Genomic DNA, 57,527 nt, shown 5'->3' on the forward strand with positions numbered 1-57,527 from the left:
ATCGAGGGCACCCGGTCGCGGACCGGAAAGATGTTGCCGCCCAAGCTGGGTCTGCTCGCCTACGTCGCCGACGCGTACCTCGACGGACGCAGTGACGACATCCTCTTGCAACCCGTGTCGATCAGCTTCGACCAGCTGCACGAGACCGCCGAGTACGCGGCCTACGCGCGCGGTGGCGAGAAGACGCCCGAGGGACTGTCCTGGATGTACAAGTTCATCAAGGCCCAAGGCGAACGCAATTACGGCAAGATCTACGTCCGCTTCCCGGAAGCGGTGTCGATGCGCGAGCACCTTGGCGAGCCGCACGGCCCGATGACAGGCGACGACGCCGCCAAACGCCTTGCGCTTCAGAAGATGGCGTTCGAAGTAGCCTGGCGCATCTTGCGGGCCACCCCGGTCAACGCGACCGCACTGGTGTCGGCGCTGCTGCTCACCGCGCGCGGCGTCGCGCTGACCCTCGACCAGCTTCACCACACGCTGCAGGACTCGCTGGACTACCTGACGCGCAAGCAGACCCCGATGACCAACAGCGCGTTGCGGCTACGTACTCCCGACGGCGTGCGGGCGGCCGTCGATGCGATGTCGGGTGGACACCCGGTCACCCGGGTGGACGGCGGCCGAGAACCGGTGTGGCTCATCGCCCCTCAGGACGAGCACGAGGCGGCGTTTTATCGCAACACGCTCATCGACGCCTTCCTGGAGACGTCCATCGTCGACCTCGCCCTCGCGCATGCCGTCCGGTCCGACGGCGATCGGCTCGAGGTGTTCTGGACGCAGGCGATGCGGTTGCGCGACCTACTCAAGTTCGACTTCTACTTCGCCGACTCGGCTGCCTTCCGCGAACACATCGCGGAGGAGATGTCCTGGTTCGACGACTGGGAAAGCCACGTCGCCGCAGGCGGTGAACGGATCGACGCACTGCTGCGGGCCAAGCGGCCCCTGATCGCCGGAGCGATGCTGCGCCCGTTCTTCGAGGCGTACGAGATCGTCGCCGACGTGCTGCGCGACGCGCCCGCGGAGATCAACGAGAAGGACCTCACCGAACTCGCGCTGGGCGTCGGTCGTCAGTACGCCGCGCAGGACCGCATCCACAGCACCGAAGCCGTGTCGGCGCTGCTATTCGCCACCGCGCGCCAGGTGGCCGCCGACCAGCACCTGCTCGAGCCGGCGGCCGACCTCGCCGAACGCCGCGCGGCGTTCGTCGCCGAACTCCGCGGCGTGCTGGGCGACATGGGCAAGGTCGAACGCATCTCACGTCAGCAGTTCGCCGAGCGGGAACTGGCGAGACGGTCGCAGAGCACCGTGTGATGGCCCGGTCCGTGCAGCGCCCTACCCTGATGGGGTGACGACCGAGGCGACGCAGGTGCGGCCCGCCCGCACCAGCGCGGTGTGGCCGGTGCTGGTCGGCGTCGGACTACTCGCGGGCATTACGGCCGCCGCCCTGGCCGCGCTGTCGGTGGCCGACGCGCTGACCGCCACCGGGCTGCCGAACCCAGGGCCCGTCACCAACTACGGACTGCCGTTCGTGCGCGCGGCGGGGGAACTGGCCGGGGTGGTCGCGGTCGGGTCGTTCCTGCTCGCGGCCTTCTTGGTGCCGCCGCAGTCCAGCGGGGTGCTCGACGTGGCGGGGTACCGCGCACTGCGTACCGGCACCGTCGCCTCCGCGGTATGGACGGTGTGCGCCGTGCTCCTGGTGCCGCTGAGCGTCTCGGACGTCACCGGCCAGCCGCTGGCCAGCAGGCTCAGTCTCTCGTCGGTCTGGTCTGTGGCGAGCCTCGTCGAGACGGCGGGCACGTGGCGATGGACCGCCCTGTTCGCCGCCGTCGTCACCGTCGTCAGCATCCCGGTGCTGCGCTGGTCGTGGACGCCGCTGCTCTTCGCGGGAGCACTGGTGACCCTCATGCCAATCGCACTGAGCGGGCACTCGTCGGCCGGTGGTTCGCACGACGTGGCCACCAACAGCCTGCTGATCCACCTGATCGTGGGCGCCGTGTGGGCCGGAGGCCTGCTGGCCCTGCTGGCGCACGCGATGCGCGGAGGCGAGCACGCCGACGTGGCGTCGCGGCGGTTCTCCGCCATCGCGCTGTGGTGCTTCGTCGCGATGGGGTTGTCGGGCATCGTCAACGCGCTGGTTCGGGTGCGTCCCACCGACCTGCTCGACGGCGGCTACGGCTGGCTGATCGTCGGCAAGACGGTCGCGCTCAGTGTGCTTGGGGTCATCGGGTTCCTTCAGCGGCGGCGCGGAGTCGCTGCGCTGCAAGACGATCCGGGAGCCCGCGGCCCGCTCATCCGGCTGGCGCTCATCGAGGCCGTCGTGTTCGGGTTGACGTTCGGCATCGCCGTCGCGTTGGGCCGCACCCCGCCACCGCCTCCGCCCATCTACAACCCGTCCATCCCCGCGATCGAGATCGGCTACGACCTAGCCGGTCCGCCCACGCTCGCCCGGGTGCTGTTCGACTGGCGCTTCGACCTGATCTACGGGATGGCGGCCATCGTGTTCGCGGCGGTGTACGTGGCGGGGGTGATCCGGTTGCGCAGGCGCGGCGACGCGTGGCCGGCCGGGCGCATCGTCGCGTGGGTGTGCGGCTGCGCAGTGCTGTTGATCGCCACGTCGTCGGGAATTGGGCGCTACATGCCTGCGATGTTCAGCATGCACATGGCGGCCCACATGCTGCTGTCGATGCTTGCGCCGGTGCTGCTGGTGCTCGGCGCCCCGGTCACGTTGGCGTTGCGGGCGCTTCCCGCGGCCGGGCGCGACAACCCGCCGGGGCTGCGGGAGTGGCTGTTGGCCGCGCTGCACAGCCGGGTCTCGCGCTTCTTGACGAACCCCATCGTTGCGACGGTGTTGTTCGTCGCGGGGTTCTACGGCCTCTACTTCGGTGGCCTCTTCGACGCAGCGGCAGGCAACCACGCGGCGCACCTCGCGATGAACCTGCACTTCCTGCTGTCCGGATACCTCTTCTACTGGGTGGTCATCGGTGTCGACCCGACACCGCGCCCCGTCCCGCCGCTGGGCAAGCTGGCGATGGTGTTCGCATCGCTGCCCCTGCACGCCTTCTTCGGAGTGGTGCTGATGGGCACCAAGAAGGTGCTCGCGGGTGACTTCTACGAATCGCTGAAGCTGTATTGGCACACCGACCTGCTGGGCGATCAGCAACTCGGCGGCGGAATCGCTTGGTCGGCAGGCGAAGTGCCGCTCGTGCTGGTGTTGATCGCGTTGCTCCTGCAATGGCGGCGCACCGACCAACGCACGGCCACGCGGCTTGATCGGGCCGCCGACCGCGACGACGACGCCGACCTCGCGGCGTACAACAGGATGCTCGCCGAGCTGGCCCGCCGCGAGGCTGGTTCTCCCTAGCCCACGGGCTGTTCGGCCGTGACACCAACGTCGTCGAGTACCTGGTAGCCGGCGTTGTAGCCAGGAATGAACGTGATGCCCGGGCCGCCATGGCATCCCGCTCCGCCGAGATAGAGCCCTTCGATGGGTATCGGCAGGTCCAGGAATCCCTTGGGTCCCGGCCGATTGGGTCCCATGAGGTCGGGATGCAGCAGGCCGTGGCAGAAGTCGCCAGCAGGGGCGGCGAACATGGTTTGCATGTGATAGGCCGCGAACGTGATGTGCCGGATCTGAATGTCCTTGAAGTTCGGCGCATATCGGGTGATCTTCTCGATCATCCGATCGGCCATCTCGTTCTTGAGTTGGCCATGGCGTTCCCGGTCGGCCTCGACGGGGAACGCGTACGCGAACGCGCTCGCCGCGTGCTTGCCGGGCGGCGCCATGGCCGGGTCGTGCACCGACGGGATCTGCATGCCCAGCGAGGGATTGTCCGGGACGACGCCGCGTCGGCACTCCTCCCAGTGCAGCTGCTGTTCCTCGGGGGTACCGAAGATGCCGATGGACTGCTGCATTCCCGGTTCGTTGAGTAGGTCGTAGGGCGGCGCGAACTCGGGCAGGCCGTCGAGGGCGAAGTGGACCTGGACGAAGGATGCCCGATGGTCGCGATTGCTCAGCCGAGCAACGAGGTCGGCCGGAAGGTGTTCGGGCCCAACCATGTTGATCAGTGTGAGGTCGGGCGAGAGGTTCGAGACGACGACGGGTGCGCTGATGACGGAGCCGTCCCGCAGGCGTACCCCGGTGACCCGATCGTGCTCGACGAGGATCTGCTCCACCTTGGCGCGGTATCTGACTTCACCGCCGTGTGAGACGAACAGTCGCAGCAGGTGATCGGTGAGTGCGCCGATGCCACCTTCGAGTTTGGTCATCATCGAGGTGCTGTCGTCGGGCACCGCGAGTGCGAAGGCCAGGCAGGCCGCGCTACCGGGGGTGTAGGGGCCGCGGTAGGTGGAGTTGATGGCGAGGAAGGCGAGCATGCCGCGCATGACGGCGTGCTTCGCCTTGTCGGGCAGGTAGCGGTCGATGACGTCCATCGCGGATCCGAACAGCATGTCGTGAATCGCCGTGCGCTCGGCTTCGTTCTGTGCGCAGGCGTACATCTCGTCGAGCGTCTTGGGCGTTGTCCGCACGTCGAAGCGTCCGAGGGCCCGGGCGGGGCCTTGACTCCAGCCGATCAGTCCGGCCATCCCGGTGACCGCCTCGAAACCGTGTTTCTCGCCAAGGTGATTCATCAACTGGAGCGGATCACGGTAGAAGACCATCGGCTCTTCGCCCGCTCCGCCGAGGTTGACCGACATCACGTCGGGGTCGACAGTGGGTAGCGCGTCGAGGCCGAGGTCCTTGGTGATCCGGCTGGGCGTGGGGAACTGTACCGAGCCCGCGATCTCGTAGTGGAACCCGTCGATCAACTCCACGGTGGCGGCCATGCCACCGCAGTAGGTGTTGGCCTCCACGCAGAGTGTCCGCAGCCCTGCGCGTTGCAGGATCGCCGCTGCGGTGAGGCCGTTGTGGCCAGCTCCCACGACGATGGCGTCATAGTCGACCATTGCTCAGATCTCCTTCCGGGCAACCGGATTCACCGGACCCCATTGCGGACGTCCGCTCACCGGCGATGATGCTCGACGAAATTGTGTCAGTTGTGACATTAGGATAATGTCACAACTGACATACCTTGTCCATCGATTCGGGAGGCTGAGTTACGATCGTCCGCGATATGACCGCAACGCCGAACCTGCACGAGCTGCGCTGGCAGTCGACCCATGAGTCGTTGCGACGGGTTGCTCTGGAGATGTTCGCGCGCAAGGGGTTCGCGAACGTGACGGTCGCGGAACTCGCGCAGCAGGCGGGGGTCACCCAGCGCACGTTCTTCCGGCACTTTCCGACCAAGGAAGCCGTGCTGTTCAAGGACTACGACACCCATCTCGAGTGGTTGGCAGAGGCACTTGCGGAGCGCCCCGCGTCTGAACCGCTGTTCGATGCCGTGCTGGCCAGCGTGACGAGCTTCCCGCACGACCTGGAAGTCGTTCGGCAGGCCGCGATTCTGCGCGCGACACTCATCGACGGGGAACGGGCGGCGGGCCATCTGAGGGTGGTGCAAGCCTCCTTTGCCCAGGTGTTGACCGACTTCGTCAAGTCCCGGCACCCCGACACGCCGGACATCGACCTCCTCGCCGAGGTCGCGGGTGCCACGCTGGCCGCGGCGCTCGTGGTCGCAGTCGAGGCGTGGGGCAGGGACGGATGTGCCGGCGACATCGGGGCGATCGTGGTTGCGAGCGTGAACATGGTGCGCTCGGGGTTGGCACCCGTGGCATGAATGCCATTGTCAGCCAACGGTCTTGGTGAGGTTTCCTAGCCGACTGCGCCGGCGGCGACCGCCGCCGCCCAGCCGCCGTACTGGCTGATGTCGGTGCCCGTCGCGGCGGCCGCGCCGTCGCACCCGAACGACGTGCGCCACGTGCCGTCGTCGAACTCGACCTTGCCGAGTTGCATCGGGGCGGGCAGCCCGACGAGGAACCGGCCCAGCGCGGCGGGGGAGAGCAGCCACCGTTGTGCCTTCAACGCACTGCCCGCACCGTCGGGGAGCCGCGTGATCGCCGGCTTGGGCGGCACCGACGGCAGCAGCGCCATGCGGTAGTGCGCCGACGTCGTCAACTCGCCCGCCCAACGCGCCCCGAGGTCGGTCAGCTGGTGGACCAGCGGCCCGCCGCGCAGGTGCGCACCGAACACCACCAACTCGGTGCTGTCGGCGACCGACAGCGGCCAGCTCTCTTCTGGCGCTTCGACTCCGGACACCAAGGCCGCAACGTCTAGGGCCACCGCGTCGTCGAACGCACGGCCCAGCACGGTGACCCCGAACTGAGCGTCGCCCGCCGTACCCGCGGGCACGGACACGGCGCACATGTCGAACAGGTTGCAGAAGTTCGTGTAGGTGCCCATGCGGGAGTTCACGCCGACGGGATCGGCGGCCACCTCGTCGAGGCGCGGATGGAACGGAGCCGTCGGCACCATCAGGGCGTCGACGCCGTCGAGCGTCGACAACGCCTCGGCGCGCAGTCGGGTGACCTCGCGCCGGTCGGCGATCAGGCGGTGGGCGGGCACGTCGCGTGCGGACGTGACGATTCGGCCCACCGTGGGGTCGATCGCCGCGTCGGGGTGCGCATCGATGAATTCGCCTACTGCTGCGTATCTTTCGCTGACGAGCGCACCATCGTAGAGCAGTTTCGCCGCGGCCAGAAAGGGTGCGATGTCGACCGTGACGATGCGCGCGCCCGCCGCCGCCAACGTCGTGACGGCCGCGCCGAACGCCGCCCGCCAGACGTCGTCGAGTTCGGGGAGTTCCGCCGGGATCGCGACGACAGGCTCAAGCGGCGCGGCGAGGCGCGTGTCGGACGGCCACGGACGGTTCGGTGCTCCGACGGCCATCACCCCCATCGCGCGGTTCGCCAAGTTCAGGTCACGGGCGAAAATCGTTACGCAGTCATATGATTCGCAGGCTGGGATGACGCCGTCGGTGCTGACGACCCCGACCGTGGGCTTGATGCCGACGATGCCCTGTAGTCCGGCGGGCACCCGACCCGAACCGGCGGTGTCGGTGCCGATCGCGATGTCGGCCTGTCCGGTCGCGACCGCGACGGAAGACCCCGAACTCGAACCCCCGCTGATGAATTCGGGGCGGCGGCTGTCCGGCACGGCACCGTACGGCGACCGCGTGCCGACGAGTCCGGTGGCGAATTGGTCGAGGTTGGTCTTGCCGACGACGACCGCGCCTGCGGCACGGAGCGCTGCGACGGCCGGGGCGTCGTGCTCGGGTGCGTATTCGAACTCGGGGCACGCCGCGGTGGTCGGTAGGCCCGAGACGTCGACGTTGTCCTTCACCGCGAGGGTGACCCCGGCGAGAAGCTCGCCGGCGATCCGGCTCCGGGCCACGTCGGCGTCGATGTCGGCGTCGCTGCGGCGGCTGATCCAGACCGTCATGGGACAAAACTAGCGGGCGATAGGTATTCCCGCATGTTCACAGTCCGCGATTCATCCACAGCCCAGCGTCGATCCCGATCGACCGTCCGCCAATCCGTCGGCCCGCCCGAGGTGAATGGGCAGGTAGGCGGCACACCCGCGTCGTCGCCCATGAGAAGGGAAGCACCATGTTCGAGACCCCGTTCACCATCGTCGGCAACATCGTCAACGACCCCGTTCACCGCCGTGTCGGCGAACAAGAGGTCGTGAGGTTCCGAGTGGCCAGCAACTCGAGGCGCCGTACGGCCGAGGGCGAGTGGGAGCAGGGTGATTCGTTGTTCGCGTCGGTCAGTTGCTGGGGACGCCTGGTCAAGGGGGTGGCAGGCACGTTGGCGAAGGGCGACCCGGTGATCGTGGTCGGGGCCGTCTACACCAGCGAGTACGACGACAAGGAGGGAAACCGCCGTTCGTCGGTGGAGGTCCGGGCCTCCGCGGTCGGGCCAGATCTGGCACGCAGCTCCGTGAGCATCAGCCCGACGAAGCGGCACGCCGACGAGCAGGCGGCGGAGGGCCCGGCCGACGGGGAGCCCGCCATCGATGACGACGTCGCGGATCAGCCCGCCGAGGGACTGCCACTGACCGCGTAGCACCCGAAGGCCACGCCTAGGATGGTTCGCGGCGTTAACCAGTCCACGAAAGGCATCCAACGGCAATGGCCGAATTCATCTACACGATGCGGAAGGTCCGCAAGGCGCACGGCGACAAGGTCATCCTTGACGACGTCACGCTGAACTTCCTTCCGGGCGCGAAGATCGGCGTCGTCGGCCCCAACGGTGCCGGCAAGTCGAGCGTCTTGCGGATCATGGCCGGCCTGGACCAGGCCAACAACGGTGACGCGTTCATCGCGCCCGGGGCCACGGTCGGCATCCTGATGCAGGAGCCGACGCTCGACGAGGACAAGACCGTCCGCGAGAACGTCGAAGCCGGCGTGGCGATCAAGGGCAAGCTCAACCGGTACAACGAGGTCGCCGAGCTGATGGCGACCGACTACACCGACGAGCTCATGGAGGAGATGGGCCATCTGCAGGAGGAGCTCGACGCCGCCGACGCCTGGGACATCGACTCCCAGCTCGAGCAGGCCATGGACGCGCTGCGCTGCCCGCCGCCCGACGAGCCCGTCGACCACCTCTCCGGTGGTGAGCGCCGCCGCGTCGCGTTGTGCAGGCTGCTGCTGTCCAAACCCGACTTGCTGCTGCTCGACGAGCCCACCAACCACCTCGACGCCGAGAGCGTGCAGTGGCTCGAACAACACCTCGCCGAGTACAAGGGCGCCATCCTTGCGGTCACCCACGACCGGTACTTCCTGGACAACGTCGCCGAATGGATCCTCGAACTCGACCGCGGCCGCGCGTACCCGTATGAGGGCAACTACTCGACGTACCTCGAGAAGAAGGCCGAGCGTGTCACCCTCCAGGGCCGCAAAGACGTCAAGCTGCAGAAGCGGCTCCAGGAGGAACTCGCGTGGGTCCGGTCGGGCGCGAAGGCGCGCCAGGCCAAGAACAAGGCACGGCTGGGTCGTTACGAGGAGATGGCCGCCGAGGCCGAGAAGACGCGCAAGCTCGACTTCGAGGAGATCCAGATCCCGGTCGGCCCGCGGCTCGGCAGCATCGTGGTCGAGGCCGACCACCTCGACAAGGGTTTCGAGGGCCGCACCCTGATCAAAGACCTGTCGTTCACGCTGCCGCGCAACGGCATCGTCGGCGTCATCGGGCCCAACGGTGTCGGCAAGACCACGCTGTTCAAGACCATCGTCGGACTCGAGCAGCCCGACAGCGGCACGGTCAAGGTCGGCGAGACGGTCAAGCTGAGCTACGTCGACCAGAGCCGCGCGGGCATCGACCCCAAGAAGAACGTCTGGCAGGTCGTCTCCGACGGACTCGACTACATCGAGGTCGGACAGAACGAGATCCCGTCGCGGGCCTACGTGTCGGCATTCGGATTCAAGGGCCCCGACCAGCAGAAACCCGCGGGCGTGCTGTCCGGCGGCGAGCGCAACCGGCTCAACTTGGCGTTGACGCTCAAGGAGGGCGGCAACCTCATCCTGCTCGACGAGCCCACCAACGACCTCGACGTCGAGACGCTGAGCTCGCTGGAGCACGCGTTGGAGAACTTCCCCGGGTGCGCGGTGGTCATCTCGCACGACCGCTGGTTCCTCGACCGCACGTGCACGCACATCCTCGCGTGGGAGGGCGACGACGACAACGAGGCCAAGTGGTTCTGGTTCGAGGGCAACTTCGGTGCCTACGAGGAGAACAAGGTCGAGCGCCTGGGCGCCGATGCGGCGCGTCCGCACCGAGTGACCCACCGACGGCTCACGCGGGACTGATCCGGCGAGGCAGGAGCGAAGCGACCCGGGGGGCTACTACTCTCGCTCCTGCGTGCCAGCGTCGGCACGGGGGCGAAAGTCAGGAGCGATGGGACATGACGGTGATTCCCGGGAACGGCCAAGGCTTCGACCGAACGGCTGAGACGACGGTCCTCAACACGAGCCAGGACGTCACTACCGGAATGGCCAGGGCGTACCTCCTTACCTATCAGGGCCCCCACGGCGACGCGCCCGCAGCCGATTCGGCCGTGACCGCCCCTGTCGACCAATCCGTCATCGGGCGGCTGGTCTCGCCTGCGCTGCTCGCCGCGCACGGACGGCTGGGCAGGCAACGCTCGATGGGGGAGACGAAGGTCGCCGTGCTCGGGGCGGACGACCCCGTCGGCCCGGCGCTGCAGGTGGTCACCGACCAGAGCGCCATGCTCATGGACTCCGTGACGGTGCTGCTGCACCGGTTCGGCGTCGCGTATACGGCCATCATGAACCCGGTGTTCCGGGTCCGGCGCAATCCCGGCGGTGAACTGCTCGAGATGGCTCCTGCTGCGGACCCCAGAGCCCCCCGCGACGGTATCGAGGAGAGCTGGATCCACGTCGCGTTGTCACCGTCGGCGAACACCAGGGCGGTCGCGGAGGCGGCGGCCCTGCTGCCCAACGTGCTCGCCGACGCGCGGCAGGTGGCGATGGACTCCGCCGCGCTGAACGCGACGCTCGTCGGGCTCGCGAACGCCCTTGACGCCGACCACGCCGGACGGTTCCCCAGCTATGACCGCCGCGACGTCGCCGCGTTGTTGCGCTGGCTCGCCGACGGGCACTTCGTACTGCTGGGGTACCAACGGTGCGCCGTGAACGACGGTCAGGCCTCGGTCGATCCGGCCAGCCGGCTCGGCGTCCTTCGGCTACGGACCGACGTGCTGCCACAACTCACCGGCGCCGACGATCTGCTGGTGCTGGCGCAGGCGACCATGCCGAGCTTCCTGCGCTACGGCGCGTACCCGTTCATCGTGGTGGTGCGCGAAGCGGACCTCGGCGGGCCGAGGGGCCGGGCCATCGAGCACCGCTTCGTCGGCCTGTTCACCGTCGCCGCGACCAACGCCAACGTGCTGGAGATCCCGCTCATCTCCCGGCGCGTCAACGAGGCGCTCGCACTGTCGCAGGGCGACCCCAGCCACCCCGGCCAGCTGATGCTCGACATCATCCAGACGATTCCGCGTTCGGAACTCTTTGCCCTCAGTGCACGCGAACTGCTCGAGATGGCGAAGGCCGTGGTCGACCTGGGTTCCCGCCGTCGCACCCTGCTGTTCCTGCGGGCGGATCAACTCGCCCACTTCGTGTCGTGCCTGGTGTACCTGCCGCGCGATCGCTACACCACCGCCGTTCGGCTGGAGATGCAGGACATCCTGGTGCGCGAACTCGGCGGCATCAGCATCGAGTACACCGCGCGGGTGAGCGAATCACCCTGGGCCGTAGTGCATTTCACCGTTCGACTGCGCGACGGCTCTCGGCCGAGCGACCTCGATACGTCGCTCGACAACGAGACCAGGATTCAGGGCCTACTGACCGAAGCGGCCCGGACCTGGGGCGACCGGCTCATCGGGTCGGTCAAGGCGGGCCTGATCGACCGTGGCCTCGCCGAGCACTACGCAACCGCATTCCCCGAGGTGTACAAGCAGGCGTTCACCCCGCACGCGGCCATCGCCGACATCGCGATCGTCGAAGAGTTGCAGGGCGATTCGGTCAAGCTGGTGTTCTCCGACGGCAGCGGGGACGAGCACGCGAAACTCACCTGGTATCTGGCAGGACGGTCGGCGTCGCTTAGTGAGTTGCTCCCGATGCTGCAGTCGATGGGCGTGGAGGTGCTCGAGGAACGTCCCTTCACGGTGACGCGAGCCGACGACATGCCGGTGTGGATCTACCAGTTCAAAGTCGCACTGCACCAGTCGATTCCGGAGGCCAAAGACACAGCGGAACGCGACGCCAACGCCACCCGGTTCGCCGACGCCGTGACGGCGATCTGGCAGGGCCGTGTCGAAATCGACCGCTTCAACGAACTCGTGTTGCGCGCCGGCCTGACTTGGCAGCAGGTCGCCGTGCTGCGGAGTTACGCAAAGTACCTGCGGCAGGCCGGGTTTCCGTACAGCCAGTCCCACATCGAGTCGGTCGTCAACGGCAACGCGCAGACCGCACGCTCGCTCATCGAGCTCTTCGAGGCCGTCTTCGACCCAGCGGTAGCTGCGCCCAGCTCCGGCACCCGCCCCGACGCGCAAGCCGCGGCCGCCGCCGTCGCAGCAGACATCGACGCGCTCACCAGCCTCGACACCGACCGCGTGCTACGGGCGTTCGCGTCGATGATCCAGGCCACGCTGCGCACCAACTACTTCGTCACCCGGGTGGAGTCGGCCCGCGCGCAGAACGTGTTGTCCTTCAAGCTCAATCCGGGGCTGATCGACGAACTGCCGTTGCCCCGCCCGCGTTACGAGATCTTCGTGTACTCGCCGAGGGTCGAGGGCGTGCACCTGAGGTTCGGCAACGTCGCCCGCGGCGGGTTGCGCTGGTCGGACCGCCGCGAGGACTTCCGCACCGAGATCCTCGGTCTGGTCAAGGCGCAGGCCGTCAAGAACGCCGTCATCGTGCCGGTTGGCGCCAAGGGTGGCTTCGTGCTCAAGAACCCGCCCGCGCCAACCGGCGACGCCGCGACCGACCGCGACGCCCAGCGCAACGAGGGCGTCGCCTGCTATCGGCTGTTCATCGCGGGCCTGCTCGACGTCACCGACAACGTCGACACCTCCACCGGCGCCACCATCCCGCCCGCCGACGTGGTTCGCCGCGACGGCGACGACTCCTACCTGGTGGTCGCCGCCGACAAGGGCACCGCGACGTTCTCCGACATCGCCAACGAGGTCGCGAACTCGTATGGGTTCTGGCTCGGCGATGCCTTCGCCTCCGGCGGCTCGGTCGGCTACGACCACAAGGCCATGGGCATCACCGCCAAGGGCGCGTGGGAATCCGTCAAGCGGCACTTCCGCGAGATGGGCATCGACACCCAGAGCCAGGACTTCACCGTCGTGGGCGTCGGAGACATGAGCGGCGACGTCTTCGGCAACGGCATGTTGCTGTCGAAGCACATTCGGCTGCTGGCAGCCTTCGACCACCGCCACGTCTTCCTTGACCCCAACCCCGACGCGGCGAGTTCCTGGGTGGAACGCGAGCGGATGTTCGCCCTCCCGCGCTCGAGTTGGGACGACTACGACCGCGCGCTGATCAGCGAGGGCGGCGGCATCTACGCGCGGGACCAGAAGTCGATCCCGATCAGCCCGCAGGTCCGTGCCGCGCTCGGCCTGCCGGACGACGTCGTCGACATGACCCCGCCCGCCTTGATGAAGGCGATCCTGCAGGCGCCGGCCGACCTGTTCTGGAACGGCGGCATCGGCACCTACGTCAAGGCCGAGACGGAGTCGGACGCCGACGTCGGCGACCGGGCCAACGACGCCCTGCGAGTCAACGGAAACCAGTTGCGCGTCAAGGTGATTGGCGAGGGCGGCAACCTCGGGGTGACGCAACGTGGGCGCATCGAGTTCGACCTCGCGGGCGGTCACGTCAACACCGATGCGATGGACAACTCCGCGGGCGTCGACTGCTCCGACCACGAGGTAAACATCAAGATCCTCGTCGACTCGCTCGTCACGACGGGCAAGGTCGCGGCCGACGAGCGCACCGAGCTGTTGATGTCGATGACCGACGAGGTCGGCAGGCTCGTGCTGGCCGACAACTCGAGTCAGAACGACCTGATGGGCACCAGCCGCCTCAACGCGGCCAGTCTGCTTCCCGTGCACGCCAGCGAGATTCGTGACTTGATTGCCAAGCGCGGACTGAACCGCGAATTGGAGGCGCTGCCGTCGGAGAAGGAGATCGCCCGACGCACCGAGGTCGGCCTCGGCTTGACGTCACCCGAGCTCGCGACGTTGATGGCACATGTCAAGCTCGGGCTCAAGGACGAGTTGCTCGCCACCGACCTGCCGGATCAGGAGGTGTTCGCCGCACGGCTACCCGACTACTTCCCGGCCCAGCTCCGCGAGCACTTCGGCACGGACATCCGCACCCATCAGCTGCGCCGCGAGATCGTCACCACGATGCTGGTCAACGACCTCGTCGACACCAGCGGGATCTCCTACGCCTTCCGGGTCACCGAAGACGTGGGCGTCGGGCCGGTGGACGCGGTGCGCAGCTACGTCGCGACCGACGCCATCTTCCGGGTGGGCGACATCCGGCGCCAGATCCGGGCCGCCGGTGACGCGGGCGTGTCCGTCGCCGTCACCGACCGCATGACGCTGGACCTGCGCAGGCTCATCGACCGGGCCGGACGGTGGCTGCTCAACTACCGGCCACAACCGCTCGCCGTCGGGGCGGAGGTCAATCGCTTCGCCGCCAAGGTGGCCGCGCTGACGCCGCGGATGCCGGAGTGGCTGCGCGGCGACGACCGCGAGATCGTGGCCACGCAGTCGGCCGAACTCCAGGCGCAGGGGGTGCCCAAGGAGCTCGCGACGATGGTGGCGACGGGGCTCTACCAGTACAGCCTGCTCGACGTCATCGACGTGTCCGACATCATCGAGCGCGATGCGGCCGAGGTGGCCGACGTCTACTTCGCGTTGATGGACCATCTGGGCACCGATGGCCTGCTGACCGCGGTGAGTGGCCTGCCTCGCGACGACCGCTGGCATGCCTTGGCGCGCTTGGCGATCCGCGACGACATCTACGGTTCACTGCGCGGACTTTGCTTCGACGTGATGGCCGCGGGCGAGCCCGACGAGACCGGTGAGCAGAAGATCGAGGAGTGGGAGCTGACGAACAGTTCCCGGGTCGCGCGGGCGCGGCGGACGCTCACCGAGATCTACGAGGACGGTGGACGCGACCTGGCGACGCTGTCGGTCGCCGCGCGCCAGATCCGCAGCATGACGCGAACCAGCGGAACCGGAACCACGGCGTGACAGAGCGTTTCACCACGCCAGTGCCGGTGCGCTGGTCGGACATCGACATGTACCAGCACGTCAACCACGGCACCATGGTGACCATCCTCGAAGAAGCCCGCGTGCCGTTCCTGGCGAAGCCGTTCGCCGACGACTTCGCCACCATCGGGTTGTTGATCGCCGAGGTCCGCGTTTCGTACAAGGGGCAGCTTCGGCTCGCGGATTCGCCACTACAGGTGACGATTTGGGTGAACCGGCTGCGTGCCGTCGACTTCACGCTCGGCTACGAGGTGCGCTCGGTGCTCGCGGATCCCGACTCCAAACCCGCCGTCATCGGCGAGTCGCAGTTGGCCGCGTTCCACATCGAGGAGCAACGACTGGTTCGGCTACTTCCGCACCATCGGGAGTACCTCCAGGCTTACCAGCGATGAGCGCGCCGGAGGCCGAACGCGGGTTGTGGCTCGACGACGCCGCGCACCGCGAGGACCTCATCACGTTCGTCGATCGTGCGCTGCGGCTCGACGACTCGGCGGTGATCCGGTTGAAGGCGCGCGCTGGCGGTCACGTCGTCGTCTGGGTACCAACGGGTTTCGAGGTGCTGGCCAGTCGCGTGGTGGGAGGCCGGGTGCGCCCGGCAGACCTATTCGCGGGTGCCGACGCGCTGGCGCGGGCGCTACCCGACATGGACCGCTCGGGGTTCGTCGAGCCTGGGTTTGCGATGGACTCCGCGTGGCGCGGCGTGCTGCCGCCCGAGACGGGGTTCGTCCATCTCGACGACGTACCCGCGCGGGCGGTGCTCGACCTCGCCCAGCGCGGGGTGGCCCTGGCCAAGGAACACAGCAGTGCGCACGGCCCGCCAGCCTCGCTGCTCGACCAGGAGGTCGTCGCCGTCACGTCCGGCGACGAAACGGTTGGCATCCCGATGCGGTGTGTGTTCGCCTTGACCGCAATGGGTTTCCTGCCGCAGTCGACGACCAGGACGGATGCGTTCGCGCCGGAGTCGGTGGCCGCCGACGAGGTGGTGCGGGTGCGCGTGGTGCCGAGTTGGCTGCGGGTCGACGCCCGCTTCGGCAGCGTGTACCGGCGCCGCGATCACACCGCGCTCATCGTGCGTTAGCGCAGCCAGGCGGCGGCGTCGGGCGGCAGCTCGTCGCCGTCCAGTGCACTGGCGATGAGCACGTCACCGTCGGGCAATGCCACCGCCTCGGTGCCGGTGTTCAAGACGCACACCAGCCCGTCGCCGCAGCGGAACGCCATCACGTCGGGTGCGACGTCGAGAAACTCCAGCCCGAGCTCACTGAAATCGGTTCTGCCATGGCGCAATTCGATCGCTCGGCGGTAGAACCCCAACGTCGAGTCGGGTTGGTCTTCTTGCTTCTCCACCGTCAGCGGAGCCCAGTCGGCGGGCATCGGCAGCCAGGTGTCGGAATTGTCGGAGAAGTCGAACGGCGGCTGCTCACCAGCCCACGGCATGGGCACCCGGCAGCCGTCGCGCCCGCGCTCCACGTGGGCGGACCGCTCCCAGGTGGGGTCCTGCAGCACGTCGTCGGGCAGTTCGACGTTCGGCAGGCCGAGCTCTTCGCCGTTGTAGACGAACACCGTTCCCGGCAACGCCAGCATCACCAATGCCATTGCCTTCGCCCGTTCCAGCCCGACCGGGCCGCCGCCGTACCGGTTGACCTCCCGCTCGACGTCGTGATTGGACAGACACCACGTTGGCGTGGAGTCCGCTAGTACCGCCGCGGCCAAGGAGTTCTCGATCGCCTCGCGCACCACGTCGGCGTCGAACTCGGCCCGCACCAACCGGAAGTTGAATCCGAGGTGCAGTTCATCCGGTCGCAGGTACTTTGCGAAGTCGTCGTTGTCGAACACCCAGATCTCGCCGATAGTGACCGCGTCGGGGTAGTCATCGAGCACCGTCCGAATGCTGCGGTGGATGTCGTGCACGCCGTCGTGGTTGAACCGTGGGTCGTCGTCGTCGAGCGTGAGCATCGGCAGATTCGGGTTCTTCATGTCGGGCAGACCCGGAGGCTTCGCCATGCCGTGCGCGACGTCGATGCGGAACCCGTCGACCCCACGGTCCAGCCAGAACCGCAGCGTCTTCTCCAGGTCCTCGAACACCTCCGGGTTTTCCCAGTTCAAGTCGGGCTGCTCGGCGTCGAACAGGTGCAGGTACCACTGACCAAGGTTGCCGCCCGGCTCGACGACCCGCGTCCAGGCCGGCCCGCCGAACACCGACACCCAGTTGTTGGGTGGGTGGAGGCCGTCGGGCTCCGCGCCGTCGGGACCCGAGCCGTCGAGGAAGACGTACCGCTCGCGCTGCGTGCTGCCCGGGCCTGCGGCCAACGCCGCCTGGAACCACGGGTGCTGCGAACTGGTGTGGTTGGGGACCAGGTCCATGGTGACCTTGATGCCGCGGGCGTGTGCGGCCGCCACGAGCCGGTCCAGCGCGTCGATCCCGCCGAACAAGGGGTCGACGTCACGGGGGTCGGCGACGTCGTAGCCGTGGTCCACCATCGGGGACACCATGACGGGGTTCAGCCAGATCGCGTCGACACCGAGGTCCACCAGGTAGTCGAGCTCGGACGTCACACCCTCGAGGTCACCGACCCCGTCACCGTTGCTGTCGCGAAACGAGCGCGGATACACCTGATAGAACACGGCATTCGACCACCAAGGTCCGGGTTCGGTCACGTTGCGCCATTGTGCCCCAGGACGGTGAACCTCAGAACGTCGAGTTGACCATCGAGTGCGCGGCCATCTCGAGATAGTCGAGCAACGCCTTGCGGTGCGCGTCGTCGAGTGTCTGCGCGTCGATCTCCGCTACGGCGGTGTGCATGCACCGCAGCCAGGCGTCGCGTTCGAGGAAACCGATCCGGAAGGGCGCGTGACGCATCCGCAGTCGGGGGTGGCCACGCTGATCGGAGTAGGTGCGAGGGCCGCCCCAGTACTGCTCGAGGAACATCCGCAACCGCTCCTCGGCGGCGTCCAGATCGTCTTCCGGATACAGCGGGCGAAGGATCTCGTCCTCGCGGACCAGTTGGTAGAACGTCGACACGATCCTCCGAAAGGTCTCGTCACCACCGACTTCGTCGTAGAACGATCGCGCAGGCTCCGTCACCGCTCCATTGTCTCCCGCCGCGCCTGGCCGCCGTCGGGCGGCGGCGATCCGGGCTGCAGTCATCGGATGTTCACCGGACTGACCTGCGGACACGCCAAAAATTGTCGTGCGGACGGCGGAAATCCATGGTGGACTGTCTGGCGGAGGACGTATGTCGCAGCGAAGAAAGAGTCGCAGCCACCGGAGTCTCGGGACCGCGACCGCCCTAAGCAGTGCCTCGAGCGGTGCTGCGCACACAATCCCGCTTCACAGCGTCGACGGCCGCGTCCACACCCATGACAGCACCGTCTGGACGCGTCGCCGCGTGCTGCTGCTCAACTCCACCTTTGAGCCGTTGACCGCGCTTTCGGTGCGGCGTGCCGTCGTGATGGTGCTGTGCGGCAAGGCTGACGTCGTGCACGAGGACCCCTCCGGTCCCGAGCTCTGCTCGGCGACGCGCGTGCTCGTCGTGCCCACGGTAATCCGGCTGCGGTCCTACGTACGGGTGCCCTACCGGGCCCGCATCCCCATGACGCGGGCTGCCCTGATGCACCGCGACCGGTTCCGCTGCGCCTACTGCGGCGCCAAGGCCGACACCGTCGACCACGTGGTGCCTCGCAGCCGCGGCGGCGACCACTCATGGGAGAACTGCGTGGCGGCGTGCGCCAACTGCAATCACCGCAAGGCCGACAAGATGCTCGCCGAACTCGGCTGGACGCTGCGCGCCGCGCCGCTGCCGCCCAAGGGTCAGCATTGGCGGCTGTTGTCGTCGGTCAAGGAACTCGACCCGGCGTGGGCGCGATATCTGGGTGAAGGCGCGGCCTGAGTGGCCATTGAGATACGGTTTGCGTCGTGAGCGAGATCGCCGTTGCCCACTCCCTGTTGGGTGGGGTTCCGTTGCTGGTGCTGCTGGTACTTGCCGTGATGATCTTCATCCGCAAGGGCCCGCACCCGGCGACTTACAAGATGTCCGACGAGTGGACGCATGACCCGATCCTGTGGGCGGCCGATGAGCCGGCCGATCACGGTCACGGCGGGCATGGTTCGCACCTGACTGTGGGAGGTGGCGCAAGTGGCAAGTGGTGAGCTCGTCAAGACCACCGACTCGGAGGTGCTGCCCTACGGGTATGCCGTCACGTCGAGCGGCCGCATATCCGGCGTCACCGAGCCCGGTGAGTTGTCGGTGCACTACCCGTTCCCGGTCAAGGATCTCGTCGTTCTCGACGACGCCCTGAAGTACGGGTCGCGTGCCGCCAAGGCCCGCTTCGCCGTCTACCTGGGTGACCTCGGCGACGACACCGCCGCCAGTGCGCGCGAGATTCTCGCGAAGGTGCCGACCCCCGACAACGCGGTGCTACTCGCCGTCTCGCCGAACCAGAAGGCCATCGAGGTGGTCTACGGCAACGAGGTCAACGGCCGCGGCATCGAAGAGGCTGCGCCGCTCGGCGTGTCTGCGGCTGCGGCATCCTTCAAGGAGGGCAACCTCATTGACGGGCTCATCAGCGCCGTGCGCGTGCTGAGCGCTGGCGTGTCACCTGTCTGATCGCTGACCGATAAACGAAAGAGCCGGTGACCCCCGTGGGATCACCGGCTCTTCGAAACTCGCCGCGTCACTCGGCTGCGTCGTGGCGCTGAGCGATCGCCAGCAGCTCTTCGCGAACCGTTGAGTCCGGAAGGGCGTTGATCTTCGCATAGAGGCGACGCCGGTTCATGGCGCGCGTCATGTCTGCGCGAAACTGCGTGAAACGCATTGTTCTCACTCCTACGTTGTGCTCCGGATCACAGAGCGTTGGTTGCTGTGAGCCCGCCAACAGAGGATCACTTAATCAGCAGACTATTTAATAGTCCATGTTAACGTCGTGTAAATCAAGCTCTGACGTGGTGATTGTGCTCACCCCGAACCTGTTGATCCAGCTGGTTGAGGTCGCGCACCACTTTGATGGCGCGCCACATCCACGCCACACATGTTTGCTAGGGATCGCTCAGGCTTCCAGGGCCTGCGCCAACAGTTCCGCGCGGATACGCACGTAGCGCTCGAGGAACGCGCGCTCGTCGAGGCGTTTCCTGCGCAGCCATCCGGTGACCTCGTCGTTGCACTTGCTTGCGTTGCACGCCGCGCAGGCCGGGACCACGTTGTCGATGGTGTACCGGCCGCCGCGCGAGATGGCCATGACGCAGTCCCGCTGCAGTGGACCGTCATCCGCTCCGCAGTAGGCGCAGCCGTTCCACGCGGCCTTGATGGTGGCCCACTCCGCGGGTGTCAGGTCGTTGACGACGCCCGCGAGGCGGCGCTTGCGCCTTCGAGCGGCCCGCGCCCTGCGACTGTTCGTGGCAGCCATGGCGCGAGCCTAAGTGACGAAGCCCGCAAAACCGGTTAGCCGACGTCGAATGCGCGCGCCCTAAGTGCGCGCTCGACGCCTGCGCGTCCTTCGAGCACCAGCCGGTGCAGCGCAGGCGGCAGCTCCGGGTCGGCCAGGAACGCGTCTGCCGCGTCGAGCCCGGCCTGGCTGACGTCCCACGACGGGTACAGCCCGATGACGACGGTCTGCGCGACCTCGCTGGAGCGGCGCTCCCACACCCCGGCGATGGCCCCGAAGTACTTCTCGCGGAATGGTGCCAGCAGCGCCGCCTGTCCCGGCTGCACGAAGCCGGTCACGATGGCGCGGGTGGTGATGTTGGCGATGGTGTCGTCCTCGATCACCTGCGCCCACGCGGCGTCCTTTACGGCAGCCTGCGGCCTGGCCGCAGATGCTGCGGCGGCGTTGCGCTTGCCCGCCGCCGTCGGATCGCGCTGCGCCTCGGCGTCGATGAACGGCGTAGCGGCATCCTTCTCGTCGACGTCGCCGCCCGCGGCCAACGCGGTCACGATGCGCCACCGAAGATCGGTGTCGACGGTCAGTCCGGACAGGCCGAGCTCCGACGGGTCGGTATCCAGCAGAGCCGCCAACACCGCGGTGTGCCGCAACGACAGCGCCGACGTGCACAACGCGTTCACGAATGCCAGCTGATGATCGGAGCCGGGCTCGGCGCCGCGGGCCAGTTCCAGCAGCCGGTCGGCGAACTCGGGCCAGCCCTGCGCGCACGCCCAGTCCTGATCGGCGTAGGAGTTCAGCGCCGTCTGCGCCTGCAGCAGAAGACGTTGGGCCACACCCACTTCGGACTCGGCATGGATGCCGCCCTTGACGAGCTCGACGAAGTCGCGAGCCTTCAGTTCCGCGTCGCGGGTCATCTCCCACGCGGCGGACCAGGCCAGCGTGCGGGGGAGCGAATCGGCGATGTCGGCGACGCGGGTCAGCACTGTCTGCAGCGAGTCGGGATCTAGTCGCAACGAGCAGTACGTCAGGTCGTCGTCGTTGACCAGGATCAGCTTGCCGCGGGTAACGCCCTGCAGCGCAGGGACATCGGTGTGCTCGCCTTCGACGTCGAGCTCCTCGCGATGCGTGCGCACCAGTTTGCCCGAGCCGTCGTCGTCGTAGACGCCCACCGCCAACCGGTGCACCCGGGTCTCACCTGCGCCGGGGGCGGCCCCGCCCTGGGCGATCGCGAAGCGCGTGAACGTGCCGCTGCTGTCGACGTCGAAGTCGGCGCGCAGTGTGTTCAGCCCCGTGGTCTTCAGCCATTGCCTGCCCCACTGCGACAAGTCGCGGCCCGACGACTTCTCCAGCGCGCCAAGCAGATCGCCGAACGTGGCGTTGGCGAACGCGTGGTCACGGAAGTAGTCCCGCAGCCCGGCCAGGAACGCCTCCAACCCGACGTAGGCGACCAACTGCTTGAGCACGCTGGCGCCCTTGGCGTAGGTGATGCCGTCGAAGTTCACTTCCACGGCGTGCAGGTCGGGAATGTCGGCCGCGATGGGGTGCGTCGACGGGAGCTGGTCCTGCCGGTACGCCCACGACTTCTCGACGTTGGCGAACGTCGTCCACGCCTGCTTGTACTCCGTGGCGTCGGCCTGGCACAGCACGGAGGCGAACGTCGCGAACGACTCGTTGAGCCACAGGTCGTCCCACCAGGTCATGGTGACGAGGTCACCGAACCACATGTGCGCCATCTCGTGCAGCACCGTCTCGGCGCGGCGCTCGTAGCTGTATCGAGTGACCTTAGACCGGAAGACGTAGTCCTCCAGGAACGTGACCGCGCCAGCGTTCTCCATGGCGCCCGCGTTGAACTCGGGCACGAAGAGCTGGTCGTACTTGCCGAAAGCGTATGGCACGCCGAAGTTCTCGTGATAGAACCCAAAACCCTGCTTGGTCTCGGTGAAAAGCCGCTCGGCGTCCATGAACTCGCGCAGCGACGCCCGGCAGAAGAGGCCGAGCGGTATCTCGCCGTGCCCGTCCGTGTACACGTCGTCCCAGCGCGCGTACGGACCAGCGATGAGCGCCACCAGGTAGGTGCTCATCCGCGGCGTCGTCGCGAAGGTGCGCACGGACTCGTTGCCCGACGGCTCGTCCAACACCGCGGTGCCGTTGGAGACCACCTGCCAGTGTGCGGGCGCGGTGACGCTGACGTCGAAGGTCGCCTTCAGGTCGGGCTGGTCGAAGCACGCGAACATCCGCTTGGCGTCGGCAGTTTCGAACTGCGAGTACAGGTACACCTCCTCGTCCACCGGGTCGACGAAGCGGTGCAGGCCCTCGCCGGTGTTGGAGTAGGCGCAGTCGGCGTCGACCACCAGCACGTTGTGCTCGGCGAGCCCGGTCAGTGCGATGCCGGTGGATTCGTCGTAGCCGCTGACGTCGATAGCGACGCCGTTGAGTGTCGCGCCGTGAATTGCGCGGGCGGCGATGTCGATTGCGGTGTCGGCGCCGGCGAGTGCGTTGAACGTCACCGTCGTCGTCGACCGGAAGGTGCCCTCGCTGGGTGCGCCGTCGCCATCGGTCAGGTCGAGCACGATGCGGTAGTTGTCAACGGTGACGAGCGCGGCGCGTTCGGCGGCCTCGTCGCGAGTCAGATTGGGAAGTGCCACGTCGACCAACACTAGACGGCAAACGGGAACACAGCGCGGGCGTGCATAGTTGTGCTGAACGGACTTCTAACCCTGAATCGCCCGAGAGGAACGTTGATCAATGGCCAACAAGGATGTCGCCGGTTTCTGGTTCGATCCACTGTGCCCCTGGTGCTGGATCACGTCGCGCTGGATCCTCGAGGTTGAGAAGGTGCGTGACATCGACGTGGAGTTCCACGTGATGAGCCTCGCGGTGCTCAACGAAGGGCGTGACCTGCCCGAGGAGTACCGGGAAGGTATGAAGAAGGCGTGGGGCCCGGTGCGGGTGGCCATCGCCGCAGAGCAGGCCAAGGGCTCGGAGATCCTGCGCCCGCTGTACACCGCCATGGGTACCAAGATCCACAACGAAGGCAACAAGGACTTCGACGACGTCATCGCGAAGTCGCTCGAGGACGTCGGGCTGCCTGCCGAGCTCGCAGAGGCGGCCACCAGCGACAAGTTCGACGAGGCGCTGCGCAAGAGCCATCACGCGGGCATGGACGCGGTCGGCGACGACGTCGGCACGCCGACCATCCACGTCAACGGCGTCGCGTTCTTCGGCCCCGTGCTGTCCAAGATCCCGCGCGGCGAGGAGGCGGGCAAGCTGTGGGACGCGTCGGTGATCTTCGCGTCGTATCCACACTTCTTCGAGCTCAAGCGCACCCGCACCGAGGCGCCCGAGTTCGACTGACGTCGGGTACCACGCACCACGCGTTCGGATTGCTCTGCCACAATGGCCGCCATGCGCGTCTACCTCGGCTCCGATCACGCGGGTTTCGAACTCAAGCAGGCGGTCATCGAACACCTCATCGCCGGCGGCCACGAGCCGATCGACTGCGGCGCGTACACCTACGACGCCGAGGACGACTATCCGGCGTTCTGCATCGCCGCCGCCGAGCGGACGGTCGCCGACCCCGACAGCCTCGGCATCGTCATCGGCGGTTCGGGCAACGGTGAACAGATCGCCGCCAACAAGGTCCCCGGCGCCCGCTGCGCGCTGGCGTGGAGCGTCGAGACGGCGTCGCTGGCCCGCCAGCACAACAACGCCCAGCTCATCGGCATCGGCGGCCGGATGCACACGCTGGCCGATGCGTTGACGTTCGTCGACGCGTTCCTCACGACGCCGTGGTCGGAAGCCGAACGCCACCAGCGTCGCATCGACATCCTCGCCGAGTACGAGCAGACGCACGTCGCGCCGCCCGTGCCCGGCGCACCCGAATAAGCCGTGCCGGAAGGACATACGCTGCACCGGCTGGCCCGGTTGCACCAGCAGCGGTTCGGTCGCGCACCGGTGCTCGTCACCAGCCCACAGGGCCGCTTCACCGAGGCCGCGGCGGCGGTCAATGGCAAGGTGTTGCGCAAGTCCGAAGCCTGGGGCAAGCACCTGTTTCACCACTACGAGGGCGGCGGAGTCGTCCACGTCCACCTCGGCCTCTATGGGACGTTCACCGAGCACGCGGTGCCCATGTCCGGGCCGGTCGGCCAGGTGCGGATGCGGATGATCGGGGCCGAGTACGGAACCGATCTGCGTGGACCAACCGCATGTGAACTGATCACGCGGTCGGACGTCGACGAGATCCTGGCCCGGCTGGGGCCGGATCCGTTGCGGAGGAACCCAGACCCCGCGCCAGCTTGGACGCGAATCACTAAGTCGCGCAGACCAATCGGAGCACTGCTGATGGATCAGGCCGTCATCGCCGGGGTCGGCAACGTCTACCGATCCGAACTGCTGTACCGCCACCTCATCGACCCGCATCGGCCAGGAACCCACGTCGCCGAAGCCGAATTCGCCGACACCTGGACCGATCTCGTCGCGCTGATGAAGGTGGGCGTGCGCACCGGCAAGATCGTGACCGTCCGACGGCCCGACGACAAGGGCGCGCCCTCGTACCGCGAGGGCAGACCGCGCACGTACGTCTACCGCCGCGCCGGGGACCCGTGCCGGGTGTGCGGCACGACGATCCGCACCGAGGTCATGGAGGGTCGCAACCTGTTCTGGTGTCCGTCCTGCCAGACCTAGGCCGTTCACGCCGGCGCGCCAACGTCGAAACTGCGGGGAGATCGCGATTTCGGCCCAGACGGTGATCTCACAGCAGTCGCGAAGCGTGGTGGGCACCGAGCGGAGTTTGACGGGATGATTGGCGAGTGGAACTGATCCTCGTCGTCGTGGGCGCCATCGTCGTCACCGCCATCGCGCACCGACGCGGGCTCGAACCCGCGCTGATCATCGTCGTCATCGGCAGCGCAGTGTCGTTCCTTCCGGGTTTCGAGGCGCCCGAACTCGACTCGCACATCCTGCTGACCGTCGTGTTGCCCCCGCTGCTCTACTCGGCGGCACTGGACTTCTCGTTCCCGACGTTCCTTCGCAACATCCGGCCGATCCTGGGCCTCGGCGTCGGGCTCGTGGTGGTGACCGCGTTCACCGTCGCGGCCGTGTCGTCGTGGTTGGTGGTGGTGCCATTGACATTTGCGACGGCGTTGGTGCTCGGCGCGATCGTGGCGCCGCCGGACGCCGTCACGGCCGTCGCGGTGGGGCGCAAGCTGGGCCTGCCGAAGCGCGTCATGGCGATCCTGACCGGCGAGAGCCTCATCAACGATGCCGCGGCCCTGACGCTGTTCTCCATCGCCGTGGTCCAGGTGGCGGGTGGCCACACGTTCATCGAGAACCCGTTCCTGCTGTTCGGCTACAGCGCGATCATCGGGCCGATCGTCGGCGGCGTGCTCGGATACGTGACGTTGTGGATTCGCAAGCGGCTGGCCAATCCCGGGCTGGAGACGGTCCAGGGCCTTTTGGTGCCGTTCGCGGCGTTCATCGCCGCCGAGGAACTGCACGCGTCCGGCGTGCTGGCAGTCGTCGTCGCCGGGTTCGTCGTCGGCAACGGGACGCTCGGCGCGGGCTATCAGACCCGGCTGCAGGAGCGGTACGTCTGGAACTCTGTCGACGTGCTGCTCGAGGCGTTCGTGTTCGCCTACATCGGCTTACACCTTCGCTTCGTGCTGGAGGATCTGCGCGAGGCCCACGACTCGATCGCGGAGGTCGCCGTGGCCTCGGCCATCGTGCTGCTGATCGTGTTGGTGATCCGGCCACTGTCGGTGTTCGCGATGTTCGGTCGCAGCAAGCTGTCCAGTCACGTCGAGAGCAGGCTCAGCGTGCCCGTTCCGCTAGGCGGCGGTCGCGGTGCATTGGGCACGCGAGTCCGCAAGAAGCCCAAGTCCCGGTGGCGCGCGATGATCGACCGCCGGTCGCTGAGTTGGCAGGAGAACATCGTCGTGTCCTGGACGGGCATGCGCGGGGTGGTGACGTTGGCCGCCGCCGCCGCGATCCCGGCCACCACCGTCACCGGCGAGCCGTTCCCCGAACGCGCGACGATTCAGGCGATCGCCTTCGTGGTGGCCATCGGCACCCTGCTGATCCAGGGCTGGACGTTGCCGATACTCATCGGGCGGCTTCATCTATCACGGTTCTCGGACGACCACGCCGCCGACCGTGAGGAGGAACTCAAGGCCGAGCGCGTCGTGCACGATGCCGCCGACGAGGTGCTCACCGAGTTCCGGGCCAACCCTCCGGAGAACATGGACCCGCGCGCGCTCGCCGAGATCCGCACCACCATCGCCCGGCACTCGCAGGACGCCGACGAGATGCCCGACCCCGAAGCGCACACGAAGCGCTCCGAGGTGTTCTCGGCGCTCTACCGCCAAGTGTTGTCCGCTCAGCGCGCGGCGTTGATCATCGAGCGCGACGAAGGTCGGATCGAGGACGAGGCGGTGCGGGCCATGCTCGAGCGGCTCGACCTCCAGGAGGCCGGTGTGTCCGCGAGGTTGGAGAGCCGCCTCTAACCGCGGCCGCCCGTGCCCGTCGGGGTGCACGCGGGGCCGCAGGGCTTGGGTGCGGGCGGGACGGGCTCGCACGGCGCGAAGTCACCGCACGCCGGTGGGCCGTTGGGGGTAGCTGGCGGGATGGGGTCGCACGCGACGAGATCGCCGCAGGTCGGGATCTCTCCTGGCGCTGGCGCCGGCGGCGGGGTCTCCGGCTTCGGTGCGACGACGGGTCCGTCCGCGGGCGCCGTCGGGTGGCCCGGCGCGGCGGGACTGCCCGCTTGGCCCGGGACCACGCTGGGCACGCTGATGACGACGGGACTGCGCTGGGAGCCGACGGCGGTCGGCCCGGTTGGCCCGGTCGATTCGGGCGCCGACGGCGATGCCGGTGCCGGTGCCACGACCGCAGTGTCCGGCTGACCCGGGGCCGACGCCGGCACGGGTACGGGCGTCGGCGACGACTGGAAGAAGGCGTCGAACGCATAAACGCTGACCACGCTCAACGCGGCGACCGCGAGGGCGGCCGCGACACCGCTGACGACCCAGCCCGACTTCGACGTCGACGTGCTGGCGACGACGGGCAAGGCGACGTCGGCCGGGGGTGCGAATACGAGTTGCGGGCGGCATACCGTCGTGGCGTTGGTCTGCGGGGTGGGGTCGCTGTTCGGGGACGCATAGCGCGTGGTCATCGAATCTCCGTGTGGTTCGTCGCAGCCCCTCATGGGCCGCCGTCACCAACTAGGAGCAATCACCGCGGCAAAAGGCGACAACTTTTCGGCCGCGACTTTTCGCGCGACAGCGCTAGCCGATCGACAAGCCCTCGGCCACGATCAGCCTCCGGGTCAACGCGCGATCCCGGAACACCAGCGCCTTCGCGTAGGACGGCGACGAATACCACCGCTGCACCGTGTCGGCGTCGGGGAATTCGACGATCACCAAACGCCTGCCGGACGGCCACTCACCCTCGAGGGCGTCCGGCGTGGCGCCGCGGACCAGATACCGACCACCGTGTTCGGCAATGGATGCCGCGGCCAGGTTCCGGTACTCCTCGGCCACTGACTCGTCGCGGATCTCGACTTCGGAGATGACGTACGCGGTCATTCGCGCCTAGAAGCCGCCGAAGTCGCCGCCGCCGAAGTCTCCGCCGCCACCCCAGTCGCCGCCCCCGCTGTCGCCGCCACCCCAGCTATCGCCGCCCCAGCCGCCGCCGTCGTCGCCACCACCGCCGCCGTCGCCTTGGCCCGAGTCGGCACCGTCGAGCTGGCCTTGGTCGACGCCTTGTTCAAAGCCGTCGCCCTGGCCGTTCTCGAAGCCCTGGGCGTCGTAGTTGACGCCGTGCATGCCGGAGAACATTGCGTCGAACAGCAGCACCGACCCGATACCCCAGGCGCCCGCGACCAACGCCGGCTTCCACCAAGGCTCGGAGTACCAGCCGGCGGGCACGGGGCGGCCAGCCACGCGGCCGCCGGGGTAGTAGTTGGGCGTGCGCTGCGACGGCGAGGGGGAGGCCTCGATGTTCTTGCCCTCGAACTCGATTCGACGATCCTCGGTGACAGTGCCCGCTGAGCGCTGCCCCGTCAACGATTCGAGTTCGGGACCCGGATCCATGCCCATCGCCACCCGTGCGGCGCGCGAGTAGTAGAGCCCCTCGATGGCGCTCTCCTTGGCGAGTTGGGCCTGACGCACGGTGGTGGCCTGCTCGATCTGTGAGCCCGCGGCGGTGTAGCGCTCGGAGGCGTCGACGAGCGCCTGTCTGGACGCGTCGTCGGTGCCGGTGAGGTTGAACACCTGCCCGCCGAGTCGTTCGATGGCGCGGCGCGCGTCGGCCTTGGCGTCGGCGAGGGACGCCGCGGTACGCCGGCCGGACGCCTTCTGCGTGCTGTAGACGAGAAACGCGATGGCGGCGACGACCACGAGGATGAGGACGACCAGAGTGCCTGACATGGCGTCCAGCGTACCGACGGGAAACGTCCAAGATCGCAAGCGACCGTTTCCGCACTAACTTCGTTGCCAAGACCGATGCACCTGACGCGACACGGTGTCGGGATCGGGGTGCGGTGCGTCGAGCAGACGGTCCAGGGCGGCGTCGGGCTGCAGCGCCAGTGTCTTGCGAAGGTGCCACGCCACGTCGCCTTCGTCACCCTTGTCGGGATGCGTGAAGTATTCGGTTTGCGCCGCGCCACGCTTGAACCGTTCGGGTTCGTTGCCCCGTACCGCGATGTCGCGGACGCCCGGGCCGAACAACGGTGCCAGCGCACCGCCGAACCAGTCGCCGCGCAGGCCGCCGCGAGTCACCGGAAACCACAGATTCGTCCAGCGCGTGACGGCGAACGGCGACTGTGATCCGAGCACCTCGCGCATGCCGTCCTGGTTCCAGCCGTAGGCCACGTGACCGTGATCCGCGCCGTCGACGGGCAGCGTTTCCGACCTTGGCGGGCACCGGACGGCACCCCCGCGACGTACCAACGTGTCGAACAGTTCACGTCGACGCATGTCGTCGGACTTCGCCAGCCCGCTGGCGATTGGCGGGCGGGCGACCAACACGTCGGCCAAGCTCATCGGTGTGCCGACGGTGATGAAATCAGTTATCCGCCACGGGTTTCCCTGCCATCGGAGGTCCTGCCAGAGCGCAAACTGGGCGGCCTGGAATTCGTCGAGTGCCCCGTCGCCATCCGCGTCGGCGAGCAGCCGATCGGCGCAGGATTCGAGGCCGCTGCGGGACTTCAGCTCGATGGGAACGGGCGTCGCCGCATCGGTAGGCAATCCGGCATGCAGTTCGTGTGTCTCTGCCCACAACGACGTCAGCGCGTCGTAGGCGATGTAGGCGCCGACGCCGTGCGCCACCACCACGATGCGGGAGTACCAGCCCTGTTGCAGCGTGTGCAACAGATCGACCAGGCCGTCGCGAATCGCCCTGCGGGCGGCGTACGAGTCCGGCAACGGGTCCAGGTAGCGGGCGACGTCGACGAAGCCCGTCGTGATGAAGCTTCGCCTCAACGCCGTTGCCACGAAACGGAACACGCCTAGCCCGATCGCCAGCACGATCACGCTGCTGACCAAGCCGACCAGCCACGCCGGAACGCCGGTGCTTAGGAAGTACCAGCCGATCGCTAGGACGCAGGTCGCCAGCAGGATCGGGGCCAGGATCACGGTCCACACCACGCGCCAGATTCCGAACAGGGGATCGGGGACGTTGCCGGGCCGCCGGAGGAACAGTCGCAGCGCCATCGGCATCAGCCCGGCGTAGCGGTTTCCGGTCGCGTGGAATGACCAGTGATACTCGAACACCTCGGCTTCGACATGGTCGTCCGACCCCGGGGAGACGTAGCGGCGGGCTTCGTAGGAGTCGGTGATCTCCGCGGGTCGGGCGTAGTACGGGCGGCGCGGATCGAGCGCCGTCTTCGCGAATGCGTCGAGGTTCTCGAGCGGGCGTCGCTCGAACAGGCCGTGCACGAACACCACGGCCGTGCGCACCGTCCCCGCAGGCCGGTCGTCGGCCAACGCGCCGCCCGCGGTGTCGGCCGTGTCTTCGTCTGCCGCCATGTCGCTCCCCAAAGCGTTCGTCGCGTGTCGCGTCTGAGTTTGAGGGCCCGACGTGGCCTCGCGACGGCTTTCGCGTGAACTGACGCCGATGCCGACCGCTCGTCCCGCAGACTGTGTTTCACCCGCTGGAGAGGAAGGCCCCGCCGTGAAGATCGCCGTCGCCTATCGCCCGCCCGCACTCGACGTTGCCACCTACAAGGCGACGTGGACGTCCGATGTGAACCCGCCAAGTGCCGACGGGCTCATCTTTCACGCAGGGGTCGGTGAGGGCGACGAGTTCTTCACGATCTCGGTGTGGGAGAGCCGCCAGGCCTACGACTCCTTCGCCGGTGGCTTCCGGGAGTCACTCGGCGAGGCGGGCTTCGAAGGGGGCAAGCCGTCGATACTGCCCGTGCATCACGTCATCGACCACGGAGTGCCGTCCTAGCAGAGCTCTGCGCTGTGTCACCGCGCGGTACTACGGCGTAGCACTACCCGTCGATTGTGTGGTCGAGTCCGGTTTGGCGAGCGACCCGGCGCTGCCAACCGCGTTACTGACTGCCTTGACCGTATTCTTCACCGCGTCGTTGAGCTGTGTCTGTGTGTTCTCGACGGCCGAGCGGAGCTGATTCTGCACATTCGTCACCGCGGTCTTGATCGGCGTGCGGCCATTGCCGACAGCGGTCCAAGCCGGGTTCGGCGTGCCGGTGATGAGGTTCAGTAGCGGGCGCTTTCTGACAGGTGCCTCCTCAATGGCCTGTGGCACAGAGGTTTCCGCCACCGTCACCGGCTGGCTGCCCGAGGGGGGTGTGGTTTGCGGATTCACTGGCGGCGCACTAGCCAGCGTGATCGTCTGTGGCACCGGGTCCGGCTCCGAAGTCGCCGACTGGAGACCGGGTTGCGCGGAGGCCGTGGCCATGCTCAGCGGGGTAACCGCCCCTGCGACGCCGCCCGACAATTGAGCGAGCAGGGCGGTCAGTTGCGCCGTTGCGCCCGAGAGCCCGTTGGCAACTGGGCCGACGGAGCCGTTGAGGGCGTTGGTGATTTGGGACCCGACGGGTGCCACCACGATGCCGAACACGGGGTTCAGGACTGGCGTCACAAGAGCGCCTGGGTTGGGTAGGCCAAGGAGCGTAACCAGATCGGTCGTCTGGGTAGGCACTAGCAGCCCCAGGTTCAGCACGCTCGCGGGAATCAGCCCGTCCGGGGACTGCTGTGTCGGGGCGGTGCCGACTTGGAAGGACGGCAGGAGCCCGACGGTGAAGAGCGACGGGAGGGTGAATCCGAATCCGGTAGTGCCCGCGTTGAACGAGCCGAGCGAATAGACGATCGGAAGTGCGCCGAACGGGGTGGTGAGCGTGGCGATGGTGGTACCGCTGTTGTAGTTGATCCCGTTCGTTCCGACGTAGGTCGCGGACAAAATGTTCAAGCTCGTATAGCCGAGCCCGAGTGCGGGAACGCCAAACGACATCAGCGTGGCGCCGCCGAGCGTGGAAACCCCGGTCGCCGTGGGGAAGACGACGCCCGGTGTGGTCACTATTCCGGCCGACGCGAGGTTCAGTGGCAGGATCGCGCCCGCCGCGAGGATGGGGATGGCAATGACGGTGTCGGTGTCCGAAAGAACGATGGGACCCACGGCGACGGGACCGACGGCCAGGGTCGGCATCGTGGCCAGCCATCCGATCGAGCCACCCAGCGGCAGACCGTAATTGCCGGACCCGGCAGGCACCCACGCTGTCACCGACGGTGTGGAGATCGCATTGAGGGGCGCCAGCGCGGTGTTGATGAGTGCGGGCAGCCCGGGAACGGGGGGTAGCCCAAGGCCGCTGAGAATTCCGGTGGCCAGGGACGATCCGGTCAGGCTAGGCACCTGAGCGAACGTGTTCGAGATACTGGTCGAACCGTTGAGCCCCAGGACCGGGCCGAGCCCCAGAAGCGGCCAGTCGTAGGCCGAGTCGAAGGTGGTCTGCGTGACCGTCAGGCCGGGAATCAGATCACCAAGCGTCGGGATGCCGGTGATGAGACCCCCCACCACCGGGAGGGCGTTGATGGCGTTGAGCGCCGCGAGCACGCCGGTGATGGTCCCCAGCGATGCCACGGTTCCGAGCACCGGCCCGCCGAGGACCCCGAGCGCCGGGACGAGCCCCGGAAGCAGCGCCCCGGTGATCGTGGTCGTCGCGTCTGCCGGGAGCCCAGGCACACCGCTCAAGTCCGGCACGCTGATGCCGGATAACGCGGCGAGAAGGCCTGCGATGGACGTCAGGTCATTCTGCGTGGTGCCCGCCGTGAACGTCGGGAGCAGCCCGCCTGGAATCGCTGTCGCGAGTGGATCCCAGATGCCTGCCGCCGCGCCACCGAGGTTGCCCGCTGTGAACAGGACGTTGTTGAGGCTGTTCGACGAGTCGGTGATGAGCTGGGTGTAGTTGGGGCCCGTGGCCGCGGTAAGCGCCACATCCCGCTCGTTTACCGCGGCTTGAGGCGTGGACGCCGAAACCATGCCGACGGTCAAGACAGTCGCCGTCGCGGTGCTGGCGCCCATTAGTGCGATCTTCTTGGAGCGCTGACCGCGCTTCCGATGCTTCGATGCCATCTGACTGGTCCTTTCAGTGGCCGCCTCGGGCTCTCTCCAATCAACGTAACACCGTTGTAACACACTAGATAGGATTGCTAGAATATTTCTCCACACGTCAATTTCTTGCGTGAGCAATCACTTCGTCGACGGCTCCGTCAATTTATTTCTGCAGCTTGCAGGCGTAATCTCCCTACCGATGAGTCAGGTGCGAGCAACTGCGACGTTTACGCAGTGGCAATTTGCTGGAGATATTTCGGACGCTTGCGGCGGACATCGTTGCCCGTTCGACGGCAGCGTCAATATGCTACGGATTTCGTGGTGACCGGTTCGGCCATCCGAGCATGTCAATGTGACCAATTCGCCCCGAAATCAGAGCTCCGAGGTCCCTTGGCCGATCGAGAACCACGCAAACCGTAGGTAGCTGGCAGGCGGCGACGCGCTTGCCGCCGCGACGAGGCCCGGGGGTCATGGTGAAGCGCTCCGGTCGGCCTCGGTCATCGGGAAATGTCTCGACCCTGGCCGGGGATGCCTCCGGCGACCACCTTCTCGGCAGGGATGCCGACCACTGACGAAGCATCGGCACAACGTGCAGGGGTGATGCACGTTCCGGTTGCGCGCGCGCCCGCACGGGGCCACGGTATCCGGATGACAGTTGCCGAGCCCAGTACTGACGGTTCCTACCGCGACAAGATCGTCGCCGTCGAACCGGGCGGCAACGAGTTCATCGCCGAGGCCGACCGGCACGGCAAGCCACACCAGTTGTTCTGGACGTGGACCTCGCCGAACCTAGAGTTCGCGACGATCTTCGTTGGCATGCTGGCCGTGCTCGCGTTCGGCCAGACGTTCTGGCAGGCCGTGGCGGGCATCGCCATCGGCACCGGCCTCGGCGCGGTGGCTCACTACTTCCTCTCAGCGCGTGGGCCGCTACACGGCGTGCCGCAGATGGTGCTGGGCCGGATGGCGTTCGGGTTCAAGGGAAACGCCGTGCCCGCGGTCCTGATGTCGGTCACCGCAGGCGTCGGGTGGTTCGCCACCAACAGCGTCAGCGGCGCGTTCGCGTTGAGCACGCTGTTCGGCTTCGGGCCGCTGCTGGGTCTGGTCATCATCGTGCTGCTGCAGACCGGGTTCGCCTTCTTCGGACACAACCTGGTGCAGGCGTTCGAGCGGTGGTCGTTCCCGGTGCTGGCCGTGATCTTCATCGCGGCGTCGGTGGCGATCTTCATGCACGCGGACTTCGCGTCTCCGGCGGCCGCGGAGGGCGTCGGCGGCCTCGGTGGGTTCCTGCTGACCGTCGGGACCTCGTTCGGCTACGCCGCAGGCTGGACGCCCTATGCGGCCGACTACACCCGCTACCTACCGTCGACGGTGTCGACCGCGCGGACGGGCCTGTTCGCGTCGGCCGGGCTGTTCCTGTCGTGCTTCGTGCTCGAGGTGGTCGGGGCTGCGTCGGTGACGACGGGCGAGGCGTCGCTGGCCGACCCGACGGGCTCGTTCACCTCCGAACTGGCGTCGCCGCTCGCCAAGGCCACCCTGCTGGCCATCGCGATCGGCGCCATCGCCGCCAACGCGATCAACATCTATTCCGGCGCAATGGCTTTCGTGACCATCGGGATCAAGCTGCCCGCCCACGTGGCCCGGGCGCTGGTCACGGTGTTCTTCGGCGTCGCAGGCTTCCTGATCGCGTGGTGGGCGCTTCCGGACGCCGCCCACAGCTACGAGGCCTTCCTGCTGATCATCGCGTATTGGATCGGGCCATGGCTGGGCGTCGTGTTCGCCGACCAGTACCTGCGGCGCGGGCAGAAGATCGCCGGCTTCCTCTACGACCGGTCGTACGCCAACTGGAATGGGTTGCTGTCCTTCATGATCGGCCTGGTGGTGTCGGTGGTGCTCTTCTCCAACCAGGAGAAGTTCGTCGGCTTCGTCGCCAAGGCCGTCCCGCAACTCGGCGACATCACCTTCTTCATCGGCTTCGTGCTGGCCGGTGGCAGTTACCTGCTGCTGTGCCGGTCCAAGATCGCCGCCGAGCGCTTGAAGGCATGACGCCGCAGGACATGCTCGACGTCGCCGTCGCCGAGGCCCGGAAGGGCTTGGCGGAGGGTGGTATTCCGATTGGCGCGGCGTTGTTCTCCTCCGAGGGAACCCTCTTGGGCAGCGGACACAACCGCCGCGTGCAGCAGGACGATCCGTCGGTGCACGCCGAGACCGACGCGTTCCGGGCCGCGGGCAGGCAACGCAACTACCGTTCCACGGTGATGGTGACGACGCTGTCGCCGTGCTGGTATTGCAGCGGGCTGGTGCGGCAGTTCAACATCGGCGCCGTCGTGATCGGCGAGGCCACCACGTTCTACGGCGGCCACGACTGGCTGTCCGAGCACGGCGTGACGGTCACCGTGCTCGACGACCAACGCTGCATGACGATGATGAACGACTTCATCGCGGCGAATCCGGAGCTCTGGGCGGAGGATATTGGCGAGTGAACACCATTGTGACGGTAGACCTTTCGCGGTGGCGGTCCGGCGGGGCCGATGCCGACGCGGTGGCCACCGAGGTCGACGAGGGGCTACAGCGGGCAGGCTTCATCCTGGTCACGGGTCATGGCGTCGACCCACAACTGGCGGCATCGGTGCGCGCCGCCAGCCGGGAGTTCTTCGCCCAGCCCGAGGACGTGAAACAGTGCTACAGCGTGCCCGTCGGCGGACACGGCTGGATCGGACCCGGCGCGGAGGCAAACGCGTACGCCGAGGGCACCGAGACGCCGCCCGACCTCAAGGAGAGCTACAGCCTGGGTGCCGAGACCGCGTCCGGCGACCCCGAGGTCGACCGAATCTGGTTCGCCCCCAACGTCTGGCCCGACGAGGTGCCGACGCTGCAGCGACTGGTCGCGGAGTACACCGCGGAGATGCGCCGGGTCTCCGACGAACTGCTCGCGCTGTTTTCGCACGCCTTGCGACTGCCCGTCAACCCGTGGGCGATGCTCGCCGACGTGCCGACCTGGACGATGAACATCAACCACTATCCGCCCGTCAGCGTCGTCGGCGAGCCAGAGCCCGGCCAGTTCCGCATCGGCCCGCACACCGACTTCGGGACCGTCACCGTGCTCGATCGCGAGCCGGGCGCCGGTGGCCTCCAGGTGTACTCGGAGGCCGGGGGATGGGCCGACGCCCCCTACGACCCGGCCGCGTTGACGGTGAACATCGGTGACCTGCTCGAGTATTGGAGCGGTCGACGCTGGCCGTCTGGGCGTCACCGCGTGCTGCCCCCGCAGCCGCACGCGCCCGAAGAGGACCTGGTCTCGCTCATCTACTTCTACGAGGCCAACCACGACGCCGTCGTCACCCCATTGGAGCCGCCGATCGGGACGGTGTCGGGACTCGGGTCGGTGACGTCATCGGCGTTCATCAAGGAGCGCCTGGACGCGATCACCGTCGGCTAGCTTCCGATTGTGATCGCCGAAAGTACGGTTGCTCACGGCCTTACTCGAGGTTTGCGTACAACAACCGTACCTTCGGCGTTGGATCTCGCCGAGTCACGCCGCCGACATCACGCCCGCCGGGATGGGGACGGCTGCGAGCGCCGTGCAGAACTGCTCGAGCCCGCCCGAGCCCCGGCGCAGGGTGCCGGTGATGGCGGACGGACATCCAAGTTCATTAGCCGTCGCGGCCATTGCCGTGACGAGTACCGGATGAGCACTGGACTCGACGAACACCCGGCAACCGTCGGCGAGCAGCCGCCTCATCGCCGCGTCGAACACGACGGGCTGGCGAGCGTTCGCGTACCAGTAGTCGGCCGTCAGCTGCGCTCCGTCCACCACGGCTCCCGTCACCGTCGAGTAGATAGGGATGCGGCTAGGCCGGGGCCGGATGCCGTCGAGCAGCCCGGTGAGTCGGTCGCGCAGCGGCTCGACGAGTGCACAGTGCGACGGAATCGACGCGGGGATGACCTTGGCCGGGATGCCGCGCAAGCGGAGCTTCGTCACGAGGTGGTCGAGGGCAGCCTGTGCGCCGACCACGGTCACCGTGCGAGGCCCGATCGATCCGGCGAGCTCGAGCTGACCGCAGGAGGCCGCGAGGTAGCTCTCGATGTCGTTGGCCGAGAGACTGATTGACGCGATGCCGCCACGCCCGACGAGGTCGTCGGCGAACAACTGCGACCGCATGACGATGACGCGCGCCGCGTCGTCGAGGTCCAGTGCTCCCGCTACGCACGCCGCGGCGACCTCACCTTGGGACTGCCCGACCACCGCGTGGGCGACGAGACCGCTCGCGAGCCACAGTTCGGCGAGTGCCACGTGCACCGAGAACAGCACCGGCTGCACCACCTCGACGCGATCGAGCGACGGGGCGCCGGGCCGTTGCCGCAACACGTCTTCGACCGACCAGTCGACGTGCGCCTCGACCGCGGCTGCGCATTCGCGCAGCCGGGTGGCGAAGACCCGGCTGGTGTCCAGGAGCTCTGCGGCCATGCCGGGCCATTGCGCGCCCTGTCCGGGGAAGACGAGCGCGGCGGAGTGTGCAAACGCTGTATTGATCATGCGCACAAGCCTGCGATCCAGCGCGCCTACTCAGTAGCGTGCGATCGCATTATTCGAGGGATGAAACCGGTGTCGTCCGATCGGACTACACGACCTCCACGTTGGCCATCATTCCCATGTCGGCGTGGTTGAGGATGTGGCAGTGGTAGACGAACTTGCCCTTGAAGTCGTAGAAGGGGATGCGCACGACGACCTCCCCGTTGGCCGGCACGTTCACGGTGTCCTGACGACTGATCGCGTCGAACGGCTGACCGTTGATGGACATGACCTGAAAGTCGTTGATGTGGATGTGGAACGGGTGCTGTTGTGAGTTCTCGTTCCGTACCGTCCAGTCTTCGACGGCGCCGAGCGGCACCGACTGATCGATGCGGTTGTGGTCGTACATCTGGCCGTCGATGAGGAAGTGCCCGGTGGCCTGGTCCTTGGCGAATCTGATGGTGCGCGTCTTGTCGACCTTCGTGGCGGAGAGGCTGGCCGGCCCAGCCAATCCCGTCGGGAGCGTGGCCGGAGTCTGCGATGACTCGTTGACGTTCACGGTGGCGAGCGCAGTCTCCGGGTACACGTCGCCCTGCTGGTCGTACTTCAGTGTCTTCAGCGTGTAGGTGCCGGGTATCCCGCCCTGGACCAGCACGTCGAATCGATTGCCGGGCGGCAGCACGATCGAATCCGTGCCCTCCACGCGCCACGCCGGGTTGCCGTCGACGCCGATCACGTGGAACTGGTGTCCGTCGAGTTGCAGCTCGTAGTAGATGTCGGCGCCGAGGTTGGCCAGGCGCCACAGCTGCGTCTCGCCGGCGTCGATCTGGAGCGTGGGGTTGACGGTGCCGTTGACCGTCCGCGTCGTCGGTGCGTTGCTGTCGATCTTCGTCCTCAGGATCTCGCCGTTCGCGGCCTGATAGTCCTTGAGCGCGACCGTCTGTTCCTTGATGCCCCGCAGTTCGGGCGGCAGCAGGTCGGTCAGTCCGTCGATGACGAGCAATGCGGCGAGGCCGCCGAAGACCTGCGCCTCGGTGTAGGGGTGGGCATGCGTGTGGTACCAGAAGGTGCCCATGGGGTGGTTCTTCGGGACGTCGAGGACGTAGTTCTGCGTCTGGCCCGGGTTGATGGTGAGGAAGACGTTGTCCGAGATCCCCGACGGCGATACGTGCATCCCGTGGAAGTGGACGTTCGTGATCTCCGGCAGGCTGTTGGTGACCGCGAGTTCGAGGCGTTCGCCGGGGCGTAGGCGCAGCGTCGGGCCGAGGAACTTGCCGTTGTAGACGGTGGCCAGCACCTTCTGGTCACCGATGTCGATCGGTTCCCGGGTGACGTTCACCGCCGCGTTGAGCACACCGTCCTTGCTGACGAACTGGTCTGGCTCCGGATAGGGCGGCGTCTCGAGCGTGGCCGTCGACGACGACGTCGATGAGCATCCGGCCGCTACCGTGGCAACGCCGATGCCCGCCAGTGCCAGGAACTGCCTGCGGTCGACATGGAACGCGCCGCTACCGTCGATCAAGTTCACGCCATCGATCCTTCCGGTGCTGAATGGCATTCGGCCAGAACGTCATTCGTTCGATGGATTGTGCTGGTCGGGTCGGCCGAACCTGTAATCGCCAAGACGCCGTCACCCACTCAGACAGTGGTAGGCCCCCTCGCGGAGGCCTACGTGGTGGCACACGCGGTCGTGTGTCAGCACGACCATTGCACAGTCGTGCCCAGCTCGCCAGACATCGGGGCAGGAGAGCGTCAAGAACAGAGCTCGAGCCCGCGGTCGGTCACCGGACGAAAGGAGACCGGAACGGGCTGGTGTTCGTCGCCTATATCGACGTAGCCCTTGGCCGAGATCGCTGAAACATCGTGGAAGTGGCCGATCCACCTGGCGGAATCGGTGAGCGCGTACTCCGTCCCATTAGCCGTGAACGTCACCCAATCGGGGGGATGACACGTCAGGACGCCCTCGTCGACGGTGAACGGCCAAAGGCCTTTGTGCGTGCCGTTCTGCCACGCCGTTCGCGACACCTCGGCGCGACGCGCCGGCTTCGGTTGTTCGGCGCATCCGGCCAGCAAGAGCGCAACCGCGGCGACCGCCAAGCCCACCCGAATCCCCACACGCAGATTCTAGCGAGCAGTCAGCAAACGGCTGGAGGTCTCCGCAGGGTCTCCACGCTTCGGGCAGCTACGGGTAGCTGAGACTGCCCAAACCGTCTAGGCGCGGCCTTTGGGCTAGCTCGCATCGTCGTCGCAGGTCGGAGTTGGTCGGTGGCGGGTAGCCAGCACACGACCCTATGAGGCTCGGGTGGCAGGAACGGCAGATCATGCGGGAGCAACGCCAGCCCGCACATCTGCCCCGGAAAGCAGAAAACCGCCCCGTCAGGGCGGTTCCTTGGAGCGGGCGACGGGAATCGAACCCGCGTAGCTAGTTTGGAAGACTAGGGCTCTACCATTGAGCTACGCCCGCGTGCACTGCTCCGCAGACTGTACCGGCGCCGACCTAGTCAAATCCAATTGATTGTGTCGCGTGTTCAGCCCGTATCATCTCGACGGCAGGACGACGCGGGGTGTAGCGCAGCTTGGTAGCGCATCCGCTTTGGGAGCGGAAGGCCGCAGGTTCAAATCCTGTCACCCCGACAGACACGTGACGAGAACAGACATGCAAGGAGCACATGCCGTGAAGAGCACCGTCGAACAGTTGAGCCCGACCCGGGTGCGGATCAATGTGGAGGTGCCCTTCGCGGAGCTCGCGCCCGACATCGACACCGCGTTCAAGCAGATGGCCAAGCAGATCCGCATGCCCGGCTTCCGGCCCGGCAAGGTGCCGGTCAAGCTGCTGGAGTCGCGCGTCGACAAGCAGGTCATGTTCGACCAGGTGGTCGAGGACGCCGTTCCCGGCCGGTACACCGAGGCCGTGACCACCTCCGAGGTCAAGCCCATCGGGCAGCCCGAGATCGAGGTCACCAAGAAGGAGTACGGCGAGGACCTGACGTTCACCGCCGAGGTCGACGTCCGCCCCGAGATCGTCCTGCCCGACTTGTCGGCGCTGAAGATCACCGTCGACCCCATCGAGGTCTCCGACGAAGAGGTCGACGCGGAACTGCAGAACCTGCGGGCGCGGTTCGGCACCCTGACCGGCGTCGAGCGGGCTGCCGAGGACGGCGACTTCGTGTCGATCGACCTGTCGGCCACCATCGACGGCGAGGACGTCGCCGAGGCCAAGACCGAGGGCTTGTCGCACGAGATCGGGTCGGGCCAGCTCATCGAGGGCCTCGACGACGCCATCAAGGGCCTCAAGGCCGACGAGACCAAGGTGTTCACCACCAAGCTGGTCGCCGGTGAGCACGCCAACGAGGACGCCGACGTCACGGTCAAGGTCAACTCGGTCAAGGTGCGCGAGCTCCCCGAGCCCGACGACGAATTCGCCCAACTGGCAAGTGAATTCGACACCATCGACGAGCTCAAGGAGAGCCTCGTCGAGCAGGTGAAGCGAGTGAAGCGCATCGGTCAGGCCGAGCAGATCCGCGACAAGGCCCTCGAAGTCCTGCTCGAGCAGGTCGAGGTTCCGCTGCCCGAGAACGTCGTGCAGGCCCAGGTCGACGACACGCTGCACAACGCGATCCACGGCCTCGAGCACGACGAGTCGAAGTTCGAGGAGGCGCTCAAGGAGCAGGGCAGCAGCCGCGAGGAGTTCGACACGGACAACCGCACCAACGCGGAGCGGGCCGTCAAGACCCAGCTGCTCATGGACAAGATCGCCGACGACCTCGACATCCAGGTCGGCCAGAACGACCTCACCGAGCGGCTGGTGCTGATGTCGCGCCAGTACGGCCTCGAGCCCCAGCAGCTGTTGCAGGTGCTTCAGCAGAACAACCAGCTTCCTGCGATGTTCGCCGACGTGCGCCGTGGCCTGACGATCGCGGCCATCGTGCACGGCGCCGCCGTCACCGACACCGCCGGCGACGAGATCGACACCGAGGAGTTCTTCGGTCCGTCGGCACCCCAGGGCGTCGCGGATTCCGAGCAAGACGACGACGCCGCCGACGACGAGGACGCCGACGCGTAGTGACGCTGTGAGCGAACGACGGCGCTCCGGGGACTCCGACCGGGCGCGCGTTGGTTAATGTCGGTGAACATGAACGTCGAGTACAAAGACTCGAGAAAGCAGGTATTCACACGTGACTGACATGCGTTCGAGCACGCCGGGGCTCAACCTCGTCGACTCGGTCTATGAGCGGTTGCTCTCCGAGCGCATCATCTTCCTGGGCTCTCAGGTCGACGACGACATCGCCAACCGGCTGTGCGCGCAGATTCTGCTGCTCTCGGCCGAGGATCCCACCAAGGACATCAACCTCTACATCAACTCGCCGGGCGGCTCGATCAGCGCCGGCATGGCGATCTACGACACCATGGTGCTCGCGCCGTGCGACGTCGCGACCTACGCCATGGGCATGGCCGCCTCGATGGGCGAGTTCCTGCTCGCGGCGGGCACCAAGGGCAAGCGCTTCGCGCTGCCGCACGCCCGCATCCTGATGCACCAGCCGCTCGGCGGGGTCACTGGTAGCGCGGCCGACATCGCCATCCAGGCCGAGCAGTTCGCGGTCATCAAGAAGGAGATGTTCCGGCTCAACGCCGAGTTCACCGGGCAGACCATCGAACGCATCGAGACGGACTCGGACCGCGACCGCTGGTTCACCGCCCCCGAGGCGCTCGAATACGGCTTCGTCGACCACATCATCACCCGCGCGAACCTCAACGGAGTGAAGCCATGACCGATCACACCGACCCCCGTCTGCAGCCGCAGGCCCGGTACATCCTTCCGTCGTTCGTCGAGCACTCGAGTTGGGGCGTCAAGGAATCCAACCCGTACAACAAGCTGTTCGAGGAGCGCATCATCTTCCTCGGCGTGCAGGTCGACGACGCCTCGGCGAACGACATCATGGCGCAGCTGCTGGTGCTCGAGTCGCTCGATCCCGACCGCGACATCACGATGTACATCAACTCGCCGGGCGGGTCGTTCACGTCGCTGATGGCGATCTACGACACCATGCAGTACGTCCGCGCGGACATCCAGACGGTGTGCCTCGGCCAGGCGGCGTCGGCTGCCGCGGTCCTGCTCGCCGCCGGTACGCCGGGCAAGCGGCTCGCGCTGCCCAACGCGCGCATCCTGATTCACCAGCCGTCCCTCGGCGGCGTCATCCAGGGCCAGTTCTCGGACCTGGAAATCCAGGCCGCCGAGATCGAGCGGATGCGCACCCTCATGGAGGAGACGTTGGCGCGGCACACCGGCAAGGACGCTGCGCAGGTCCGCAAGGACACCGACCGCGACAAGATCCTGACGGCCGCGGCCGCCAAGGAATACGGAATCATCGACACGGTGCTCGAGTACCGGAAGCTCTCGGCCCAGAACGCCTGAGCGTCGCGGCGGCCCGCGGCGCGCTACGTTGGTGACGGATGGCTCGCGGAGCGGTAACGGCGGCGACACGAACGAGATCGGTGCGCGTTCCGGCGGGCTACGGGCGACGACAGGGGATATGTTCTCTGCCAACGCAGCGAAATATCACCGACGCGATTCGGCTTTATCGGTCGCAAAGCGCCGGAACATACGGGTAGCGTCGGGAACTAGGCCCGAAGCCACCCGCACGGCAGACCCCGACCGACGGCGATCAGGAAAGTAGGACCGCAGGCAAATGGCACGCATTGGAGACGGTGGCGACCTGCTGAAGTGCTCTTTCTGTGGCAAGAGCCAGAAGCAGGTCAAGAAGCTCATCGCGGGTCCCGGCGTGTACATCTGCGACGAGTGCATCGACCTGTGCAACGAGATCATCGAAGAGGAACTCGCCGACGCCGACGACGTCAAACTCGACGAGCTGCCGAAACCCGTCGAAATTCGCGAATTCCTCGAGGGCTACGTCATCGGCCAGGACACCGCCAAGAAGACGTTGGCCGTCGCCGTCTACAACCACTACAAGCGCATCCAAGCGCAGGAGAAGATGCGCGACTCCCGCGCCGAGCCCGTCGAACTCGCGAAGTCCAACATCCTGATGCTCGGCCCCACGGGTTGCGGCAAGACCTACCTGGCGCAGACGTTGGCCAAGATGCTCAACGTGCCGTTCGCCATCGCCGACGCCACCGCGCTCACCGAGGCGGGCTACGTCGGTGAGGACGTCGAGAACATTCTGCTCAAGCTGATCCAGGCCGCCGACTACGACGTGAAGCGCGCCGAGACCGGCATCATCTACATCGACGAGGTCGACAAGATCGCCCGCAAGAGCGAGAACCCGTCGATCACCCGCGACGTCTCCGGTGAAGGCGTCCAGCAGGCGCTGCTGAAGATCCTGGAGGGCACGCAGGCGTCGGTGCCCCCGCAGGGCGGCCGCAAGCATCCGCATCAGGAGTTCATCCAGATCGACACCACCAACGTGCTGTTCATCGTGGCGGGTGCGTTCGCGGGGCTGGAGAAGATCGTCTCCGACCGCGTCGGCAAGCGCGGCCTCGGGTTCGGCGCCGAGGTGCGGTCCAAGGCCGAGATCGATACCCAGGACCACTTCGCCGAGGTCATGCCCGAGGACCTGATCAAGTTCGGATTGATCCCCGAGTTCATCGGCCGGCTGCCCATCGTGGCGTCGGTGACCAACCTCGACAAGGAGTCGTTGGTCAAGATCCTCTCCGAGCCCAAGAACGCGTTGGTGAAGCAGTACACGCGACTGTTCGAGATGGACGGCGTGGACTTGGAGTTCACCGAAGAGGCGCTCGAGTCGATCGCCGAACAGGCCATCCACCGCGGTACCGGCGCCCGCGGGCTGCGCGCCATCCTCGAAGAGGTCCTCAACCCGGTGATGTACGACATCCCCAGCCGCGACGACGTCGCCAAGGTCGTGGTGACCAAGGAGACCGTCGAGGACAACGTGCTGCCGACCATCGTGCCGCGCAAGCCGACGCGCAACGAGCGTCGCGACAAGAGCGCGTAGACATTTCCCGGATCGCCCCGCCGCACGGCGGGGCGATCGCTTTTTGCAATCAGTCCATCGGGCCGTAACTGCGCATCGCGCGCTGCACCTGCGGCATGTATTCGGAGCAGCGGCCCTCCACCGACTCCCAGACGATGTCGCCAGCCGACTCCAGATCCCAACCCCGCTCCAGGTAGCCCTCGATGATGCCGATCACGTGCCCGGAGGTGATCGGCGGATCGGTCTCGCTGGCGCGATCGAGGGTGCCGCAGTTGCGCCAGCCGTTGGCCCAAATCTCCTGCGCCTCTTCGGAGGTGATGAGGCCGTAGATGTCAGGCTCGTCGGCCTTGGCGTGGGGAGCGAGACCCACGGCGATTCCCAGCACGGCCAGCAGCACCCCCAGGCCCATCAAATACTTTGGGGGAGAGGCTATTAAGTAGTACACCGTATTCCGGTCCAACCCCTCTAGGATATCGACACGTTCAACTTTTGGGACTTCTGCACGAACTGGGCTCCTGGGTCCGAAGAGTTGATGTTCACGGTCAGGTGACCTGCGCCAGGCGCCGGCCCGCGCGCCTGCACCACGATTTGCGCTGTCGCCTTCGACTCAAGTTGCTGGGCGTTACAGCGCACCGCTGAGGTGCCGCCGGCATTGTTGATGACGTCGCAGTTGACGCCGCCGGAGGGGTTGACCGGACCGGTCTGTTGTAGTTGACCCCCGAAGCTGACGTACAGCTCGACCGGCGCGCCAACATCCCCCGGATTGCTGAGGTTTACGGTGTAGCTTCCGCTCATTCCGGCGCGCAGCGTCGTCGGGCCATTGACGGCGACACCCAAGCGGGCGGCAGCGGGACCGGCGGGAACCTGTTCTCCGATGGTCGCCGAGATGACAGGAGGAGGTGGGGGAAGGGGTGCGTCCAGGCACCCGAGCGGCAATGTGGAGGACCAGTTCGCCACGTTGACGTTGCTCTGGTCGAGGGTCGTACCACCCCGCACGAAGCCGTCGTCACCCACAACGCCGAGATAGTGTCCGGGTCCGGTCCCCGAATTTCTGTCCCAGTTCGTGGTGAAGTCGACGTTGCGACCCTTGATGCCACCCGTGACGTACCCCAGTTGCCTCCAGCCGTTGTCGCCGGTCGCGACAACTTCCCCCGTGGCGGCCCGGCCGGTCGAGGTGAAGGACACCCGGAAACCGTTGTCCTGTCGGAGCGAGAATTTGCCGTCAAAGCCGTACTGGGCGCAGGCGGGGGCCAGAGGGAACATCGGGCCCGCTCGTGCGGGCGTGGGGATCGCGAGGAGTGCCACAGCGCCTATCGCCGTTGCGGCGGCGAGCAATTGGGATCTGTTCACGATGGTTTGGTTTGCATTGGCCATTGTCTTGCCTCACTGGTGAGCAGGAATCAGCTATATGCAAATCCTCGGCTGCCCAGAGCCACTTGCTGCGAGTGGCGCACCACTCGTCTTTCACGATCGGCCAGTCCGACTACTCTATTCGCGCCGCGCCGCAGCGAGTTTCGCCTCGGCGACACGGTAGAACCCGTCCAGTCCGACGTCCTCGACACCGACATACTCAGACACCAGTTCGGCGGGCACACCGGCATCACGAAGCCTCAACGCCAACGAGTACGGCAGCGGGAGTTTGCGCAGCGCCCGCTCCCGCGCGCAGAGTTCATCGGTCATTCGACCAGCGTGCATCCGCAGCGCCGGCGCCGAGCGAGTATGCCACCACTCGAAAAATCGACTGCGCGGATGGCGCCACTCACGCCCTCATCCACTCGGCTTTGGCCGGCGCCGAGATAGCATCGCCGCGAGCTTGTCGCGATCGGTCGCACCGGTCTTGGCCATCGCCCGATAGATGTGGCCTTCGATGGTGCGTAGCGAGACATTCAGCCGCTCGGCCAGCGCGCGGTTGGACAACCCCTCACCGATCAACGCCACGATCTCTTGTTCACGCGCGGTCAGCGGCGACCGCTCGGCCGCCCGACCGAGAGCGGGGGTACTGGCACCCCCACATCGTTCAGCCAACGCTTCCGCTCGTGCCGCACTGGCCAAGCCGGATCCGCGCAACCCCTGGCGACGACATGCCATGGCTGCGTGAGCGGCCGCATCGACCGCCGCCACTAGGTCGCCCATCTGCTCGAATTCCTCTGAGACCGCAACGAGTTCGGCGCCATCTCCGGCCTGCAGGGCCTCGGCGAAGCGGGCCGCAACGCCGACCCGGGGCCCTTCAACCATCGCGGCCAATTCACGCAGCCGGGCCGCGCCGGAATGGTCACCAAATTGCGTCAGAACCTGCAAGCACAGCACCTCGGGCGCGAATTGTCCATTGGCCCCGGCAGTTTCGGCCGCCGCCAACGCCGACGAGATCGCCTCGCTGACCGCACCCTGACTTGCCGCGACCCATGCCTTGGCCAGCCCGAGCTCATAGTCCAACAGCCGCCAACTCGGGCGCCGCTGCTCATCGAGCATGGCAAGCGCGGTGACAGCCTGATCGGTCAAGCCGCGCATCGCCAGCGCAATCGTGTACGGGAGCTGGAATCGGTAGCGCCATCCGAACGTCTCGCCGGACGCGGACAACGACGCGACCGCCGAACCGAGGAGCGAACACGCGGTGTCGAGCTGGCCGGCGCCAAGTGACGTCCGACCTAAAGCGGCAGCACCGTAAGACTGCGCTGAGTCGGCGAACTCGGCCGCCTGTTGCTGCACGAGATTTGCAACGTCGCAAGCTTCCCTGACCCGACCGGACTGCAGGAGCGCGCCGATATGGCCGTCGGCGATGGAGAACCGCAGATGCGGGGCGTCGAACGAGCGCTGCGCAATGCCGTATCCGGCGAACGCGGCGGCCACGGCTTCGCTGGTGCGGCCAGCGTCCCCGGATGCGTAGACCACCGCGCGGGCCGTCACCTCAGCGACAAAGTCGGGTAACTCCTCGAGGACGAGGTCGTTCGACGAGTCCGTCGCCGCTTCCGGCCTGCCCATCGCCGCCCAGTACACCGTGAGAAACGCATCGATACAGCTGCGATCGTCTCCGGAGGGGATGGCCTGCGACGCATCGTCGATGAGCTTCTTCGCGCCCGCGGGGTCGGCGAGCCGCAGGAGCTTGGTGGCGGCCCGCATGAAGGCGAGCCTGGCATGGTCCGCGCTGGTGAAGTCGGTGGTGGGGATGCTGGCGAGTGCGGCGTCGGCCTCCTCGCCGTGGCTGAGGTGCAAGGGTGCAATCGCGCGCACGAAGGCCGCTTCCGCGCCCCCTCCGGCCCGCATTGCCGCCTCGGCCAGCCGATCGGCGAGCTGCAGATCCGCGAGCCCCAACGCGCCGCGGGCGGCGGTGACGAGGAGGGCCGGATCCGGGTCGACGTCGGAGTCCAGACTCAACACCGCACGTCGCACGACGACCTGAATGTCATCGCGACGGTCGGATCCGGCAAGTTCAGCGGCGACGCGTCCGCGGAGCCGTCGCAGCCGGGTGGAGGGCGCACGTCCCCTACGAACCTCACCGTACAGCGGATGCGCCAACCGCACGTCCACCCGGCCGGGTGCGCGCTCGATCGTGATGAGGTCACGCGTTTCGGCATCCTCGACCGCCACCGCATCAGCAATTCGGACCAGCGATTCAAGCTCGATCGGCTCGCCCACAGCCAGCGCGTCGATCACGTCGCCGACCGGTATTGCGAGGCTTCCAATCCGCGCTTCGATCGCTTCGGCCAAGCTGGGCGGCACGACCGGTTCCCCGGTCCACCTCCAGTAGCCATCCCGCTGGACGAGTCTGCCCTCGGCGACCTCGTGCTCAACGATGGTGCGCAGATAAAGAACGTTGCCACGCGTCAGCTTCCACAGGCGCCGAGCGGCTTCCATATCCACGTCTGCGTCCAGAGTCACCGAGAGCAGGGCCGTGCTTTCGTCGCGCGACAGTGGACGCAAGTCGAGTCGGTCGAACTGGCCTATGTGCCAAATCTCCTGTGTCGCCGCGGAAATGGGATCACCGTCGCGAACGGTGAGCACGAGCTTCGCGGCGCGGCGGGTCACGATCTGATGCAGAACGAACGTCGACAGGTCATCGAGCAGATGTACGTCATCGACGCCCACAATCACCCTGGCGTCATCGGCAGTGGACGTCAGCGAGTCGATCACACCGCGGACCAATTGCAGACGATCCGCGACATCCGACCCAGCCCACGCCGCGAAGGCCCCCAGCGGAAGCTGCTGCGCCGACGATGTGCCGACCGCCCAACGGATTTCGCATCCCCTGGACGCGGCGGACGAGAGTGCGTCGCGGGCGATTCGGCTCTTCCCGACGCCGGCGGCCCCGAAGACGACCATCCCGGAGGTATCGGGGGCCGCGAGCGCGTCCTGGATGACCCGCAGCTCCTCCACGCGCCCCGTCAGCGGCCACGTCAAGCGCACCTAGCTAGCGTAGGAGCGCTGGCTCGAGACCGCAGGTAAACGAGGGTGACGTTGCCCTAGCCAGTGGGCATGACGGCAGGTTCACAGCCATCCACCGGCGACGTCGATGGTTGTTCCGGTGATGTATGACGCGTCGGCAGAAAGCAGAAACGCGGCGGCCGCGGCGATTTCGTGGGGTTCGGCCAGCCGACCAATCGCGTTCATGGACCGTGTGACCGCGTCGGGGTCGACCTCGCGCAGCGCCAGCGGGGTGTATCGAGCGGCGTTTTCGGCGGCCATGTCGGTGGCCGTGCCACCCGGGGCGATCGCGTTGATGCAGATACTCCGCTCGGCAAGTTCGGGCGCCAGATTCAGCACCATCGCCTGCACCGCCGCCTTGCTCGCCGCATACAGAGTGTGCTGATACACCGCGATCCTGGCGCTGATCGACGACGTGAGCAGGACCCGACCGCCGGTGGGCATCGCTGCAACGGCGGTCTGGGTGACGAACAGCTGGCCGGCCACGTTGATGCGAAACACCCGTTCGAAATCGGCGGGGGTGATCGTGTCCAGGGCACCGAAATGCTCGACACCGGCATTGCTCGCCAGGATGTCCAGGCCACCGAACTCGTCCACCACACGGTCGACCAGGGCTTGGGTCTGGGAAACGTCGCCTACGTCGGCCTGCAACGCCACCGCCCGGTGACCGTCGCCGCGAATGTCAGTGACCAGGGCCTCGGCTGACGCGGAATCCCGTACGTAGTTCACGGCCACCGCGGCGCCCTCTGCCGCAAGCCGCCGCGCGATCGCCGCCCCGATTCCGCGGCCTGCGCCAGTCACCAAGGCTGTCTTGCCGGCCAGCCGCATCGATTGTGTCATCGAAAAACTCCTCTGCTCAGACGATTTCGTGTGTTCAACCCGCGGTGTGCCGTGCGAGCGGTCTTGTCAACCCAAGGCGGAACAGTCCGCGCGCGTTGCCGTGTGCGATCTTGCGGCGGTCGAGCTCGCTGATCGGCGCCCTCTCGATCCAGTCGGCACCCAAGGCGTTCTCCGAGTAGGGGTAGTCGACGGAGAACAGGATGCGGTCGGCGCCCATGGTGAGGATCGCGTTCGTCAGCGCGTGATCGGAGAAGTTGCCACTGGTGGTGATCCAGATGTTGTCGGCGAAGTACTCGGGCAGGCTCTTCTTGATCTTCTTGTCAAAGGGATTGCGGTCGAACATGTTCTGGGTACGCCACAGCAAGGCCGGCAGACCCTCGCCCAGGTGACCGAGGATCAGCTTGGCGCTCGGGAATCGGTCGAAGTGCCCGCCGAGCAGCAGCCGTACGGTGTGCGCAGCGGTCTCGGCACCGAAGCCCCAGGTGGCACCCTTCATCTCGGGATGGCCTTCGTATAACGCGAGCCCGCCGGTCAACGCGGGACGCGGGTGCAGATAGAGGGGGACGCCGAGTTCGCACAGCGCCTCCCAGAACGGGTGATACGCCGGGTCGTCGAGATAGCGGCCGTGCGTCGCATCGGTGGTGTTGGTGTAGCCGTTGACCAGGACGCCCTTGAACCCGAGGTCGCCGATGGCGCGGCGCAGCTCCTTGACCGCGTTCTCGGGCTCCTGCAGCGCAACCGCCGCGAAGCCGGAGTAGCGGGCGGGGTGCCGGGCGACCTGTTCGGCGAGGAAGTCGTTCTGCCTGCGGGCCAAGGCGGTCGCCTCGACCGGATCAGTGATCATCTGCACGCCAGGCGCAGTCAGCGAGAGGATCTGGTGCTCGACGCCGGCCGCGTCCATGCTGGCCAGCCGCACCTCGTCGAACTCGCCCAGCTTCTCCTGGACCGACCGGAGGAACCCGGGGGTGGTTCCGCCCCCGTCCGCCGCCCGTGCAAGCTCGTCGTCATCGGCCAGGAGCCGGATGACGTCGTCTGGATGCGCGTACGCCTCTTCCAGGGTGATCTTCGGCAGACGGCTACTGCTCACGTCGTTCTCCTCGATACGGCTGATCCCGGTGGTCGCCCGCCGGCTGGAGATGCGGAGGCGACCTGGGCTTCTGGGTTCATACTGGCCTCGGAGCGGCGCGCAGCCCGCCGCTCCTTGGAACGGTCTTCCCTAGCCGAAGGAGCAGTCCATCGACGCGCACACACTGGACTCGGCGCTCGCCCTGCTGCGGGCGTCCGACGCCGAGGTGCTGCCCCGGCTGTCCGCCGCGCTCGCGGGACCGGTTCCACATTCCTGGGCGGCCGCCCTGGTGGGCGGGAGCGTGCGGACCACGAGCGGTGTCACCGACAGTGCGGAACCGGCGCCGCCCCTTGCCGAGTTGTCCGAGCTCGCCGGCCGGATCCCGCCGGGCACCTCTTGGTACGGACGCGTGGTGCTCGCGGGCAGGGTCCGGCAGGCGCTCGCAGTGGTGTCCACCGAACCGGCCGCCGCGGGCAGCGTCCTCGTTTTGGCCGATGCCCCCGACGGTGCCGCCGCGCACGCGGTGGCGCGGGGCGTGTGGGAGATCGCGGTTGTGCGGCTGAAGACGCTCGTCTCCCTCGGGCCGGTCGGCCCCCCGACGTATCTGGCCGCGCGCCGGGCTGCGGCCGGCGAGCACGCCAAGGAGCTGTTCGTATTGATGGACACTCACGCGGCGACGCTCACCGCGGTGGTCGGGGCGCTGCGCTCGCGCGGCCTCACCGATGCCGCCGCCCGGGAGGTCGCGCTCTCCGTGGCCTCATCGGCGCTGACCAGCATGCGCGCCGACCCGATCGCGGGAGAGCAGACCGCGGGTGCGGCGTTCGGCTCAGTGACCGAGCAGCTGAGGACGCTGGCCCGCCATAGCGGATTCGAACTCGAGTTGGCGCCACCTGAGCACGCCGACCGGTTGCTCCCGCCCGAGGTGGCCGAAGGCGCGCATGCGGTGGTGCGTGGATGCGTCCTGAGCATGCTGGAACACACGGGGCTGAGCCGGATCAGGGTCGGCTGGGAGGCCGACGACGATCAGCTGGCGGTAAGCGTGCGCGACGACGGGGACGGCACCCTGTTCCCGCAGGCGCTGGCGGAGTACCGGCTGCGGGAACGGCTGGCCGCGCTCGGTGGCGACTTCACCTTGGAGGCTGTGCCCGGTTGGGGTACGTCGGTCACCGCGCGGTTTCCACTCGCCCTGCCCCCGGCACCGAGATCGGACGTGCTGGAAGGTCTCAGCGATCGCGAGTTCGACGTCTTGACCGAACTGGCCCGCGGGCGCAGCAACCGCGAGATTGCCGCTCGGCTGCACATCACCGAGCACACCGTGAAGTTCCACGTGGCGAACATCTTGTCCAAGCTCGGCGTGCACTCTCGGGGCGAAGCCGCTGCGGCGGCCCGGGCGGCACACCTATGAAGACTGACGAAGGCAGCCAAGCGGTCGGGTATGTCGGATGGGTCAGCGAGACCGGAACCGCTGACGGGCTCCGGCGGCCTGCCGAACGGATCGGCGCAGCTCATGACGCGCGACTGCGTCGGCGTTGCCCGCCCCGTTCGGCGACGACTTCGTCGACGAGCGCGGAGATCTCGGCGATTCCGTGGCGTTGCGCGAACGCGGCTTCGAGCTCGCGTGCGCGCCTGAGGTAGGCGCAGTCGCCGAGGAGTTCGCGCACAGCATCGCGGATCATCGCCGGGCTGGGCGTGCCCGTCTTCAGGTTCAGCCCCGCGCCCGACCAGGCAACTCGGGCGGCGACCTCCGGCTTGTCCTCGGTGTTGCCCGCCACCACTAGCGGCACTCCGGTCGACACGGCACGCTGCACGGCGCCGTAGCCACCATTCGTCACCATCACGTCCACCTTGGGCAGCAGCACGTCGTGCGGAATGTATTCGGCGACAAACGTATTCGGCGGAACGTCAACCGCGAGGTCATTGATGTCCCGTCCGCCGGTCGTCACGACCAGCGTGACGTCTTCGTTGGCCAGCGCCTCGATGGTCGGCTCGATCAACCGGGACAGGTCCTCGTTGTCGACGGTGCCCTGGGTGACGTGGACGACGGGTCGGCTGCCGTCCAGTTCCGACCACCACGTCGGCGGAACGTAGCAGTTCGACGGCTGCGGGTGCACCGCGCCGACGAAGCGCACGTTCGGGGCGAGGTCGCGGCGAGGATACTCGAAACTCGGTACCGTCGGCACGATGAACCGGTCGGCGAGTACGCCGACGTCGAGCAGGAACACCGGAAGGTGTTGCACTCCAAGGTCGCCCAACATTGCGTTCGTCGCCCGCTGCGACTCCCGCAGAATCACCCGCTGCGACACCTGCGTCAGCACGCGGTTGCGCAGCCGGCCAAACCATCCGGAGCCGGGCGGAAGACCCAGCCCGCTGGGCGCGGTGTCGCGGCTCGACAGCATCATCGGCGTCGGGGTGTACTGCAGGATCGGCGGACGCGCCGCGGGGTGGCCGACGAGCAGGGGGATGACCCCGAAGAACCCGTAGTCGGCGATGATCGCGTCGAAGCGAGTGGTGGCGAGCACTGAGGTGAGTTCGGCGTACTGGTGCGGCATCGGCGCGAGGAACAGTCGAATGATGGCCAGATTCAGCGCCTTGACCTTCGAGGTCTTGCCGCGGCTCGACGCGTCGAACGGCGACTGGTCGAAGTCGGCGGCCTCGGAAAGCGGGTGCGGATGGGCGCCAACGGCCAGGACGGCGTCGGTGTGGACGGCCCCCGTCATCACGGTGACCCGGTCGCCGCGGGCGACGAGATCCTGCGCGACGCTGAGCAGCGGGCTGATGTGACCCGTGGGAGACAGTGAGGCGATGAGGATTTCAGCCATCGTCGGCTACCGTCCGCATCCGTTGATGAGTAACTCGCGACCGGAGGGCAGGAGCGAAGCGACCCGAGAAGTGTCACCGCCCACCGGCTCGCGCACGGCCGACACGAACGTCGCCCTCAGCGTGTAGTCAGGGGCGTCGTCGGGGTGCACCACGATCGCGAACTGGACGGCCGTGGCCGTCGCACCGGCGCGGTCGCGCGCAGCGGCGAGCATCGCGTCGTAGCCGTCCGTCGCCGAGACGCCGTCGAGTCTGATCCACTCCGACCACCCACGCTCCGTTGCCTCCCGCCACACCACCTTCGGCGAGCGCGTCCGCTCCGAATGCATTTGCCGCATTGTGCATGCGAGGTACCAGAGCAACACCGCCACTGCGACGGCGGGCCAGCGCAATTCCTCAGGCATGATCGACCGCCATGGCGCGTTCGGCGATGACCTCGTCGACGAGCGCGGCGATCTCGGTGACGCCGTCGCGCAGCCCGTACGCCCGTTTCAGTCGGCTGGCCGCGCGGCGGTATCCCTCGTCGTCGAGCACGTCGCGGACGGCGCGGCGTATCGCGCCAGGGCTGGGGGTGCCGGTGCGCAGGTTGACGCCTGCACCAAAGTGCTCGACGCGGGCCGCGACCTCCGGCTTGTCCTCGGTGTTGCCCGCCACCACGAGCGGCACACCGGCGATGAGCGCTCGCTGGACGGCGCCGTAGCCACCATTGGTGACCATCACGTCGACGTGGGGGAGCAGCACGTCGTGCGGGATGTATTCGGCGACATACGTGTTCCCCGGAAGGGGCCCACGGATCGTGTCGACGTCGCGGCCACCCGTCGTGACGACGACCGTGACGTCGTCGTCCATGAGCGCGGCGATCGTCGGTTCGATCAGCCTGCCCAGGTCGGCGTTGTCGATGGTGCCTTGCGTGACGTGAACGACGGGACGCCCGGTGTGCAATTCGGGCCACCACGGCGGCGCGACGTAGCGATCCGTCGGCTCTGGGGTGACGGCGCCGACGAACCGGACGTGGCCGGGGAGATCGCTGCGGGGGTACTCGAACTCGGGGATGGTCGGCGCTATCAGCCGGTCGGCGAGGATCGCTTGGTCCAGCACGAACACGGGCAGCTTCGGCAGCCCCAACGCCTCGAGCATCGTCGCCGCGGACCGGTGCGAGGCGCGCAGCAATACCTTCTGGCACAACAGGTTCAGTGCCCGGTTGCGAAGTGTCCCGAGCAGCCCGCCCGCGGGCCGGATGCCGGTGCCGCCTGGCGCGGTGTCGCGGCTGGTGAGGAACAGCGGCGTAGTGGTGTACGACAGCACCGGAGGCCGCGACGCGGGGTCGCCCAGCAGCATCGGCAGCACGCCAAGGAAGAAGGCGTCTACCAGGATCGCGTCGTAGTGCTTGCCAGCCAACAATTCGTCGAGTGCGGCGGCCTGGTACGGCAGGGGGCGCACGAAGATGTGCTTGACGTCGAAGTTGACTCGGGCGATGCCCGACGTCGCGGCCCGCCCGGGCAGGTCAGCGTCGAACGACGAGTCGTCGTAGTCGGCTCCTGCCGGTAGCGAATGCGGACGCGCGCCTGCTGCGAAGACCTTCGAGGCATGCCGCTCGGATGTCAGGAACGTGACCTCGTCGCCGCGTTCGACGAGCCCGCGTGCGACGTTGAGCAACGGTCCGACGTGTCCGATGGGTGGGCACGACGCGATCAGGATCTCGGCCACTGTGACTCCCTCGAGTTCGATGAATACGACTGCCGTCGATGTTTCGCGACGAGCGGTCGCCGAACTTGGAGGTTGTATGGAGATCGGGTGGAGATTGCAGGTAGAGGCTCTTTCGAGCGCCCTCGAGCGTCAGCCGGAGTGCTTGATCCGGTCGGGTCGGGTGTAGACGTTCATGGACTCGCCACGCAGGAACGCCACCAGGGTGAGCCCGGCTTGGCTGGCCAGGTCGACGGCCAGCGACGAGGGCGCGGACACGGCGGCGAGCACCGGGATGCCGGCCATCACCGCCTTCTGGGTGAGCTCGAACGACGCTCGTCCGCTGACCAGCAGCACGGTGCCGGTCAGCGGGACGCGCTGGTGTTCGAGTGCCCACCCGATGGTCTTGTCGACGGCGTTGTGGCGGCCGATGTCCTCACGGACGACGAGCATGGTGCCGTCGGCGTCGAACAGTGCCGCGCCGTGCAGGCCGCCGGTGCTGGCGAACACCTTCTGGGCGCCGCGCAGCTGGTCGGGCATGGCCGAGAGGGTCTCGGCAGTGACGACGGTCGGATCGTCGCCGGGGGAGTGTTGGCTGATGGTGCGCACGGCGTCGATGGAGCCCTTGCCACACACCCCGCACGACGAGGTGGTGTAGAAGTTGCGGGTGACATCGAGGCTAGGCGTTGGGACATCTTCCGCGAGCGTCACGTCGAGCACGTTGTAGGTGTTGGCGCCGTCTTCCCCTGCGCCGCGGCAGTATTCGACGCGGGCGATGTCGTCGCGGCGGCCGATGACGCCCTCGGTGAGCAGAAAACCTTGCGCCAGTTCGACGTCGGAACCCGGAGTGCGCATCGTGACGGTGAGCGCGGAGCCGTTCAGCCGGATCTCCAGCGGCTCCTCGACGGCCAGCGTCTCAGGGCGGGAGACGGTGCCCTCGGCTGTGACGTGGCTGGCCTTGCGGCGCGCCGTGACCCTACCCATGGGCGGGCTCGAGACGGATGACGATTGCCTTTGACACCGGGGTGTTGGACTTGAGTGCAGTGTGGTCCAGTGGCACCAGCGGGTTGGTCTCCGGGTAGTAGGCGGCGGCGTTGCCGGCGGGCGTGGAGTAGGCGACGACGAGGAAGTCGTTGGCGCGGCGCTCTTCGAGTTCGCCTGCGGCGTTGGTGTATTCGGAGACCAGGTCGACGCGGGCCACGTCGCTGAGGCCTAGCGTGACGATGTCCTCGGGGTTGACGAACACCACGCGGCGGCCGCCCTTGACGCCGCGGTAGCGGTCGTCGAGCCCGTAGATGGTGGTGTTGTACTGGTCGTGGCTGCGCAACGTCTGCAGCACCAGCCGGCCCGGCGGGACCGGAACCCATTGCAGCGGTTCGACACTGAAGTTGGCCTTGCCGGTGGCGGTGGGGAATTCGCGACTGTCGCGCGGCGGGTGGGGGAGTTGGAACCCGTCGGGTTGACGGACTCGGGCGTTGTAGTCGGTGCAGCCGGGGACTACGTCGGCGATGGCGTCGCGGATGCGGTCGTAGTCGCCGGCGAGTTCCTCCCATGGCACGGAATGGTCGGGACCCAGCACGGCCCTGGCGGTTTGGCACACGATGGCGACCTCGCTGCGCAGGTGCTCGCTGGGCGGAGTCAGGCTGCCCCGCGACAGGTGCACCATCGACATCGAATCCTCCACCGAGACAAGCTGTTTACCGCTGGCCTGAATGTCCTTGTCGGTGCGGCCCAGCGTCGGCAGGATCAATGCCGTCGCGCCGTGCACGACGTGGCTGCGGTTGAGCTTGGTCGAGATCTGCACCGTCAACGCGCAGCGGCGCAACGCGGCCTCGGTGACCGCGGTGTCGGGGGTAGCCGACGAGAAGTTGCCGCCCATCCCGATGAAGACCTTGGCGTGCCCGTCGCGCATGGCCCGGATGGCGTCGACGGTGTCGTGGCCGTGCTTGCGGGGGCTGGTGATGCCGAACCGTCCATCGAGGGCGGCCAGGAACCCCTCGGGCATCTTCTCCCAGATGCCCATCGTGCGATCGCCTTGGACGTTCGAGTGTCCGCGCACCGGACACACTCCGGCACCCGGCTTTCCGATCATGCCGCGCATCAGGAGCAGGTTCGTGGCCTCGCCGATGGTGGCGACCGCGTGCCGATGTTGGGTGAGCCCCATGGCCCAGCAGAACACCGTCCGCTCCGATTCGGCCAGCATCCCCGCGACGCGCTCCAACTGGGTTCGGTCGATCCCCGTCGCCTCGGTCACGGTATCCAAATCCACGCCGCGGGTGCGGGATTCGTACTCGGAGAAACCCGCGCAGTGCGTGTCGATGAAGTCACGGTCGAGCACCGTGCCCGGTGCGGCGTCGTCGGCCTCCAACAGCAGCCGGCCCAACCCGGAGAACAGCGCCATGTCCCCGCCGAGCCGGATCTGCACGAACTCGTCGGCGATCGGGACGCCGTGGCCGACCACCCCGTGCACCTTCTGTGGATCCTTGAACCGCATCAGCCCGGCCTCGGGCAGCGGATTGACCGCGATGATCTTGGCGCCGTTGGCCTTTGCCTTCTCGAGCACCG

The 57,527-nt window shown here is 67.3% G+C and carries 49 protein-coding genes, 2 tRNA genes and 1 pseudogene (2 of these 52 cut by a window edge); 25 read left to right on the forward strand and 27 right to left on the reverse strand.

Translation table 11 applies throughout. The features are described from left to right. Together SLQ33_RS22960 and SLQ33_RS22965 are read left to right on the forward strand one after the other, a co-directional pair. A protein-coding gene (locus SLQ33_RS22960) for a glycerol-3-phosphate 1-O-acyltransferase (protein ID WP_319456174.1) crosses the window boundary here: on the forward strand, positions 1-1,308 show its 3' portion. It extends 1,035 nt beyond the left edge of the window; 1,308 of the gene's 2,343 nt are visible here — the last part of the coding sequence; the start codon falls outside the window, past its left edge; it ends in the stop codon at positions 1,306-1,308. A gap of 34 nt (positions 1,309-1,342) precedes the next feature. Further along, complete coding sequence (locus tag SLQ33_RS22965) at positions 1,343-3,358, forward strand: cytochrome c oxidase assembly protein (protein WP_319456175.1); 2,016 nt, start codon at positions 1,343-1,345, stop codon at positions 3,356-3,358. On the opposite strand, the gene SLQ33_RS22970 is transcribed toward SLQ33_RS22965, so the two are convergent. Next, the gene (locus SLQ33_RS22970; protein ID WP_319456176.1) at positions 3,355-4,941 is read right to left on the reverse strand and encodes an NAD(P)/FAD-dependent oxidoreductase; all 1,587 of its coding nucleotides are present in this window, start codon (positions 4,939-4,941) and stop codon (positions 3,355-3,357) included. The genes SLQ33_RS22965 and SLQ33_RS22970 overlap by 4 nt on opposite strands. Before the next feature lie 167 nt (positions 4,942-5,108). On the opposite strand from SLQ33_RS22970, the gene SLQ33_RS22975 reads away from it, so the two are divergent. Further along, positions 5,109-5,708, forward strand: coding sequence for a TetR/AcrR family transcriptional regulator (locus SLQ33_RS22975; protein ID WP_319456177.1), 600 nt, complete (start codon positions 5,109-5,111; stop codon positions 5,706-5,708). 35 nt (positions 5,709-5,743) lie between these two features. Here SLQ33_RS22975 and atzF read toward each other — a convergent pair whose 3' ends face one another. Further along, positions 5,744-7,369 carry an allophanate hydrolase gene (atzF, locus tag SLQ33_RS22980; protein ID WP_319456178.1) on the reverse strand — a complete coding sequence of 542 codons (1,626 nt, stop codon included), beginning with the start codon at positions 7,367-7,369 and terminating at the stop codon, positions 5,744-5,746. Between the two features lie 167 nt (positions 7,370-7,536). On the opposite strand from atzF, the gene ssb reads away from it, so the two are divergent. From ssb to SLQ33_RS23005, 5 genes are all read left to right on the forward strand, one after another. Further along, entirely contained in the window at positions 7,537-7,995 is a 459-nt protein-coding gene (gene ssb, locus SLQ33_RS22985; RefSeq protein WP_319456179.1) for a single-stranded DNA-binding protein, read from the forward strand. A gap of 65 nt (positions 7,996-8,060) precedes the next feature. Beyond that, positions 8,061-9,734: an energy-dependent translational throttle protein EttA gene (gene ettA / locus SLQ33_RS22990; protein ID WP_319456180.1), complete on the forward strand. Its 1,674-nt coding sequence runs from the start codon at positions 8,061-8,063 to the stop codon at positions 9,732-9,734. A 95-nt stretch (positions 9,735-9,829) separates the two neighbouring features. Continuing rightward, on the forward strand, positions 9,830-14,716 hold the full coding sequence (locus tag SLQ33_RS22995; RefSeq protein WP_413467701.1) for an NAD-glutamate dehydrogenase: 4,887 nt from the start codon (positions 9,830-9,832) through the stop codon (positions 14,714-14,716). Then, positions 14,713-15,126 (forward strand): thioesterase family protein, encoded by a 414-nt coding sequence (locus SLQ33_RS23000; RefSeq protein ID WP_319456181.1) that lies wholly within the window; start codon positions 14,713-14,715, stop codon positions 15,124-15,126. Before SLQ33_RS22995 ends, SLQ33_RS23000 begins: the two co-directional genes overlap by 4 nt. Next, positions 15,123-15,812, forward strand: coding sequence for a hypothetical protein (locus SLQ33_RS23005; protein WP_319456182.1), 690 nt, complete (start codon positions 15,123-15,125; stop codon positions 15,810-15,812). The genes SLQ33_RS23000 and SLQ33_RS23005 overlap by 4 nt, the downstream gene beginning before the upstream one ends. On the opposite strand, the gene SLQ33_RS23010 is transcribed toward SLQ33_RS23005, so the two are convergent. Both SLQ33_RS23010 and SLQ33_RS23015 read right to left on the reverse strand, forming a co-directional pair. Further along, complete coding sequence (locus SLQ33_RS23010) at positions 15,809-17,389, reverse strand: glycoside hydrolase family 13 protein (protein ID WP_319456183.1); 1,581 nt, start codon at positions 17,387-17,389, stop codon at positions 15,809-15,811. The two genes, SLQ33_RS23005 and SLQ33_RS23010, sit on opposite strands and share 4 nt — an antisense overlap. 31 nt (positions 17,390-17,420) lie before the next feature. Beyond that, complete coding sequence (locus SLQ33_RS23015) at positions 17,421-17,816, reverse strand: globin (RefSeq protein ID WP_319456257.1); 396 nt, start codon at positions 17,814-17,816, stop codon at positions 17,421-17,423. Positions 17,817-17,967: 151 nt separating this feature from the next. Here SLQ33_RS23015 and SLQ33_RS23020 point away from each other — a divergent pair, with 151 nt between their 5' ends. From SLQ33_RS23020 to SLQ33_RS23030, 3 genes are all read left to right on the forward strand, one after another. Further along, positions 17,968-18,621: an HNH endonuclease gene (locus SLQ33_RS23020; RefSeq protein WP_319456184.1), complete on the forward strand. Its 654-nt coding sequence runs from the start codon at positions 17,968-17,970 to the stop codon at positions 18,619-18,621. A 98-nt stretch (positions 18,622-18,719) separates the two neighbouring features. Beyond that, the gene (locus tag SLQ33_RS23025) at positions 18,720-18,881 is read left to right on the forward strand and encodes a hypothetical protein (protein ID WP_413467708.1); all 162 of its coding nucleotides are present in this window, start codon (positions 18,720-18,722) and stop codon (positions 18,879-18,881) included. Next, complete coding sequence (locus SLQ33_RS23030) at positions 18,868-19,338, forward strand: DUF5130 domain-containing protein (protein ID WP_319456185.1); 471 nt, start codon at positions 18,868-18,870, stop codon at positions 19,336-19,338. The genes SLQ33_RS23025 and SLQ33_RS23030 overlap by 14 nt, the downstream gene beginning before the upstream one ends. A gap of 67 nt (positions 19,339-19,405) precedes the next feature. Here the strand turns inward: SLQ33_RS23030 and SLQ33_RS23035 are convergent, their stop codons facing one another. From SLQ33_RS23035 to pepN, 3 genes are all read right to left on the reverse strand, one after another. Next, the gene (locus SLQ33_RS23035) at positions 19,406-19,546 is read right to left on the reverse strand and encodes a hypothetical protein (RefSeq protein WP_319456186.1); all 141 of its coding nucleotides are present in this window, start codon (positions 19,544-19,546) and stop codon (positions 19,406-19,408) included. Positions 19,547-19,777: 231 nt separating this feature from the next. Continuing rightward, positions 19,778-20,134, reverse strand: coding sequence for an HNH endonuclease signature motif containing protein (locus SLQ33_RS23040; protein ID WP_319456187.1), 357 nt, complete (start codon positions 20,132-20,134; stop codon positions 19,778-19,780). Between the two features lie 35 nt (positions 20,135-20,169). Then, complete coding sequence (gene pepN, locus SLQ33_RS23045; RefSeq protein WP_319456188.1) at positions 20,170-22,755, reverse strand: aminopeptidase N; 2,586 nt, start codon at positions 22,753-22,755, stop codon at positions 20,170-20,172. Between the two features lie 100 nt (positions 22,756-22,855). On the opposite strand from pepN, the gene SLQ33_RS23050 reads away from it, so the two are divergent. The 4 genes from SLQ33_RS23050 (at position 22,856) to SLQ33_RS23065 (ending at position 26,610) form a co-directional block, all read left to right on the forward strand. Continuing rightward, positions 22,856-23,464, forward strand: coding sequence for a DsbA family protein (locus tag SLQ33_RS23050; RefSeq protein WP_319456189.1), 609 nt, complete (start codon positions 22,856-22,858; stop codon positions 23,462-23,464). Positions 23,465-23,515: 51 nt separating this feature from the next. After that, the gene (locus SLQ33_RS23055; protein ID WP_319456190.1) at positions 23,516-23,995 is read left to right on the forward strand and encodes a ribose-5-phosphate isomerase; all 480 of its coding nucleotides are present in this window, start codon (positions 23,516-23,518) and stop codon (positions 23,993-23,995) included. Between the two features lie 3 nt (positions 23,996-23,998). Continuing rightward, positions 23,999-24,793: an Fpg/Nei family DNA glycosylase gene (locus SLQ33_RS23060; protein WP_319456191.1), complete on the forward strand. Its 795-nt coding sequence runs from the start codon at positions 23,999-24,001 to the stop codon at positions 24,791-24,793. A gap of 125 nt (positions 24,794-24,918) precedes the next feature. Further along, positions 24,919-26,610, forward strand: a complete 1,692-nt coding sequence (locus SLQ33_RS23065) for a sodium:proton antiporter (RefSeq protein WP_319456192.1) — start codon at positions 24,919-24,921, stop codon at positions 26,608-26,610. Here the strand turns inward: SLQ33_RS23065 and SLQ33_RS23070 are convergent. The 4 genes from SLQ33_RS23070 to SLQ33_RS23085 all read right to left on the reverse strand — a co-directional run bounded on the left by SLQ33_RS23070 (position 26,607) and on the right by SLQ33_RS23085 (position 30,132). Then, a complete protein-coding gene (locus SLQ33_RS23070; protein ID WP_319456193.1) occupies positions 26,607-27,278 on the reverse strand; it encodes a hypothetical protein in 672 nt (223 codons plus the stop codon). The two genes, SLQ33_RS23065 and SLQ33_RS23070, sit on opposite strands and share 4 nt — an antisense overlap. 112 nt (positions 27,279-27,390) lie before the next feature. Continuing rightward, positions 27,391-27,690, reverse strand: coding sequence for a DUF1330 domain-containing protein (locus SLQ33_RS23075; RefSeq protein ID WP_319456194.1), 300 nt, complete (start codon positions 27,688-27,690; stop codon positions 27,391-27,393). A 6-nt stretch (positions 27,691-27,696) separates the two neighbouring features. Next, positions 27,697-28,533: a DUF1542 domain-containing protein gene (locus tag SLQ33_RS23080; RefSeq protein ID WP_319456195.1), complete on the reverse strand. Its 837-nt coding sequence runs from the start codon at positions 28,531-28,533 to the stop codon at positions 27,697-27,699. Between the two features lie 54 nt (positions 28,534-28,587). Next, entirely contained in the window at positions 28,588-30,132 is a 1,545-nt protein-coding gene (locus SLQ33_RS23085) for a hypothetical protein (RefSeq protein WP_319456196.1), read from the reverse strand. A 145-nt stretch (positions 30,133-30,277) separates the two neighbouring features. Here SLQ33_RS23085 and SLQ33_RS23090 point away from each other — a divergent pair, with 145 nt between their 5' ends. After that, positions 30,278-30,559 (forward strand): hypothetical protein, encoded by a 282-nt coding sequence (locus SLQ33_RS23090; protein WP_319456197.1) that lies wholly within the window; start codon positions 30,278-30,280, stop codon positions 30,557-30,559. Between the two features lie 30 nt (positions 30,560-30,589). Here SLQ33_RS23090 and SLQ33_RS23095 read toward each other — a convergent pair whose 3' ends face one another. Continuing rightward, positions 30,590-32,701: a hypothetical protein gene (locus tag SLQ33_RS23095; RefSeq protein ID WP_319456198.1), complete on the reverse strand. Its 2,112-nt coding sequence runs from the start codon at positions 32,699-32,701 to the stop codon at positions 30,590-30,592. Positions 32,702-33,328: 627 nt separating this feature from the next. Here SLQ33_RS23095 and SLQ33_RS23100 point away from each other — a divergent pair. From SLQ33_RS23100 to SLQ33_RS23110, 3 genes are read left to right on the forward strand one after another with little or no spacing between them, the layout of a single operon-like run. After that, positions 33,329-34,723: a purine-cytosine permease family protein gene (locus SLQ33_RS23100; RefSeq protein WP_319456199.1), complete on the forward strand. Its 1,395-nt coding sequence runs from the start codon at positions 33,329-33,331 to the stop codon at positions 34,721-34,723. After that, complete coding sequence (locus tag SLQ33_RS23105; protein ID WP_319456200.1) at positions 34,720-35,160, forward strand: nucleoside deaminase; 441 nt, start codon at positions 34,720-34,722, stop codon at positions 35,158-35,160. Before SLQ33_RS23100 ends, SLQ33_RS23105 begins: the two co-directional genes overlap by 4 nt. Beyond that, entirely contained in the window at positions 35,157-36,116 is a 960-nt protein-coding gene (locus SLQ33_RS23110; protein WP_319456201.1) for an isopenicillin N synthase family dioxygenase, read from the forward strand. The genes SLQ33_RS23105 and SLQ33_RS23110 overlap by 4 nt, the downstream gene beginning before the upstream one ends. A 93-nt stretch (positions 36,117-36,209) precedes the next feature. On the opposite strand, the gene SLQ33_RS23115 is transcribed toward SLQ33_RS23110, so the two are convergent. The 4 genes from SLQ33_RS23115 to SLQ33_RS23130 form a co-directional block, all read right to left on the reverse strand. Next, the gene (locus SLQ33_RS23115) at positions 36,210-37,214 is read right to left on the reverse strand and encodes an acyltransferase domain-containing protein (protein WP_319456202.1); all 1,005 of its coding nucleotides are present in this window, start codon (positions 37,212-37,214) and stop codon (positions 36,210-36,212) included. Between the two features lie 85 nt (positions 37,215-37,299). Beyond that, entirely contained in the window at positions 37,300-38,718 is a 1,419-nt protein-coding gene (locus SLQ33_RS23120) for a multicopper oxidase family protein (protein WP_319456203.1), read from the reverse strand. A gap of 224 nt (positions 38,719-38,942) precedes the next feature. Continuing rightward, positions 38,943-39,305: a DUF2511 domain-containing protein gene (locus SLQ33_RS23125; RefSeq protein WP_319456204.1), complete on the reverse strand. Its 363-nt coding sequence runs from the start codon at positions 39,303-39,305 to the stop codon at positions 38,943-38,945. Positions 39,306-39,580: 275 nt separating this feature from the next. Then, a tRNA-Gly gene (locus SLQ33_RS23130) sits at positions 39,581-39,654 on the reverse strand. Between the two features lie 96 nt (positions 39,655-39,750). Between SLQ33_RS23130 and SLQ33_RS23135 the strand changes: the two genes are divergently transcribed. From SLQ33_RS23135 to clpX, 5 genes and pseudogenes are all read left to right on the forward strand, one after another. Then, positions 39,751-39,824, forward strand: a tRNA-Pro gene (locus SLQ33_RS23135). 40 nt (positions 39,825-39,864) lie between these two features. Continuing rightward, complete coding sequence (gene tig / locus SLQ33_RS23140; RefSeq protein WP_319456205.1) at positions 39,865-41,253, forward strand: trigger factor; 1,389 nt, start codon at positions 39,865-39,867, stop codon at positions 41,251-41,253. A gap of 106 nt (positions 41,254-41,359) precedes the next feature. Beyond that, positions 41,360-41,959, forward strand: a pseudogene (locus SLQ33_RS23145) (ATP-dependent Clp protease proteolytic subunit); the annotation flags it as partial. Next, the gene (locus SLQ33_RS23150) at positions 41,956-42,603 is read left to right on the forward strand and encodes an ATP-dependent Clp protease proteolytic subunit (RefSeq protein WP_319456206.1); all 648 of its coding nucleotides are present in this window, start codon (positions 41,956-41,958) and stop codon (positions 42,601-42,603) included. The pseudogene SLQ33_RS23145 and the gene SLQ33_RS23150, both read left to right, overlap by 4 nt. Before the next feature lie 274 nt (positions 42,604-42,877). Further along, entirely contained in the window at positions 42,878-44,158 is a 1,281-nt protein-coding gene (gene clpX / locus SLQ33_RS23155; protein WP_319456207.1) for an ATP-dependent Clp protease ATP-binding subunit ClpX, read from the forward strand. 49 nt (positions 44,159-44,207) lie between these two features. Here clpX and SLQ33_RS23160 read toward each other — a convergent pair whose 3' ends face one another. The 6 genes from SLQ33_RS23160 to SLQ33_RS23185 all read right to left on the reverse strand — a co-directional run bounded on the left by SLQ33_RS23160 (position 44,208) and on the right by SLQ33_RS23185 (position 50,483). After that, positions 44,208-44,546: a hypothetical protein gene (locus tag SLQ33_RS23160; RefSeq protein WP_319456208.1), complete on the reverse strand. Its 339-nt coding sequence runs from the start codon at positions 44,544-44,546 to the stop codon at positions 44,208-44,210. Between the two features lie 56 nt (positions 44,547-44,602). Next, positions 44,603-45,511, reverse strand: a complete 909-nt coding sequence (locus SLQ33_RS23165; RefSeq protein WP_319456209.1) for a hypothetical protein — start codon at positions 45,509-45,511, stop codon at positions 44,603-44,605. 114 nt (positions 45,512-45,625) lie between these two features. Continuing rightward, positions 45,626-45,817 carry a hypothetical protein gene (locus tag SLQ33_RS23170; protein WP_319456210.1) on the reverse strand — a complete coding sequence of 64 codons (192 nt, stop codon included), beginning with the start codon at positions 45,815-45,817 and terminating at the stop codon, positions 45,626-45,628. Between the two features lie 87 nt (positions 45,818-45,904). After that, positions 45,905-48,538 carry a LuxR C-terminal-related transcriptional regulator gene (locus SLQ33_RS23175; protein ID WP_319456211.1) on the reverse strand — a complete coding sequence of 878 codons (2,634 nt, stop codon included), beginning with the start codon at positions 48,536-48,538 and terminating at the stop codon, positions 45,905-45,907. An 81-nt stretch (positions 48,539-48,619) separates the two neighbouring features. Further along, complete coding sequence (locus SLQ33_RS23180; protein WP_319456212.1) at positions 48,620-49,396, reverse strand: SDR family NAD(P)-dependent oxidoreductase; 777 nt, start codon at positions 49,394-49,396, stop codon at positions 48,620-48,622. A 34-nt stretch (positions 49,397-49,430) separates the two neighbouring features. Further along, a complete protein-coding gene (locus SLQ33_RS23185; RefSeq protein WP_319456213.1) occupies positions 49,431-50,483 on the reverse strand; it encodes an amidohydrolase family protein in 1,053 nt (350 codons plus the stop codon). A gap of 280 nt (positions 50,484-50,763) precedes the next feature. Here SLQ33_RS23185 and SLQ33_RS23190 point away from each other — a divergent pair, with 280 nt between their 5' ends. Next, positions 50,764-51,867: a response regulator transcription factor family protein gene (locus tag SLQ33_RS23190; RefSeq protein ID WP_319456214.1), complete on the forward strand. Its 1,104-nt coding sequence runs from the start codon at positions 50,764-50,766 to the stop codon at positions 51,865-51,867. 100 nt (positions 51,868-51,967) lie between these two features. Here the strand turns inward: SLQ33_RS23190 and SLQ33_RS23195 are convergent, their stop codons facing one another. The 5 genes from SLQ33_RS23195 to SLQ33_RS23215 form a co-directional block, all read right to left on the reverse strand. Then, positions 51,968-53,281 carry a nucleotide disphospho-sugar-binding domain-containing protein gene (locus SLQ33_RS23195; protein ID WP_319456215.1) on the reverse strand — a complete coding sequence of 438 codons (1,314 nt, stop codon included), beginning with the start codon at positions 53,279-53,281 and terminating at the stop codon, positions 51,968-51,970. 6 nt (positions 53,282-53,287) lie between these two features. Continuing rightward, a complete protein-coding gene (locus SLQ33_RS23200) occupies positions 53,288-53,683 on the reverse strand; it encodes a hypothetical protein (protein WP_319456216.1) in 396 nt (131 codons plus the stop codon). Next, complete coding sequence (locus SLQ33_RS23205; protein WP_319456217.1) at positions 53,676-54,986, reverse strand: glycosyltransferase; 1,311 nt, start codon at positions 54,984-54,986, stop codon at positions 53,676-53,678. The genes SLQ33_RS23200 and SLQ33_RS23205 overlap by 8 nt, the downstream gene beginning before the upstream one ends. A gap of 129 nt (positions 54,987-55,115) precedes the next feature. Beyond that, the gene (gene fdhD, locus SLQ33_RS23210; protein ID WP_319456218.1) at positions 55,116-55,946 is read right to left on the reverse strand and encodes a formate dehydrogenase accessory sulfurtransferase FdhD; all 831 of its coding nucleotides are present in this window, start codon (positions 55,944-55,946) and stop codon (positions 55,116-55,118) included. Beyond that, a protein-coding gene (locus tag SLQ33_RS23215) for an FdhF/YdeP family oxidoreductase (RefSeq protein ID WP_319456219.1) crosses the window boundary here: on the reverse strand, positions 55,939-57,527 show its 3' portion. Its footprint extends 736 nt past the window's final position; only the last 1,589 of its 2,325 coding nucleotides appear in the window; its start codon lies off the right edge, out of view — the gene reads right to left on this strand; it ends in the stop codon at positions 55,939-55,941. Before SLQ33_RS23215 ends, fdhD begins: the two co-directional genes overlap by 8 nt.

Origin of the sequence: Mycobacterium sp. RTGN6 (assembly GCF_033804605.1) — a bacterium.
Lineage (GTDB): Bacteria > Actinomycetota > Actinomycetes > Mycobacteriales > Mycobacteriaceae > Mycobacterium.

Excerpts from the sequence above, each read along its gene's own strand:
- SLQ33_RS23170 (WP_319456210.1), bottom strand. The coding sequence starts at position 45,817 with ATGACCGATGAACTCTGCGCGCGGGAGCGGGCGCTGCGCAAACTCCCG.
- ssb (WP_319456179.1), top strand. The coding sequence starts at position 7,537 with ATGTTCGAGACCCCGTTCACCATCGTCGGCAACATCGTCAACGACCCC.
- SLQ33_RS23115 (WP_319456202.1), bottom strand. The coding sequence starts at position 37,214 with ATGATCAATACAGCGTTTGCACACTCCGCCGCGCTCGTCTTCCCCGGA.
- SLQ33_RS23200 (WP_319456216.1), bottom strand. The coding sequence starts at position 53,683 with ATGCCTGAGGAATTGCGCTGGCCCGCCGTCGCAGTGGCGGTGTTGCTC.
- SLQ33_RS23100 (WP_319456199.1), top strand. The coding sequence starts at position 33,329 with ATGACAGTTGCCGAGCCCAGTACTGACGGTTCCTACCGCGACAAGATC.
- SLQ33_RS23160 (WP_319456208.1), bottom strand. The coding sequence starts at position 44,546 with ATGGGCCTGGGGGTGCTGCTGGCCGTGCTGGGAATCGCCGTGGGTCTC.
- SLQ33_RS23080 (WP_319456195.1), bottom strand. The coding sequence starts at position 28,533 with ATGTCAGGCACTCTGGTCGTCCTCATCCTCGTGGTCGTCGCCGCCATC.
- atzF (WP_319456178.1), bottom strand. The coding sequence starts at position 7,369 with ATGACGGTCTGGATCAGCCGCCGCAGCGACGCCGACATCGACGCCGAC.
- SLQ33_RS23020 (WP_319456184.1), top strand. The coding sequence starts at position 17,968 with ATGTCGCAGCGAAGAAAGAGTCGCAGCCACCGGAGTCTCGGGACCGCG.
- clpX (WP_319456207.1), top strand. The coding sequence starts at position 42,878 with ATGGCACGCATTGGAGACGGTGGCGACCTGCTGAAGTGCTCTTTCTGT.
- SLQ33_RS23040 (WP_319456187.1), bottom strand. The coding sequence starts at position 20,134 with ATGGCTGCCACGAACAGTCGCAGGGCGCGGGCCGCTCGAAGGCGCAAG.
- SLQ33_RS23085 (WP_319456196.1), bottom strand. The coding sequence starts at position 30,132 with ATGGCGGCAGACGAAGACACGGCCGACACCGCGGGCGGCGCGTTGGCC.
- SLQ33_RS23180 (WP_319456212.1), bottom strand. The coding sequence starts at position 49,396 with ATGACACAATCGATGCGGCTGGCCGGCAAGACAGCCTTGGTGACTGGC.
- SLQ33_RS23150 (WP_319456206.1), top strand. The coding sequence starts at position 41,956 with ATGACCGATCACACCGACCCCCGTCTGCAGCCGCAGGCCCGGTACATC.
- SLQ33_RS23195 (WP_319456215.1), bottom strand. The coding sequence starts at position 53,281 with ATGGCTGAAATCCTCATCGCCTCACTGTCTCCCACGGGTCACATCAGC.
- SLQ33_RS23055 (WP_319456190.1), top strand. The coding sequence starts at position 23,516 with ATGCGCGTCTACCTCGGCTCCGATCACGCGGGTTTCGAACTCAAGCAG.
- ettA (WP_319456180.1), top strand. The coding sequence starts at position 8,061 with ATGGCCGAATTCATCTACACGATGCGGAAGGTCCGCAAGGCGCACGGC.
- SLQ33_RS23105 (WP_319456200.1), top strand. The coding sequence starts at position 34,720 with ATGACGCCGCAGGACATGCTCGACGTCGCCGTCGCCGAGGCCCGGAAG.
- SLQ33_RS23075 (WP_319456194.1), bottom strand. The coding sequence starts at position 27,690 with ATGACCGCGTACGTCATCTCCGAAGTCGAGATCCGCGACGAGTCAGTG.
- SLQ33_RS23025 (WP_413467708.1), top strand. The coding sequence starts at position 18,720 with ATGATCTTCATCCGCAAGGGCCCGCACCCGGCGACTTACAAGATGTCC.
- SLQ33_RS23050 (WP_319456189.1), top strand. The coding sequence starts at position 22,856 with ATGGCCAACAAGGATGTCGCCGGTTTCTGGTTCGATCCACTGTGCCCC.
- SLQ33_RS22975 (WP_319456177.1), top strand. The coding sequence starts at position 5,109 with ATGACCGCAACGCCGAACCTGCACGAGCTGCGCTGGCAGTCGACCCAT.
- SLQ33_RS23070 (WP_319456193.1), bottom strand. The coding sequence starts at position 27,278 with ATGACCACGCGCTATGCGTCCCCGAACAGCGACCCCACCCCGCAGACC.
- SLQ33_RS23005 (WP_319456182.1), top strand. The coding sequence starts at position 15,123 with ATGAGCGCGCCGGAGGCCGAACGCGGGTTGTGGCTCGACGACGCCGCG.
- SLQ33_RS23035 (WP_319456186.1), bottom strand. The coding sequence starts at position 19,546 with ATGCGTTTCACGCAGTTTCGCGCAGACATGACGCGCGCCATGAACCGG.
- SLQ33_RS22970 (WP_319456176.1), bottom strand. The coding sequence starts at position 4,941 with ATGGTCGACTATGACGCCATCGTCGTGGGAGCTGGCCACAACGGCCTC.
- SLQ33_RS23095 (WP_319456198.1), bottom strand. The coding sequence starts at position 32,701 with ATGGCATCGAAGCATCGGAAGCGCGGTCAGCGCTCCAAGAAGATCGCA.
- SLQ33_RS23165 (WP_319456209.1), bottom strand. The coding sequence starts at position 45,511 with ATGGCCAATGCAAACCAAACCATCGTGAACAGATCCCAATTGCTCGCC.
- SLQ33_RS22995 (WP_413467701.1), top strand. The coding sequence starts at position 9,830 with ATGACGGTGATTCCCGGGAACGGCCAAGGCTTCGACCGAACGGCTGAG.
- fdhD (WP_319456218.1), bottom strand. The coding sequence starts at position 55,946 with ATGGGTAGGGTCACGGCGCGCCGCAAGGCCAGCCACGTCACAGCCGAG.